Raw genomic sequence first — 57,671 nt, 5'->3', positions numbered from 1 at the left:
CCTTACTTGTTGGCGGCGAGGTGTTTGTCGCCCCTCCACGGGGGGCGTGGATTGAAATTGACTCAGCCCCACGGCCTTGGCCGCGTTTTTAGACGTCGCCCCTCCACGGGGGGCGTGGATTGAAATACCGAACATCGCAGACACGGAGCATAGGCAAACGGTCGCCCCTCCACGGGGGGCGTGGATTGAAATCACGAGCATGCAAAGTATCCAAATACTGCACGAGTCGCCCCTCCACGGGGGCGTGGATTGAAATGCTAAGTCACATAAATACTTCCACCGATTCCAGGTCGCCCCTCCACGGGGGGCGTGGATTGAAATAAGTTTGTGAGCCTCCCTGCCGATATGGTGGACAGTCGCCCCTCCACGGGGGGCGTGGATTGAAATATCACCTCGCTCACAACGATGATAAATCAGGGGGTCGCCCCTCCACGGGGGGCGTGGATTGAAATATCACCTCGCTCACAACGATGATAAATCAGGGGGTCGCCCCTCCACGGGGGGCGTGGATTGAAATATGGATGCGCAGTCGCGCCCGCTCGACCTCAAGAGTCGCCCCTCCACGGGGGGCGTGGATTGAAATTCAAACGCCCATGCTGGACACGGCCCTCAAGGCGCGTCGCCCCTCCACGGGGGGCGTGGATTGAAATACGCATGGCCTCTACGAGTTCGGTTGTGTCCATGTCGCCCCTCCACGGGGGGCGTGGATTGAAATTATCCCGTTCTATCAGTCCGTTTGGCTGATAACGTCGCCCCTCCACGGGGGGCGTGGATTGAAATTTCGCCACCAACACCACTGGGTACTTGCACAAGGTCGCCCCTCCACGGGGGGCGTGGATTGAAATTCAAACGCCCATGCTGGACACGGCCCTCAAGGCGGTCGCCCCTCCACGGGGGGCGTGGATTGAAATATTTAAACAATCCTTCCGGTGGTGTCGGCGGCGGTGTCGCCCCTCCACGGGGGGCGTGGATTGAAATAAGCCATTGCTCGTTGTCGAGCCATGAGGACGGTGGTCGCCCCTCCACGGGGGGCGTGGATTGAAATAACGCTCCGATGACACGTCTTCTTCCGTTGGGCGTCGCCCCTCCACGGGGGGCGTGGATTGAAATCCATTTCTACCTGCTTTCGTCCGTGCCGAGATTGTCGCCCCTCCACGGGGGGGGCGTGGATTGAAATTCGATCAATCCTTGGACATCGCTTGAAGTGACTCGTCGCCCCTCCACGGGGGGCGTGGATTGAAATAAAAGAGCGCTGACCTTTAAAGGAGCGAAACCATGTCGCCCCTCCACGGGGGGCGTGGATTGAAATTTCGGCGCCTATCTCGGCATGTTCTAAGCTATAATGTCGCCCCTCCACGGGGGGGCGTGGATTGAAATCGGAATGGTCATGGTAGGCGAACGTGGGCCGGAGTCGCCCCTCCACGGGGGGCGTGGATTGAAATACTGATGGTCTTGACATACGGATACACGTTATCGTGTCGCCCCTCCACGGGGGGCGTGGATTGAAATATCAGACGACCGATGGTGTGCCGACTGGTAATGGTCGCCCCTCCACGGGGGGCGTGGATTGAAATGAGCTTGCTGATGTTCCAGCGGATGGCGTTCTTGAGTCGCCCCTCCACGGGGGGCGTGGATTGAAATAGGATCGAATTGTCGGACTGCAACAGTTCTGAAGTCGCCCCTCCACGGGGGGCGTGGATTGAAATATCGAACCGTCACGCAGACGAACCATCGCACGGGTCGCCCCTCCACGGGGGGCGTGGATTGAAATGCGTAAGTGTCGTTTACTATCAGATGGAACAGTTGTCGCCCCTCCACGGGGGGCGTGGATTGAAATGTCCAGAAAAGCTCGGTCAAGTAACGTCAGGTAAGGTCGCCCCTCCACGGGGGGCGTGGATTGAAATCCGCGAAATGCCAGCACGTATGATCGCCACCATCGTCGCCCCTCCACGGGGGCGTGGATTGAAATAGGAAGCGGCACAAGGCCGCGACGATGGTCACGAGTCGCCCCTCCACGGGGGGCGTGGATTGAAATAACGTACAGGACACGCCGTTCGGCGAACGCTTCGGTCGCCCCTCCACGGGGGGCGTGGATTGAAATCAATCGTCGCCGGTGTACCCGAAGTCGCCCGCTTGTCGCCCCTCCACGGGGGCGTGGATTGAAATCTTCCTTTGATGCTTACCTGGCTTATTGGGTCGGGTCGCCCCTCCACGGGGGGCGTGGATTGAAATAGCAAGTCGATTACGGTAACGACTACGGTACGAAGTCGCCCCTCCACGGGGGGCGTGGATTGAAATGCGTCGAACGAGAAAGGGTATCCGGTCAGCGTCGTCGCCCCTCCACGGGGGCGTGGATTGAAATGTGTCAGGCTCATGGAAACAGGTCGAAATCCTCCGGTCGCCCCTCCACGGGGGCGTGGATTGAAATACTAAACCCACGCGACCTCAACAAAGGCGTGGCATGTCGCCCCTCCACGGGGGGGGCGTGGATTGAAATCAGCAGATGTGCGCCTACAAGATGGAACGTCAGAACGTCGCCCCTCCACGGGGGCGTGGATTGAAATGCCGTGCTGGTAGCAGAGCTTCGCCTCGTCGAGGTCGCCCCTCCACGGGGGCGTGGATTGAAATTGCACGCTGAACACCGGCGTGGCCAGGTACAGTGTCGCCCCTCCACGGGGGCGTGGATTGAAATATCGTAAATCACGTCAAATCACCCCAAATAATGAGTCGCCCCTCCACGGGGGCGTGGATTGAAATTCCGGCCGGAGGCGCATGGTCGCGGCCTGCAGCCGTCGCCCCTCCACGGGGGCGTGGATTGAAATATGTCGGCCCACGCGGGCGTGGCGGTCAGACCGAGGTCGCCCCTACTGGGGGCGAGGATTGAAATCTCGCCAGTCTCAGGGTCTTTGAGCGGTTCGGGTCGCCCCTCCACGGGGGGCGTGGATTGAAATTTGCGGTAGGTGATGCCGTCGCGGTCCTTTTCCGGGTCGCCCCTTCACGGGGTGTGGATTGAAATTCTACAATCATCAGCTCCAGCTGCTGCTTGCCGTGTTGTTTTTTGCGGGAGTGTGAAGTAAGGGATCTGATAAAACTCGCGTAATAGGAAACACTGAAGCGAAAGAGAAATATAGCGACGACGCATTAAGGTAAAGGTAATCCGTACCTATTGAAAGGAACCAACATGGCAGACGAAAACAAGCCGGAACCGGAGAGCTTTAAGCTCGATCACACCAAGGTGAAGGCGCCGTATGTGCGCTTTATCGACACCGAGACCGGCGAGAAGGGCGACGTCATCTCCAATTACGACCTGCGCCTGGTGCAGCCCAACGAGAACGCCATCCCGACCGGCGGCCTGCACACCATCGAGCACACCATCGCGGTGCTGCTGCGCGAGCGCATCCCGGGCTACATCGACTGCTCACCGTTCGGCTGCCGTACCGGCTTCCATCTGCTGACCTGGGGCGAGCACAGCACCGAGGACGTCGCCAAGGCGCTCAAGGAATCCCTCGAGTTCATTGCCTACAAGGCGACTTGGGACGACGTGCCGGCCACGGACATCAAGAGCTGCGGCAACTACCGCGACCACAGCCTGTTCACCGCCAAGGAATGGTGCAAGAAGATCCTCGACGAGGGCATCAGCTCCGATCCTTACGTGCGCAAGGTGGTCTGATTCCGACATCCGCTGAGCGAAGGCGGATTGAAATCGAAACACAATCGAAAGCGGTATCCGGCGATTGGCGTCGATGCCGCTTTCTTGCATATATCGTCATTCTGTTCTGCCGCTGTTCCATAAATCTGTTGCTCTGGAAACCCGGTATTTGTTGTTCAGGGCAGGCAGGGCGAGAGCATGGGACGGTTCGTACATGTTTCTAGTGGACTTAACGATGTACAACCATATCGTTTGGTTTGTGATGAACAAACCGGATGAAGACTGCGCTTTCCAAGCGTCTCGAAAATTGCGCGATCGGTCTTCTTCGTGCGTATTCCATTCAGCACAAACTGCCAGTTGACGGCCTTCTTGGTTCGTAACAATTTGATGCACGCCACTGTTTGTTGACTGTCAGTATGATAATCAGTTATTGAAAAGGGGTACGGAATGGCTGAAGAACACAAGAGGCATACTGGGAGCGATCTCACGGAAGCAACTGCGGAAACGGCAGGAATTCTGACCGGTTCCATGCGCGTGCGTCGGGCTAGCGAAGCTGATTTCGATGTAATCATGGCTATCTTCGAGCGGGCCCGCGAACTGATGCGACGCACCGGTAACCCCAACCAGTGGGGCAAAAGCTGGCCTCCCGCCGAACTGATCCACGAGGATATTCGCGGCGGCAACGGCATGCTGCTGGTCGATGCCGAAGGTGAGGGCGGCGCCGAACGTATACTCGCCTATTTCGCGATGTTTCTTGGTGTGGAGCCGACCTATGCGCACCTGACCGAAGGCGCTTGGCTGGACGACGACGAATACGCCACCATGCACCGCCTTGCTTCATCTGGGCTGAAAGGTCATAGCGGGGGAGCGTGCATGCAATGGGCGGCGGCGGCATACAAAAACGTACGCTGCGACACCCACCCGGACAACAAGGCGATGCAGCACGTCTTTGAGGAATCGGGATATCGGCGTTGCGGAATCATTACGGTCAGCGACATGGGCGATCGCGGCAACACGCGCATTGTGTACCAGCGTCACGATAGGTGAGGCTGCATTGAAGGCTATAGCCGAACTTTCGGATATGCTTTATATGTTGTGCCAACGCTCATAAAACCGCCTGCGGTTCGGTTTCGTGCCATATTCTCGATGTCGTGTGTCCGATGCGATGTGAATGGGCATGCCAATGGATGGCAGGTATTTGCGGTGTACCGAAACCCCACGGACTTGTTCGGTCATCATCGCCTCCGCGTGTCCATGTGATTGTTCCGTATCGCCTGTTTGCCTTCATCACTTTGGCGCGCGACAATATGAACTATGACTTTGAACGCACTGCCCGAATGGCCTTACTCTTCCGCACTTGGCAAATCGAACTACGCCGCCGCGCTGCGACGTTACCCGGGGCAGGCCATCGTCGACCTCAAGGCGATGCGCGACAACATGCGTCACTTGGTCGAGGTCGTCGGCGGGCCGAAATCCGGCACCGCCGTGATGGGTGTAGTGAAGGCCGACGGATATGGGCACGGGCTTATTCCTTCCGCGCTGGCGGCGCTCGCGGGAGGCGCGACATGGCTCGGCACCGCCCAGCCGCGTGAAGCCCTGTTGCTGCGCATGGCCGGTATCGATTCGAGCCGTTGCCATATTCTCACGTGGATGTACAACGGGCGCAACGCCCCGCTCATCGAGCTCATCGCCAGTGACATCGACATTTCGGTGGGTTCGCTCGACGGCATCGACGCCGTGGCCGCCGCCGCTCGGAAGCTTGGCATGCCGGCACGTGTGCACGTCAAGGTCGACACCGGTTTCGGCCGCAACGGCTTCACGGCAGCCGGTTTTCAGGCCGCGCTCGACAAGCTGGTGCCGCTCGCCCACGAGGGTGTGCTCGACGTTGTGGGGCAGTGGAGTCATTTTTCGGTGGCCGACGCGCCCGATGTCCCCGAATTCGTGGAGGCGACCGACCAGCAGCTCGAAAGCTTCAAGCAGTTCACCGCGCGGATGGAAAAGGCCGGAATCCCGCCGCGCATCCGCCATATCGCGAACACCGCGGCCACGCTTTCCCGACCGGAAACGCGCTTCGAGCTGACCCGTCCGGGCATCGGGCTTTACGGCTATGAAGCCGATCCGGCGATGGGGACGCCCGCAAATTACGATTTGAAACCGGCCATGACCTTGCAAGCGCAGCTCGCTACGGTCAAAGGTGTCGAGGCGGGACATGGAATTTCGTACGGACGCACCTACATCACCGACGAGGCGACCAGCACGGCCATTGTGCCGCTGGGCTATGCCGACGGCATCCACCGTTCCGCCTCCGGATTCGACGAGGCCGGCGCGAAACATACGCTCAAGCCGGGCGGTCCGGTGCGCGTGATGACCGCCGAGGGACCCAAGCTGATGCGCGTCTCCGGGCGTGTATGCATGGACCAGTTCATCCTCGACCTGCACGGCGATGCCAAACGACTCGGCGTGCACGAAGGGGACACCGTCGAACTCTTCGGGCCCGGCCGCGGTGAGGACTACGCCGAGCCGACCGCGGACGATTGGGCGCGTGCCGCCGACACCATCAGCTACGAGATCTTCACCTGCCTGCGCACGCGCATCCCGCGGCTTTATTTGCATGCCTCGGAAGTGCTCGATCCGCAGGATATGAGCAAACTCAACTCCAAGTCGTTGCTGTGAAGTTATAGACAACATCTACGGATTTTCGCACGGTGGTCGCTGGGGTTGCAGTGGCCACCGATTATTCATATCGACCAAGCTGGGCTGAAAGTCAATGAAGACAAGGCATAGGGCTCGTTAGAACACGATGGCTGGCCTAGAACGAGCTTGTGGAAGTCAAAGTCCGTAAACGATGAAATGCCGGGGCTTGATTTGCGATTGCGTTTCTGTATCCTTAGTTATAGTCTTAATGACTATAAGGTGACAATAAACTTTTTTATCATATCCGGATAGCCGATGGGACTATGTAAAAAGAGGAAAGATTGTATGAAACCTGACAGAGATGTGGCCATGTGCCCCGTCTCGCTTCCGCTTCGTAGCGAGGGCTGGTTTCAAAAAGTGCTTGTGTGATTCCACACGGCCTTTGCCTGGCAGATAGCCGGGCGAAGAGAAACAGGAAGGTGAATGATGAGTGATGAAGCGAAGGGTTCATCGCTGAGCGTCGAGGCTCAAGGCATCGACGTCATCGACGAATCGGAACGCAAGGGCAAGCCCTCGAGCCTGTTCTGGCCTTGGTTTGCGGCCAACATCTCGGTGCTGGCCATGTCGTACGGGGCGTGGGCGCTCGGTTTCGGGATTTCGTTCTGGCAGGCGGGGCTGACCACCATCATCGGCGTCGTGGTCTCGTTCCTGCTGGTGGGTATCGTCTCCATCGCGGGCAAGCGCGGCAACGCGCCGACCATGGTGATCACCCGCGCCATCTTCGGCGTCAAAGGCGCGAAGGTCCCTGCGGCCATGTCGTGGATCGCGACATTGGGCTGGGAGATCTCGCTGACGGTGACGGCGGTGCTGGCCATGTCTTCCACGCTGCAGAAGCTTGGCATGGGCAACGCCAGCGCGTCCAAGCTTATCTCGACCATCGTGGTCGTCGGACTGGTGGTCGTCGCCGGCATCTTCGGCTATGACCTCATCATGAAATGCCAGCAGGTCATCACCATCGTCACCGGCATCGTGACCATCGGATTCTTTATTCTGGGATGGGGCAACATTGATTTTTCGCGAGTCGGCTCCGCCCGCGCCGGCGGTCTGCCCGCGATGCTGGGGTGCTGCCTGTTCGTCATGACCGGTTTCGGACTGGGTTGGGTCAACGTCGCCGCCGACTATTCGCGCTATCTGCCGCGCAAGTCATCCAACGCCGGCATCGTGGCATGGACGACATTCGGCGCCTCGATCGCCAACGTACTGCTGATCGTCTACGGTCTGCTGCTCGCGGTCTCCAACTCTAATCTCGACAAGCAGGTCGGCCTTGACCCCGTCGGCGCGATGGCTTCGATCCTGCCGACCTGGTATCTGGTGCCGTTCACGCTGGTGGCGGTACTCGGACTGATGAGCGGCGCGATCATGGACAACTATTCCAACGGTCTCGACCTGCTGTCCTTCGGCATCAAACTGCCGCGCACGCTTGCGGCCGCGCTGACTGCCGTGCTCACGGTCATCGGCGTCATCTACGTCACCTTCTTCTCCGACACGTTCATCGGCCCGTTCCAAGGCTTCCTCATCACGCTGGGTGTGCCCATGGCCGTCTGGACCGGCATGTTCGTGGCGGATGTGCTGATGCGCAAGCGCGATTACGACAGCACCGATCTCTACGACCCCGCAGGCCGTTACGGCGCATGGAACGTCAAGGCGCTGGTGATCCTCGCGGTAGGCACGGTTCTCGGCTGGGGGCTCGTGGTCAATTCGGCGGCGAGCTGGCTGAACTGGCAGGGCTACCTGCTCGGCCTGTTCGGCGGCAAGGACGGGATGTGGGCGCAAGCCAATCTCGGCGTGTTCGTGGCCCTTGTGGTCGGCCTGCTCGGAACCCTGATTTTCCAACGCAGTGACATCAAACGACAGGAAGGAGCCAACTGATGGTTGACAAGGATGAATGGCTGGTGGTCGTGGACCGCCAGAAGGTGTTTGCACAAAGCGATTGGTCGACCTGGGCGTGTGCCGACGGCTCGTATTATGCCACTGACGAGCCTTTCAAGCGTCTTGCGAAGGCCTACGGCGATCGGGTGGCCTACACCCGCTACATCGCGCCGGACAAGCCGAGGGACGCGTGGGTCGACTACTTCAAGGACTGGCCGCAGTTCCTCGTGCCGCCGGACGACCCGATGTACGACTTCACCGATGAGACGGCCGAGCTTGCCAAAGGCCATCCTGTGGTGAGCAGGACGACGTTCGGCAAGTGGGGCGATGAGCTGAAAAAGGCCGTCCAAGGTGCCAAAAAAATCGCGGTGTGCGGGGTGGCCACCGATTGCTGCGTGCTTCAGACTGCATTGGCCGCGGCGGATGACGGCGTCGCCGTCCGGCTGGTCGAAGACGCGTGCGCAGGCAGCACCCCGGAAAACCAGAAGCTGGCCATCGAGACGATGAAGCTGTTCACGCCGTTGATCACCGTGACCGACACCAAGGAATTGCTAGGCTGATTGTCGCCAGCGTATAGCTCCGGTAACGGCGGAATCCGGGTATCTGATGTCTATCGTAAGAGGATAAAAGATATCGCTTCAAACTGCTGTTTCAGGCGTGTTCGGCGATAACACAAGTCGTCTGCCATCCAGACTTGGCAGGCGGCTTGTTTTGTTCCGTCATAAAGCTCGGTCGATTCCGTAATTTTCATTGGTTGGCCGTCTGATGTGGGCTATCATCGGATACATAGCGACGGATTCGATTGGCCATGCTTGCGTAACCGGCTTGGCGGCTTGGATTGATGGCATGGTTTGAGGGAGCGAGGCGTGTGATGGAAACCGCAGATGGCGAACAAGTGCTTCAGGACGAGGGCTATGACGCGTTCGACGAGGAGCGTTGGGCTCCCGAACCGCCGAAATCGCAATCCCGTACCGCCTTCCAGCGCGATCGTGCGCGTCTGATCCATTCCTCGGCTTTGCGCAGGCTTGGCGCGAAAAGCCAGATTCTGGTGGCCGGCACCGATGATTTCGCACGTACCCGGCTGACACATACGCTTGAGGTCGCACAGATCGGCAGGCAGATCGGTTCCATGCTTGGCTGCGACCCGGATGTGGTCGACTGCGCCTGTCTCGCCCACGACTTGGGGCATCCGCCTTTCGGACACAACGGGGAGCGGGTACTGGCCGATATCGCCTCCGGCATCGGTGGTTTCGAAGGCAACGCGCAGACCCTGCGCCTGCTGACGAGGCTCGAGCCGAAGGTCTTTCGCGCCGACGGTCGTTCCGCCGGAGTCAACCTGACGCGCGCCTCGCTGGATGCCGCGGTGAAATACCCGTGGACGCTTGCCGAGGCCTCGAAACACCCGAAAGGGGAGCGCAGCCTGAAATTCTGTGTCTATCCGGATGACGTCGACGTGTTCAACTGGCTCAAGACCGGAGCGCCGAAAGACGCCAAGCCGATGGAATGCCAGGTCATGGACCTTTCCGACGACATCGCCTACAGCGTCCACGACGTCGAGGACGCCATCGCCACCGGCACCTTCAACCCGCTGGCCTTGGCCGACCCACGCGTGCTTGACGGCGTGGTGGAGATGACCCGTGAATGGTACGGGCAGCAATGGGATCCGGACGAACTGCTAGAGGCCTTGCACCGCTTGATGAAACGACATATGTTCCCCTCGCATTTCAACGGTTCGAGGCAAGCACTGGCACAGTTGAAGAACATCACCAGTTCGCTGATCGGCCGGTTCGCCGGTTCCGTCGAACAGGCGACCCGAGAGAAGTACGGGCAGGGCAGGTTGACCCGTTACAGCGCCAACATCGTCATTCCCGACGAGACCAATTACGAGATCGTCGCGCTCAAGGGCATCGCCGTCTACTTCGTCATGGCACCGCGCGAACGCGAGCCCCTGCACGACCAGGAACAGCAGATCGTCGCCGACCTGGTCGACGTGCTGATGGCCGATTCCCCACGACCTTCCGACGCGCTGGAAACCGTGTTTCTCGAGGACTGGAACGAATCCACCAACGACGACGAGCGGCTGCGCGTGGCCATCGACCAGGTGGCCAGTTTGACTGACGGCTCGGCGATGACCCTGCACTCCCTGATCTGCTAAAGCTGCTGGTAGCCTGTTTTGAACCGATAAGGTGAAACAGTTCGGCGTCGAAGCCTCGCGCTTGCCGATATCTGTCTTTTCAGCGTCTTGTTATCAAGAAATCTTGATTTTTGCCTTGGTGCATTCGTTGTGATTGCCCTCATGCACGGCACACGGTAAGGTGGATAGTTATGGCTGGAATGATTCTCAAAGCGGACGTGGAAAAGGTGCGTGCCACGGCGGATCTCTACGATATCGTCTCCTCGACGGTGACGCTCAAGGCCGCGGGCACCGGTACCTTCATGGGTCTGTGCCCCTTCCATGATGAGAAAACGCCCAGTTTCAGCGTCCGGCCCTCGCTGGGTGTCTGGCATTGCTTCGGTTGCGGGCTCGGCGGCGACGTCTTCGCCTACGTCGAACACCGTGAGAACATCGATTTTCGCGAGGCTGTGGAACTTCTGGCCGACAAATACCATATCGAACTGCATTACGAGAAAAGCGACGGCAGCAGGGAAGAACATCGTGGCTCGAAACGCGCCCGTCTGCTTGAGGCCAATGAGGAGGCCCAGCGTTTCTTCGTCTCCCAGATCATGACACCTGAGGCGCTTGCGGCTCGAAAGCTCTTGGGTGGCCGCAATTTCAGCCAGGCGGATTGCCAGCGTTTCGGCTGCGGATACGCTCCCCAAGGTTGGGATAATCTTGTCCGGCACTTGGCGGGCAAAGGGTTCACCCAGCAGGAGATGCTCGACGCCGGTTTGGCTCGCCAGGGTCAGCGCGGCATCTACGACTATTTCCGCGGCCGTGCCACGTGGCCCATCCGTGACTCCACGGGCCGCACGCTCGGTTTCGGCGCCCGCAAGCTCTATGACGACGACAACATCAACGCCAAGTACATCAACACTCCCGATACCCAGCTCTACCGCAAGACCCAGGTGCTCTACGGCATCGACCTCGCCAAATCCAGCATTGTCAAAAAACGCCAGGCGGTCATCGTCGAAGGATACACGGACGTCATGGCGTGCCATCTGGCCGGTATCGACACCGCCGTGGCCACCTGCGGCACCGCGTTCGGCGAGGAGCACGCCAAAATCATCCGTCGTCTCATCTCCGACGATTCTTTGGGAGCCGTCCAGCTCGTCGGGCCGCTGAAGGTCGAAGGCCAATCCCTGAGCTCGCGTATCGTCTTCACGTTCGACGGCGATGCGGCGGGGCAGAAGGCTGCCATCCATGCCTTCGGTTTGGATTCCGCATTCCTTTCGCAGACATTCGTGGCCGTCGCCGACAACAACCTCGACCCCTGCGACCTGCGCATCCAGCAAGGCAACGAGGCGGTTCGCTCGCTGATCGACCATGCCAAACCGCTGTATGATTTCGTCATCGACACCGCCATCAACCGCTTCGACACCTCGTATACCACCGGCCAGATGGGCGCGGTTAAGGCCGCGGCGCCGCTGATCGCCCAGATCCGTGACCGTTCACTGCTTGACATCTACACGCGCAAGGCGACCCGACGCATCGGCGTCGATCTAGACATCGTCAGACATGAGGTCAACAGCGCCAGGCGGCGGCTGCACGTGCGCGACGACGACGCGTATGCGACCAAGCGCCGTGGCGGCAATGGCTTTGATGCGTATAGACGCAACGATGAAAACGGCTATGCGAACCCGGCCGCACGCAAGGCCTTGCAACACAGGGATGCCGCAGACCAGGCATACTTCCGTGTGGACGATGCGGTGTTCATCTGCGAGCAGCAGTTCATGGCCGTGCTCATTCAGGTGCCACGCGCCATCAACGGCAACGCGTTCGCACGTCTCACCCTTGCCGATTTCATGACCCCGGTTTTCCGAACGCTCTTCCAGGCGATCGCCGCAGCCGGCGGTCTGCCCGACAACGCCACGCCGCAGGGGCTTTGGATGCACAACCTCACCAAGGCAGGCGGGCCGATGCTTGAGCAGGTCATCAACGAGCTGGCCGTCATGCCGCTGCCGTTGCCGGGTGGAGACGACCAGAACGGCAATGCCAACGATGCGAATACCGGAGGGGTGGCCGTCAATGGCGCCGATGTGCCCAATCCGGCCGCCGCCCAGCTCCGTGCGCCGACCCCGGAGGAACAGCGCTACGCTGCGGAACTGACCGCCCGGCTGCTCGATGTGGGCTATATGCGCCGAATCGGTGCGGCCAAGCGTAAGATGGCGCAGATGCCTGACGGTGAAGAGAAAATCAGGATTTTGGGGGAGATCACCAATATGGAGACCGCCAGAAAGGATTTGCAGGCCCAGGTCTATGGCAACGCCGTCGCCTGAGTGCGCTGCCGCCCACAATACGACAAGCCGCAATAAATTTCTTCGATTTTTTTAAAAATTTTGGTCGCTTTTGTATCACACAAAAGAGACCAATGAAATCTTGGATTTTGCCCGTGTTTTTGCGTGTCGCAAATTGGAATGGTCGCTAAAAGCCTGTTTTTTCGTACTTTTCCACTCTGAAATACCCATACAATAGGAATTAAGAGAACGAATGCACGCATTGCCGTGAAGGTTAGGTTCTTGCCGGCATGTGTCTTCGTCGGCCGTTGTATCGGCTCTGTGATGGATGGGGAAACTGGATGATGGTGATGGTTGGGTGTGCCATGTGGCAATGGCGTTTTTTGATAGGACTGCATCGATGAGACGCGGTTATGATGTCGGATATTTCCGCCTTCCGGTTCGGCTGGTGTATTGATGCGCAAGTGGATCGTCAAGGAACTGAAAAACGACACCATCTTGGTGGTGGCGACGATACTCGCCATCATTTCCTGTTTTATCGTTCCACCGGACCGTCAGTACCTTGGCTATATCCACATGAACACCATTTCCCAGCTTGTCTGCCTGATGCTCGTGGTCTGCGGCTTCCAGCGCATCGGCGTCTTCCATATCATCGGCACCAAGCTGCTCGAGCATGTGCATACCGAAAGCGCGTTGGTGATCGCGCTGGTTTCCCTGACGTTCTTCTCGGCGATTTTCATCACCAACGACGTCTCTCTGGTCACGTTCATCCCGTTCGCGATTTCGGTGCTGGTAATGGCGAAAATGGAGAACAAGGCCGTTCTCGTCGCCACATTGATGACCATCGGTGCCAATACCGGCAGCATGTTGACCCCTGTCGGCAACGCCCATAACCTGTATCTCAAATCCGTTTCCAAGATGCCGACCTCGGAGTTCCTCAATGTCATGGGGCCGTTCTCGTTGGCTTCCGCGATCATGCTGCTGGCCGTCATCCTCGTCATGTTCCGTTGCCGTAGCAGCCAGGCGGATTTTGCAGGGCTTGGGCACAAGGGCATCGAGCAATCGCTGTTCGCGCCGCAAAGCGACGGGAAGCCGGATGAGATCCGTGTGCTCAACTACGGTGCAGGCTACGGAGGTTGGCGGGCGATAGTTTATGCCATCCTGTTCCTTATCTGCATTTTCACGGTCGGTGGTTCGATTCCGCTGTGGTTGATGTGCGTTTTGGTGTTCGGCGCGTTCCTGGTCTGCGACCGTCATGCGTTCCTCAAGGTCGACTGGAGTCTGCCGCTCACGTTCGTCATGTTCTTCATTTTCATCGGCAACATGCGCCGTGTTCCGGAGTTCTCGAATTTTGTGGCCTCAATAGTCAACCAGCATCCGATGGAAGTCGCCGTCGCCTCGAGCCAGATCATCAGCAACGTGCCTACCTCCATCCTGCTTTCCGGGTTCTGCAGCCAGTGGCGTGAGCTGATTATCGGCACTAACCTCGGCGGGTTGGGCACGCTGATCGCCTCGATGGCCTCGCTCATTTCCTATCAGCAGATCGCACGCAAGTATCCGGACAAGAAAGGCCGCTATCTGCTGGTCTATACCGTCGTCAACGTCCTGTTTTTGGCTGTGCTGCTCGGACTGGCGCTGATCATCAACTGACTGATGGTATGTTGCGGCAATGCTGAATCACGGGTGTCCGGCTTCTTGATTCAATAGGGTTTCATATTTCGTGCCGCCGACTGGTCTGTCTCTATTTTTTCGCTGAATTGCCGTGACAGCCAAGGTAAAACAATACGCGTGAGACTACGAATTCGCCACTAGTAAGGCAACGAGTATCTTGTTGTTCCCGCCGAAGTGATGCTTTGCAGCTTTCCTTGATCGGTGAGGCCTTTGAGCACGTCGGTCATTGCTCCGGAATTGGTGCCCAATTGGCTTTGGATTTCCTTGAGACTCATCGCGCTCTTTCTCTTTGAGATCAGATGCATGGTGATCTCCTCAAGGGTGTTGATTTGCAATTGGTCCGTTTCCGCACCTTTGGCCCATGCGCGCAATTCGTCTTTGACATTGCCGGGCAACGAGTCCGATTTCTGGGAACCATAATCGCCGTTAAGAAGCTTCCATGCTTTCTCACCCGCAAAAACCACGGAGGGGAGAGGCGCCACGTCCAACACGCGGCTTCCGCTGAGCGCTTCGGCCGGATTCGTGGTGAACAGATGCGGGCCGCCCAATGGGAACGTATAGCGTTTGGCTCTGCCTGATTCCTTGCCGGAATCATGATTAGCGCCATTCGAAGTGCCGTTTTCGGCACTTTCGGCATTTTCGTCGTCTGTCTGCTCCGGCCATACGGAGTCGGGCACCGGCTTGGGCAGAATCATCGCCACCGATCCAGGGCCGACACGCAGCTGCGGGCTGGAAAGGCTCTGCGAATAGGCATCAAGGATTCGCTGCACCCCGGTGCCGCAGTTCTCGCTTAAGTGCAGGGCTTCGAATGCGTCTGCAAGCCACGCGTTGCGTGATTCGCTGACCCCGTTCAACAGGTCGTTGACCTCAAAACCGTCCACCAGACCGCCGGGGGAGACGATTTCGATGCTCGAATCGAAGATACTGATGAGAATCGGCCCGTTCTTGTCGTAATTGCGGTGCAAAACGGCGTTGACAAGCGATTCGCGCAGGGCGGTCTGCGGCCACGCGTTTTCAGGGTTGTGCCGGTTGAGGAACATCATTGTGGCGTCGATTTGATTCAGGAGAGAGCCCGAAACGTTCTGCCGTTCCGTGAGCTTCGATTTGGTCTCGCCGTCGAAGACCGCACATTTGACAAGGTAAGGGCATTGCTCGGAAAGCAGGAGAGCGGTGTTGGTGGCTTGCTTTTCGGCATCGAAAAGATGCAGTCGTACCAGGTTTTCGTCGCACCATTCGATGCCGGCCGAAGCGAACGCAGGTTTCGCATATTCGAAGGTCAGGTTTTGATTCACACTCACACGATGGTCGAAGGGAAGCGCCGCAGAAAACGGCTCGGTGGCCTGCCGGGCTTCGTTGTGGTCATCTGTATGGGGCATTCCCTCGTCCGTATGCATGACTCGAGTTTATCGTGGCTTTGCGACACGAATAGCAGGTTTCCATTGCAATTCCGCCATATTCCTGGACTTGCGTAGTCGCTGTGTCGCATTGCTCGGCCATTCTTTGTATCTCCAATTGACGTGCCGGACATCGATCATTTCCAATTTGATATAGCTACGGCCTAGGGGAAAACAATGACTTTCGGCACTGGGCACGGCATCGTGAGATGTGTGAGGATGAAACCATGAATACACAACGTACTACAATATATCAATCTTCCGTTGATACAGGGTCTCAGCGGACGGACGGATCAGCACCCTCGGTGATGGCCAACGGACTGACGATGACGGTCTCGCCGCGCAAGGGCGACTCGGTCACGATTCTCAAGGACATCGATTTTCGCGCCTACCCCGGCCAGATGACGGCCATCGTCGGTCCTTCCGGTTCCGGCAAGTCGACGTTGCTCTACTGTCTGGCAGGTCTGGAGAGGTTTACGCAGGGTTCGGTCTCGCTGCTTGGCACGCAGATCGGCGGTATGAAACCCACGAAGCTGACCAGATTCAGACGCAACCATCTGGGATTCGTCTTCCAGTCCTACAATCTGGTGGCCAGCATGAGCGTGGAGGAGAACCTCGCCCTGCCGTTCACGCTGCGTGCTTCGCGCTTCCCGCGCAAGAAGGCGCAGAGCATACTGGACTATTTCGGCCTGGGCGCTCAGCGCAAGTCTAGCGTGACCGAGCTGTCGGGCGGCGAGCAGCAGCGCGTGGCGCTGGCCCGGGTGCTCTTGACCAGTCCGGACATCATTTTTGCCGACGAACCGACCGGTGCGCTCGACCAAGGCAACGGCCGGAAGGTGATCGAGGTGCTGCGCGACGTGGCGCGCGACCCCAAGAAAACGGTCGTGATGGTCACTCACAGCCCCGAAATCGCGAGACAATGCGATCGGATTGTCGAGGTGCGTGACGGCAGGATCGCGCCGGCTGCACGGCTCGACGATTCCCGTAACGGAGTGAACGCATGAAAGGCATATTGAAGGACTTGAAAGCCGCGCCGCTGGTCTGGGGTGCGGTTGGCTTGGTGCTGATTGTGGGCCAGTACACATTGTCGCTCTTCATGGCGTTGCAGGAATCGCTGAAGCGGGCCTGCGATGCCGGCTGCACCGGCACCCGTCATGCCATCGCCGACATGATCGACTTGCCGATGTTCTTTCTGATTGTGATGTTCGTCTTCGTGGTGCTCTGGGTGGTCTCCTCGGCCTTGAAACAGCGTCGACGTCAACTGGCGCTGTTGGTGCTTCAGGGCGCCACGCCGGTCCAGCTGCTGATACGTACGATCGTGGTAGTCGCGGTCTTGTTCGTGATGGCGAACGTGGTGGCGTTCGTCTTGGTGCCGCCTGTTGCTCGGTGTTTCTATTGGTTCTACCTGCCGATTTTGCAGGACACGGGGAGTTTTCTGCCCTACGACGGTACGGGCGTGTATTCGGCCTTGGTCAAGGGGGCGGAGTTCGGCGGGGTTACGGTGCTGGTCGGTACGGTGTTCACCATGCGTTCCATGGCACGGATCAGCCCGATCGAGGCGTTGCGGCAGTCGCAGAATCCGCCGCGTCACCTTGGTGCCCGCCGTTGGACGTTTGTCGTGCTGCTGCTGGCGGCGGCTGCGATGCTGCTCTCCCTGTCGAGTATGACGCTGAAGCGTGCGAGCCGCGCCGCGATCATGGCGGGCAAGGCCGTTTCCGATTCGACCGGGACCATGCTGCTGCTGACCGTCATTGGCGGCATGTTCCTCATGGTGTTCGCGCTGGCTTTGGCCGCGCCTGCCGTACTGGGACGGTTCACCTCATGGTGGACGTCCATTCCTGTGCCGTCTGCCACCTGGAGGCTGGCCGGGCAGCAGTCGAGCGGCCGTATCGACCGGCAAAGCGGCACGGTGATGCCCTTGGTGATCGGACTGGCCATGACGATGACGGTATCCAGCGCGATATCCACATCCGCCTCGACCATGGACCATGTCGCGCCGGGAGTCAAAGGGTATGAGGCCGCAGGGCTCGACAGGATCCTCGCCATCTTGGCGCCCGCGCTGGTGGTGGCGTTGGCCGGCGTCGTGGCCGGGCTCTGCATTTCGGCCGGCGAACGCAGGATCGACGCCGCGTTGACCTACGTGGCCGGTGCCGAGGTCGGCCAGCTGCGGGTTCTGTCGTTCCTGGACGGCGCGATCATGGCGGCAAGCGCGGTTTTCCTCGCCTTCATCATCACGAATGTGGCGTTGCTTTCCATTGATTCCGGCCTGTTGAAACTGGTGGGTGCTTGCGTGCCGAACCTGCAACTGGCCGGTTGGCTCGGCATCCTCGTCATCGCTGTTGTCGTAGGGGCCGTGGCCACGGGCGTTCAGGGAATGGCCACCCGGTATCAGGACTCCGTGCGCATCATCGCCTCCGCAATCGGGGAATGATGCATGGCTGATGTTCAGGGGATAATCGGAATGTCCCGATTATCCCGTCCGTATCGGGGTACTAGTCCAGCGTTCCGTTGAGTAGTGCGGTCAGTTCGGTGCGGTTGCGGACATTCAGAGCCGAGAAAATGCGGCTGACATGGTTCTTCACGGTTCCGGTCGAGAGGAACAGTTTTGAGGCGATTTCGGAATTGGTCATGCCAAGGGCCACGAACGAGGCGATTTGCTGGTCCCGTGGTGTCAGAGCCGAAGTTCGTGTGTTTTCTCCATTGTTGTTATCGTCGCTGTTGCCATCATTATTGGACTGTGTGATAAGACGCATGACATGTGCCGTGGCGCTGGCGCCGATGACCTTTCCGCCAGCAGCTGCGGTATGGATGGCGGCGTTCAGCTCGGAAGTGGAGACGTCTTTGAGCAGATAACCCACGGCCCCGGCCTTCATTGAGGCGATAAGGTTGTCATCCTCGTCGAAGGCTGTCAAGAGGATGCATTTGATGCCGGGATAATCGGCGTGCAGCCGGGAGATGAGTTCCGTGCCGCTCATCTGCGGCATACGCGCGTCGATGAGCGCGACGTCGATGGAATCGAGCGTGGCTTTGCCCAACGCGAGCACTGCTTTGCCGCTGAGCTCCTGTGCCGCGATTTCGACGTCGGGCATGAAGAAAACGAGTTCGGCAAGGCCGGTCAGAATGAGCTCCTGATCATCCACGATCAGCAGGCGAATGAGCTTGTTCGTTCCGGCCATTGGTGAAGCGTCCGTCATTTGTGTGCCGTCCTTTCCGCTTCCGCATCGCCTGTCAGCGGAACCGTCAGGGTCACGCTGGCACCGCCGAGTTCCTGTGATTCGCCGAGGATGAGCGTTCCTCCGGCTTGTCGGGCGCGCTTTTCAAGTGCCGAGAGACCGAAGCCGTGATCGATGTCGTCGACATCGATGCCTGGTCCGTCATCCTCGACGCTCAGTGTCGTTTCTTCCCCACTGACGATGAGCGTCAGATTGACTTTGGTGGCGTGGGCGTGGCGGACGGCATTGGTCAGCGTCTCCTGCATGGCCCGGAATACCAGGGTTTGTATATCGGCATCCAGTAGGTTTACGCTGCCGATGATGTCGGTGTGCATGTCTAGGCCGGCGTCGGCGAAGGAATGGGCCATCGCCTCGATGGAGTCGTTGGTGAGTGTCTGGCCCAACGCCGAGGGGTCGAGCGCCCGTGCCATTTGCCGGACTTCGGACAAGGCATCCTTGGCGATGGCGTCGGCTCTTGCGATAGGCTTGTTGATTTTTGCTCGTTCTTCGTCGGTGAGGTTTTCAGTGGCGGCCGCGGCGTTGAGCGCGGACTCATGGGCGTAGTGCATGGCGGTCAAGCGTTGGCCGATGGAATCGTGCATTTCGCTGGCCATGCTGGCGCGCTCACGGGAAAGCGTCAGCGACTCGATGGTCTCGACGTCGTGCGCGAGCTGTGCGTTGGCCCGCTGCAGCTTCGTTGATTGGGTGGTATAGACCATGAACAGAATACCGGCGAGCAGTATATAGAGCGCCATAACAAGGAAATACATGCTGTGGTTGCCGGATAGGTCATTCAAAATCGGGGTCAGTGCCCACATCAACGGAGCCGACACCGCAATGGCGACGTAGCCGAAAAGTGGTCCGAAGAGCAATGAGGCTTCCGCCTCGACGACGTAGGTCAGCAATTGCCCGCCGTGACGCATAAACGGCGACGCCCAGATGCACACGGCGATTAAAGCCAAGGCCGCAACGCGTTGCCAGACCAGTCGGGGAGCCTTGAGCATGGCGACATAGAGCAAAAGCGCCAGTGTCGGTTGCACCCACAACAGCAGGCGACGGCCCATATACGCGGAATCGGGGAACTGAAAGACGAATCCCAAAGCGAAAATCAGCATCGAATATCTGGGAAACTCGCGTGCCGGTGCGCTCAACATGGCGCGGAAACGAGATGATGCAGGCTTGACAGGCAACGAATGCTGGCTTTGTGTCGCGGTTGACTTTGCCTTGGTATTGTTGCTCATCCTGGCTCCTGAAGTAATGATTCCAGTCTAACAAAGAGGCTGCCGGTATTCGCGTCTGCTATCCGAACGCAAATCGCAGGGCGAAAACGCTCATTCGGCTGTACTGCTACAATATCTACTTGGTGTTTGGCCCCGTAGCTCAGTTGGATAGAGCAACTGACTTCTAATCTGTAGGTCGCGAGTTCGAATCTCGCCGGGGTCACTTTTGTAAGTGCCGCGGTGTCGTGGGTGGCAAAGCGGGAACAGTGAACTATCGGAATAAAGGATTTGGCAATGGCAACGAAACTCAACAAACGACAGATCAAACAGTTGAAGGCGCTGGCAAGCAAACTCTCGCCGCTGCTGTGGATCGGCAAGAACGGGGTCACTGACGCCGCGGTCAAGCAGGCTTCGGAGACGCTCGAATCGCACGAGTTGCTCAAAGTCGTGGTGCAGGACGGCTGCCCGATCGACGAGAAAGAGGTCGGCGAGACCTTGGCCGGCCAGATCGGCGCCGAGCTGGTGCAGGTCATCGGCCATCGTTTCGTGCTCTACAAGCCTTCGAAGAAGCCGGGAGCCGAGAAGATCGAGCTCGTTCGATAGTCATAAGCCAGCAGACTCATGCCTTGGATGCCATCGGTAGTCGCCGGTGGCATTTTTGATGAAATCGCATGTTTCGTATGCAGTCGGGTCCTCCAGCTTTTTCGTAGCTGTCGCGTAGAGTGGGGACTGGGTTTGTCCCCAAGGATACCGGAGGTATCAATGGCAGCTCATACGCCACAAGTAGCAGTGATAATGGGTTCGGCAAGCGATTGGGAGACGATGCGTCACGCCTGCCTTACCCTCGACCAGTTCAATGTCTCCTATTCCAAACAAGTCATTTCCGCTCATCGCACGCCTGAGTTGATGGCGGATTTTGCGCACAATGCTCGCAGCAACGGCGTCAAGGTCATCATCGCCGGGGCCGGGGGAGCTGCGCATCTTCCGGGTATGGTCGCCGCGCAGACCACGTTGCCGGTCATCGGTGTACCGGTGAAATCGCACGCGCTTTCCGGCGTGGACTCTCTGCTTTCCATCGTCCAGATGCCCGGCGGCGTACCGGTGGCGACCATGGCCATCGGCAATTCCGGGGCCACGAACGCCGGCCTGTTGGCCGTGAGCATCCTAAGCATCAACGACGAAAAATTAGCCAAAGCGCTTGACGATTATCGTGAGGCGTCGAAGGGGAAGGTGGAAGCATCCAATGCCGAGCTTGTCTGAAGAGACCAACGGGAAGATCAAGCAGTTGATGCCGGGCGCGACCATCGGTATCATCGGAGGCGGGCAGCTCGGGCGCATGATGGCGCTTTCCGCGCGCTATCACGGGTTCCGTATCGGCGTGCTCGACCCGACGCCGGATTGCCCGGTCGCCCAGGTCGCCGATTTTCAGGTCACCGCCGATTACGACGACAAGGCCGCCATCCGCGAACTGGCCGAACGCAGCGACGTGCTCACCTACGAGTTCGAGAACGTGGACGCCGACGCGATCGATGAGGTGCGTGGCAGCGTCGCCGTGCCGCAAGGCACCGACCTGCTGCGTGTCACGCAGGACCGTGTCTTCGAGAAGCAGTTCATCAACGATCACGGCACTGCCACCGCACCTTGGCGTCAGGTCGACGACCTTACGGGACTCGACAAGGCCATCGAGGAAATCGGTTATCCCGCAGTGCTCAAGACCCGTCGCGGCGGCTATGACGGCCACGGGCAGGTCGTTCTGCATGGCCCCGAAGATCTGGCGAAGGTCCATGAGCGCGACGAAAAGGAAGGAACGTTCCCGCCATCCGTCTTGGAAGGCTTCGTCGATTTCGCGTTCGAGGCCTCGATTCTAATCTCCGGCAACGGCAAGGATTTCGTCACGTTCCCCATCGTGCGCAACGAGCACCGCCACAACATCCTGCACCTGACCATCGCGCCGGCTAAGGTCAGCGACGAGATTACCAAAGAAGCCAAGGCGCTCGCGCTGCGTCTGGCCAAAGGGTTCGAGCTGGCCGGCACCTTGGCCATCGAACTGTTCATTACCAAGGACGGCCGCGTGGTGGTCAACGAACTTGCCCCGCGTCCGCACAATTCCGGCCATTACACCATCGAGGCCTGCTCCATCGACCAGTTCGACGCCCATATCCGTGGCATCGCAGGCTGGCCGCTGCCGCAGCCGAAGCTCCTGAGCCCAGCCGTGATGGCCAATGTCTTGGGCCAGCACGTCGCTCCGACGCGCGCGCTGATCGGCGAGCACCCCGAGTGGTGCGTCCATGACTACGGCAAGGCCGAGGTGCGCCAGGACCGCAAGATGGGGCACATCACGGTTTTGACCGACGACACGCAGCGCACGGTCGACGAGCTTGAAGCCACCGGCTGCTGGGATGATCTGCGGCAATAGACAACGTGACTTTTCCATATTGACGTTGGATCAAGGAAGAATCATATTATGTATTACGCTACTCGAATCGATTTGAAGCGATCTGAATCGATCTGAATCGATGAGAGTAGCGTAATTTTCCTTTTCAAGTCGGAGAAATGTGAGTAAAATGCAGAGTGCGTTATAAGGCGTTCTTCGGTTTTACGAGGGCGATTACGTCCGGCAAGCAGTGGTGATGAAAGAGGTCTTGAATAGTGACAGCCTACGAGCGGCATGATGGAAAGCCTTCTGCGCGGAGGATGCTTTCCCGCGGTGGCAGACGCGGCAGCCAGCACACCTGGCAGAAGGACGCCGTGTTGAAGGCGCTTCACGCTTGCGATGATTTCGTTTCCGCACAGGACCTTTATCGGATTTTGAGCGAGGACGGTCAGGGGATCGGCCTTTCCACCGTCTATCGGCAGCTCAATGCGCTGGCCGACGACGGCAGGGCCGACACCATCCACTTGAACGATCAGCAGATGTTCCGTATCTGCAAGGACGGCGAGCACCACCATCATCTGGTCTGCGAGAACTGCGGCAAGACGGTGGAGATCGAACCTCCCGAGCAATGGGTCCACAAAGTCGCGGAAGAACACGGTTTCACCGTCAGCTCGCACACCCTCGAAGTCTTCGGGCTGTGCGCGGATTGCCTGCGATTGGAAGGTGCGGAAAACGACTAAAACCGATTCGGCATGTGGCAATGTCGGAGATGTCGTCCCGTTTTCGTCTGCTGGTGTATTGATGGAATGACGATGAGTTTGAACGTTGTCTTGCTCGTCTGTTTGTCACTTTTTACGTGCTTGCTGAATCGGGCTATGTAAAAGATGACAAACAGCAGCAATAAATGTCATCTTTTACATAGGCAGCGAAGCAAGCACGTAAAAAGTGACAAACAGACAGACGCATTGGTAGAAGTTTCTTGTATTCCTCTACGCGGCTGTCTGTCTTTTATCATTTGCACGGCTTCGAATATGAACCTTTGAATGTAAGGGATAGCAGTCAGCCAATAATGACTCGCCGCTATCCCTTTTACGTGCCGTTAGGTTTTGGGAAGCGCCTATTTTTTGTTGCTTTTATCCGGTGAAGTCATGGATTTCACGATTTCAACGACCTGCTTCGGTTTGAGCTCGGGCACGTATGCGTTGACCACGGCGATGCCGATCTGCGCGAGCTTGGCCGAATCCGGATAGCAGATGTAGATCGGGGCCGGGCTGGGCTGGAACTTCTTCTTGAAGAAGAACAGTGACTTGAAAGCGTAGGCAGGCTCAAGCACGTCGGCCGCGATCTGCAACGCGTGTTCGATGATCTCCGTTCCGCTGGGTGATGCCGTCTTCGGTTTGGCTTCGGCGTTGTCATCATTCGTATTCTCGGATTGTCCGGTTTCGGACGGATCCTCTGCTTTCCCGGATTGATCGCCTTCGACCGCCTTGTCTGCGCCAACGGCGGCTTTCTCACCCATGCCAGCCAGAGGAGCGGCCGAAAGGCTCATGAATTCGATGGCGTTGGCCGGGTCCGCCAATCCTTGGTCGCGCAGGCGTTCGGCCATGCGGGCGATCAGGAACTCCATGATGCCGTTGGGACTGTCGGTGCGGTGACGCATGAAATCGAGCGTCCATCCGATGACTCGGCCATCACGGTAGGTGGGCAGCCAGCTGGTGACGCCGAGAACCGTGCCCTGCGTGTCGATGGCATACAGCAGCGCCACGCGGTCGTCTCTCAGTTCTTCGATGCCGCCGAGCGTGAATTTCATTTCCGGCAGCGCCTTCAACTGGGCCCATTGTTCGGAGATATCGACGATCTGCTGGTCGATATTGAAACCGGCCTGGTCGTAGGTGGTCAGCACGTCGGTGATGCCGTCGCGCTTGGCCTTGTTGATGGCGGTGCGGATATCCTGCCATTTCTTGCCGCGCGTCGCCCACTTGTTGGGGTCGATGACCATTTCGGTGCCGACCTGAATGGAGGACCAGCCCATTTTTTCGAGCTGCTCGCGTTGGTCGTCGTGGACGGCATAGAAGGAAGGGGACCAGCCCTTTGTGTCGCAGAACTTGGTGAATTCGCGCAGATCCTGTGTGTATTCGCTCGCGTCTCCGAAGGGACCGGTGACACTCAGGGCGATGCCGTGCAGCACGCGGTAGGCGATGGCGGAACGGCCGGTGGAGGAGAACCAATAGTGGTTGCCTTCCCAAGTGGTCATGAAACTCATGGATTCACCGCCGAGGGCGACCAGCGTTTCGGCCTTCTTGCGGTCTCGTTCGTCGGGGGTGACGTTGTCGCGGAACCAGAGGATGAAGACGATAAGCACCGTCAGCCAAAAGACGACGGTAAGACCTTCGCTTACCAATGCCGCCAACTCGGTTTGCGGCGCGATCAGCGTGGTGCGTTTGCGGCCGCCGAAGCCGGTGGGCAAAAGCCGGCGAAGCATGTCTATCATCAACAGCTTGACGGTCGGGCGTGGCTTGAAGTCCTCGGGAGCCGACACGGCAAAGCCGATATAGACGCAGCTGGTGACCAGCAGCATGCCGACTATGGCGGCAATGCCGGCGCGGACCCTGGACGAACCGGTCGAAACGCTGAAATGCGGCAGCTCACGAATCATCAGGATGATCAGCACCAGCGGCGGCAGGGCAGTGGTGATGAAAGCCGGCATGAAGTTGTAGCGGCTGGCCATGCTCGGGGTCAATGGCGTAAGAGTGAAGGGGAAGATGACATAGTAGACCACGGCAAATACGACGGCGGCGCCATTGAGCACGATGCTCACCCACGCGGCCAGCCTGCGTCCGTGGTAAAGTCCCCATGCCACCAAGGCAAGGGCGGCAATGGGCAGCAACAGGTGCAGCCACAGGCCGGCTATCGCCAAATGCTGTCGGGACGCGACCAGACGCAGGCAGCTCGTCACCGATTGGTTGACGCTGCAGGAGGTGAGCAGCGAGGAATCGCCCCAGATGGAGGAAGTGAAAAGGCCGAATGTGGTCAATGGCCCCAGATGCGAGGTCGAGGTCAGCGCCAGCAGAGGTCCGATAGCCAGCACCAGCTGGGCGAAGGCGAAGAGACGACGGATCTCATAATCGGTGCTGTTGCTCCACGCGATGTGGTCTTTGACCGGGCCGTGCATCAACAGACCGGTGAGCTGGCCGACAATCGCGGCTCCGAGCGTGCAATAGTCGCCGGGATTGCCGCTGAAAAGCAGCAGCGTACCGATGACGGTGTAGCCGAGCAGCAGGATGCGCCGCCTCCACAGTACGGATTCATAGGCGCTTTCCGCCATCAATGCTCCGATGATGATGGTCAACGGGGAAAGCAGGACGGGCAGGCGCTCCATGCTCTGCCAGTCATGCATGGCCATGTCGACAAGAACACAGACCAGAATCCCGAGCGTCGATCCGACGACTGCGCTGAACAGTGCGGCAAACGTCGTCTTCAGGGCTCCGAGCCGAGATTGCGCCACGGAAAGGATGACGACAATCAGCAAGGTATAGATGATGAGCATCAGGGGGCTGCGCACGAACACCGCGGAACGCAGGATCTTCGTCAGCCAGGGAATGATGTCCTGGCTGTGCAGGGGCTGCTGGAAGGGGTCGTGCGGCCTGCCGCCGCCCGGCATGCGTCCGAAGAGGATTTCGGTGAGGCTGAGGCTACGTCCATAGGCCGGAGCGTGCAGGTGCCGTATGGCCGAGGAGACCATGTCGCAGACATTGACGACAAGGAACACTGCGGCGACGATGATGGCGAAAAGATGGCTGCGTGTCCAGCTTAGGAGATCATGACCAAGCACCGTCCAACTTGAGGGTCCGCCCCTTCCGGTCTTTTTGTTTTTCCGATCTTCGTGATTCTGCATGCTTTAATGACTTTCGTTCTTCGTCTCGTTTGATCAGCATAACTGATTTGATAATAACATTATGATGGATTTAATTGTTTTGTAATAACATTTAATCGCCGAATGTATTGGTATTGGCCGCGACCACTTCCAGCATAGGATAGGAATCGATGCTTTTGCCGGTTTTGCCAAGACCGGTTTCGCTGCCGAACAGGTCGATTTGGGCACTCATGCCGGCGTTGACGGTGTGCCAGTCGTGTCCCGTGCCTTTCACGACCACCGTGGTCACCGCCATCCCTGCCTTCATGGCCGCCTTCGAGATGGCCTTCTGGTTCTTTTGCGATTTCGAATCGACCTGGCCCGCTGCGGAGAACCATGTCTGTTTCGAAGGCGAGTGGCGTTCGATGATGTTGATCGGGACATGCTTGTCGAACGCTTTTTCGTTGCCGGCGAAATATTTCTTCACCGTGCTTTTGTGCGATCCGGCGGTCGGCTCGATCTCGCCTCCCGCGGAATAGATATGGCCGTAGAGGTCGGGGTGTGCAGGTCCTAGCTGGGTGGCGCAGGTCCCGCCTTGTGAGAATCCGCCGATCAGCCATTTGCTTGGTGATTGCTCTACGGGAAGGTTGGACTTGATCCAGCGGGTCACGTCGCGGGTCAGATAGGTTTCCGCATTGCCTTTTGGTGTGTCGGCGCACAGGGAATTGTGGGTCAGCGACCCGTTCTGGTCAGGGGAGACGGCGATGGGGGCCAGACCATAGTGCTTGGCCGCGTAGGCATCGAGCTTAGCCCCGAGTACCCCGGCGCTGAAGAAGCGGTCCGGCGTGCCCGGCTGGCCGGCCATGACGATCATGACCGGCAGCTTTGGTGGGTTTTTCGTCAGCGCTGCAGGCGGAAGGTAGACGTTGGCCGTGCGGGCCTTGAAATGCGAAAGGGTGGCGGGGATATCGACCGAATGCACCGCGCCTTTCTTGGGCATCGTCGGAAGTTTGCCTTCCTTGCCGAGCTTTTTCCACTTTTCGACGGTGTTGTCGGCTTTGCCGTCTGTTTTGCCGACCGTGCCTGGATCGAGTTTGGAGAATTGGTTGTGGCCGAAGACCGATCCTATGGTGGTGTATTCGCCGTAGATGCCGTCGACTTTCAACGCGCAGGTGACCACCGCCAGAACGATGGTGATGATGGCGATGACTCTGCGGATCTTCCCTGAATCGATGCACGCGGCGATAAGCGCCGAGACCACGGCAAGCCCGTAGGTGATGCTGGTTTCCACAAGGCTGCCCAGGCTGACGCCGAAAACCATGAAGACGTCGGAAAGCAGCCAGACGACGACACGTCCGACCAGGCCGCCGACGACGCCCCATCCGAGTTGTTTCAAAAGGGGTTCGAGCCAGCCGTCCTTGGATTTGAGAATGACAAGGAGGGCAATACCGACGATGGTAGCTATCAGCATCGAGGTAGGCAGCCAGCCCTTGGTCAGTTGAATGTTGAAAAACCAGTCCATCATTTCCCCTGTTGCGTTAAAATATACCGTCATGATTCTAGACTCATGACTTCGCCAAGAGCAATCAGCCGCAAGAATGATTGCGGATTTGCCGCAGAGCGTTCAAAAGGGGATATAGTATCGTGTCGTTATGATTGTTGAAAACGCTGCAGGAAACACTATGGTTTTTCTTCCGGCGTTTCTTGCGAGAGCCGGAATATGAGGTTTTATGGCTATTGTTCTTGCTTTGAAGGGGACGATGGATACAGGGGTGCGGGATTTGGATGCCGCAATGAAACGTGATCGACTGAAGGAAAACCGATGAATAAGGACGGAAAAACGGAAAACACTGAAGAAAAAAATTCACGTGATATCCACGATGGATTATCGTCTGTGCGCGATGACGTCGTAAGCGCCGACGGGCATTCGTCTGATAGCGCGAAAACGAAATCCAAGAGGTTGCATATTCGTGCCTGGGCCTATGCACTGCTGTTTTTGGTTTTCGACATCGTCATGGCCCTCATTTTGCAGCAGGGTGTTTCCCAAAGCGACACCCGTGTGAAGCTTTCAAGCCCCCTGACCGGCGTGTGGGGCATGGTCTCCAAGATGTGGGAGAAGGGCAATTTCGTCTTCGTTCTGAATCTGCTGTTGCTGGGGTTCATCTATCTTGCCGTGATCATGGTGTTCAACCGTTTCTGGATCGCCACTGCCGTCATGCTCGTCTTGGTGATCCTGATTGCGGTGGTGGAGCATTTCAAGGTCGACGTTCGTTATGAGACGATTCTTCCGTCGGATCTGAGCTTCGTCTCCAACGGGGACGCCGGTTCATTGATGAGCTTCATCCCTTCCGGTTCAGGCGGGCTGATCGCCGCGGTCGTGGTCGCGATGGTTCTGGTTGTCGTCTTGTTTGCGGTGCTGAACCATTTCGATATGCGGCATGGCAAGGTATTCGGTTTCGCACCTCGCTCCGGCGGTGTCGCCGAAAGTCATGGACATGGCCAGAGTGCGGATCGTGCGGATAAGAACGATGCCAAGCTCGACGCCAAAAGCGGCAACGGCAGTATCAAACGCAAAAGCCTTGGCGCCGGCTTGCGTATCGTGCTTATCGTCGTGCCGTTGCTTCTGGTCACCGGTTTCAGCTATCAGGTCGGCCAGATCAATACCTTCACCAATGCCTTCGCCAAGACCATGGGCTATATCCCCTCGATGTGGGATTCCGTTTATGACGCGCAGCGCAACGGCCCCTTGGTCTCCTTCTTGGGGCAGGCCCATCCCAAGGTGATGGACCAGCCGAGCGACTACAGCGAGGCGACGATGAAACAGGTCGCCAAGCGCTATTTCGCCGAAGCCGCCAAGATCAACAAGACGCGTACCGGCAAGATGAGCGACGGCAGCGTCGTCTTCATCCTCTCCGAGTCGTATTCCGACCCGTCGCGCGTGCCGGGCATCAAGCTCAACCATGATCCGATTCCCAATACCCGCGAAATCAAGAAGCACACGACCGGCGGCTACATGCTATCTTCCGGTTACGGCGGCGGCACCGCGAACCTCGAATACATGAGCCTGACGGGGATGTCGATGGCCAATTTCGACGCCTCGCTGACCAGCCCGTACCAGCAGCTCGTCCCCGGTGAGAAGTGGACGCCGACCGTCAACCAGCTGTGGGGGAGCAAGGAGCACTCCGTGGCCTTCCACCCCTACGAGCCGTCGATGTATCTGCGTGCCAACAACTACAAGAAGTTCGGTTTCTCGCACTTCTATTCGCTGGAACCGCCGGAGGTCATCGCCCACCGTGGCAAGATCGACTCCTCGCCTTACGTCTCCGACGCCTCGGCCTACCAGAGCGTCTACGAAGCGATGAAGAAGAACTCTTCGAATGAATTCGTTCAGCTCGCGACGATGCAGAACCATATGCCGTATCACAACTGGTACAAGGGCAATACGTTCAAGGCGAAGTCCACCGATTCCTCGCAGCCGCTCGGAGCCGACGAGAACAAGTCCATCAACACCTACGCCAAGGGCGCGAACATCACCGACAAGGCCACTGCCAAGTTCCTTCGTCAGATGGATTCGCTCAAGAAGCCGGTCACCGTCGTCTTCTACGGCGACCACCTGCCGGGCATCTACAAGACCGCTTCGGCCGATGAGAAGAACTCGCTGGCCCTGCATACCACCGATTACTTCATCTGGTCGAACAAGGCGAGCGGGCGTCAGGGTTATAAGAGCCCGGACGGGAACTATTCCTCTCCGAACTTCTTCATGGCGCAGGCCGCCGAGCAGACCAACGCCAAGGTCACCCCGTTCCTCGCCTTCCTCACCCGTCTGCATGGCAAGGTCTCCGCGATGGAGCCGCCCGTGGTCAACCAGATCCAGGGTTGGTCGCGCATCCCCGAAGGCCAGCCGATCTACCTCGATGCCAAGGGGCACCCGATGGCCGCGAGCGACTTCGACCAAGCGACCAAGCAGCTGATGCACGACTACAAGCTGATTCAATACGACGTCACCGCCGGCAAGGGGTATCTTAAAGACGTCGGGTTTATGGGCTGAGCCGTTAAGCGGATAGTCCTGTGGACTATCCGTAGGCGAAGTGAGCGCGAATTATCCGCGCGAAGGCAAAATCTAGGATTATGCCCGGCCAAGTCTACGCCCGAGAAAGTTTATTCCAACCTCCAACTCATGAAACGTCTTTACAACATGGCATCGGCATATTTTTCATCGATCATTCCTGATTCTTGATGGCGTCGAGGGCGGGGATGCGCACGGCCTTGTTCGCCGGACCGAACCCGAAGATCAGGCCGATGACGGCGCAGAAGACGACGGCCGCCACGTAAAGCCACCAGGGGATGATGGAAAGGTTCGTGGACGCTTCCTGTCCGTCGCCGATCATCATTGGACCGGCGGCGTTTTTGGCGATGACATTGATGCCAAGCGAGGCCAGGCCGCTCAGCACGCAGCCGACCAGCCCGCCGAGTATGCCCAGCGACGCCGCCTCTGCAAGGAACATCAGGCGTATGTCGCGCACGGAGCAGCCCAGCGCCTTCATAATGCCGATTTCTTTCGTGCGTTCGGTCACCGACATGATCATGGTGTTGGCGATGCCGATGGCCGCCACGAGGAACGCCACTGCGCCGATGCTGCCTAGGGCCAGTTGCATCAGATTCGATTCCTTCTGCGCCGCTTTGCGTGAGTCCTCACTGGAGCTGGTGCCGAAGCCCTCGGCGTTCAGCTCATCCTGCACTTGCTTGACGTTTTCGATGCTGTCGACCTTGACCAACGCGCTCGAAGAGGCGGGTATGGCCTCGCCGGTTGCGTCCAGTGTCTTGCGGAGTTTCTCCAGGTCCTGCAGATCCATCAGGAAGCCGATGTCGGTGGAGTTGCCGGCGGCGACGTTGCGTTTCAAAGAGCCTACCGCGTTGAATTTGTAGATGCGGTTTGTCGGTGCGCTGGCGTTGGAGCTCGACGTCGGGGCAGAGTCCATGCCGGTTGTTTTCGCGTCTGCGCCGGAGTCGTCACCCGATGATTTTGATGCCTCATAGCTCATTTTCAGCGGATCGAAGAACGGCTGGTCGTCGGAGGGTTCGCATTTGCCGGTGGCCTCGTTGTATTCGCAGCCCATCTCTGGGGACATGCGCCTTTCCTCGCCCGCAGTGCGGAACTTGTCTTTGAACGCATACGCCGTGTATTTGCCCGCCAGCACCTCGCCGCTTCTCAATGGTTCCCGCCCCGCGGTCAGTTGAAAACCCATGGCCTTGAGCTGCGCCATGTCGATGCCCTCGAAGACGACGTTGCTGTATTCATCGGTGGTGTAGCGGCCCGAGCCAGTAGAGACGTTGACGAGTGGCTCCAGTTGTACTTGTTGGGTCGCCGCCACGACATGGTCGATATCGCGGAAATTACGGACGGTGCTTTTGGTGATTTTCGGCGCACTGCCAGATCCGTTGGGCGACGAAGATCCTTGGCCGGAACTCGAATCGCCTTGGGATTCGCTGGATACCGAGATGAGGGTCATGTCGCCCATGGCTTTGAGCATCTGCTCGCTTTGGGCGCTCATACCCTGCCCCAGCGAAATCATGATGAGGATGGAGCATGACCCTACGATCACACCGAGTACGGTGAGTACGGTTCGTGATTTGCGGCGTTTGAGATTCTGGCCCGCGAGTCGTACGATGTCGCTAGCTTTCATCATTGGTCCTCATCGCGGCTTGAAAGGCTTTGTGCGGATGTTGAAGTCTGTGGCTCCTGCGTATCCGCGGGTTTTAAGATAACGCTATCCGCGTTGGACGATACCGGAGACGTACCGTTCCCGGCGACAGGCTGTATCACCTGTGTCGGTGTGCCGTTGGCTCCTTGCGTATTTGCCGGTGGCAGAGCGGCGAACGTGGTATCGGCGGATTCGCCGTCCCAATCGTCGTCGTCGTCATCGTCATCGGCGAGGGCGGCGAGCCTGGCTTTTTTCTTGTGATGGCGGTGCACCAATATGACGATCAGCGCGATGATGAGCACCAGTACGGCGACGCCGATAATGAGGAAGGGAAGCGGATTGGGTGCATGCGCTTCCTGGGAGGCCATGGCCTCTGGCGGCGGAGCCGGGGCCTCTACCTGCAGGCTGACCGGAAACTCCTTGCTCTGCGGTTTGCCGTTGGAATCCTCGTAGGAGACCTTGAGCTTGGCGTCAAGTTTGCCTATGCGCTCTGGCGTGAAGAGGTAGCCGATGCTGCCGTTGGCTCCGCTGGCCACGTTGCCGAGGTACTGCGTGGGCGTGGCGGCCTTGAACCCTTCGCCCTCCAAGGTGGCTTCGAGGTTCGAGACGTCGCCTTTGCCTTTATTCACATAGGCCAGGGTGATGGTGGTCTCCTCGCCGCGGCGTGTGGTCTCCGGGATGGTCGGGGTATTCAACTGCATGCGGTCGGGCTGGCTGAGCGGTACCGATACTTTGATGTCGGCGGAAGCCGAGGAACGCTGGTTGTTTTCGACATATTCATAGGTGAAGTGGATCGAGACGCCCTGAGCACCGGTCTTGGCGTCGGCCAGCGCCTGCATCGGCACGGTTTCGGTCAGTGAGTATCCCGCTGCGAGGAAGTCGACGTAGAAAGTGTTGGTACCTCCCGCGATGGTCAGCATGTCGCCTCCGTCGACGGTGACGACCATGTTCTGCACGGCCACCTGGCCCTTGTTCTGGAAGGTGAAGCCGAGATTGAAATTGCCGCCGACCGGTATCGATCCGTCGCCATAGGTGAAGTTGGTGATGATGATGTTCGGCACGGGTCCGGCCATCGGCTCGTTGACAGGGCCGCCGCTGTTGTCGCTGCCGGATTTGGTTGCGCTCGCTTCCGTCTCGTCGGCATATGCGTGGTGTTGCGGCATCAGCAGGGCTGGGCCCAAGATCAGGCAGAGCGCGGTGGCGATGGCGAGTAAGGCGGAAACGAGGCGAGTAGGGTGATGCGCCGATAGGGGATGAACGATGGAGTGGATGGCATGGATGGTATTGACGGCGTGGATATTGCGCAGTGATTGATGTGCCGTGGCGTCGGCGGCTATGCCTTGGGCTTCTGCTGCTGTCTGCTCAAACGATGGAATGTTGCGGTTGTTCATGATGACTCCTTTGTCTGGTTGCGTTTTCGTCTGCCCCTATGGTGGTGTGGTTGTCTGCTTCGTTGCGTCTGATGTGTCACTGCTATCGCTACTGCGGATGTCCGGAGTCTGCAGTAGCGAAATCGGAGGAACGGTTGGCGGTGTCACTGACGATATGGCCGTCAAGCAGGGTGACGACACGGTCCGCGTATGCCGCCATATGTTCGTCGTGCGTCACCAGCACCAGCGTCTGGCGGTAATGTCGGGCGAAGGTGCGCATCATGGTCATCACCTCGACCTTGGTTTTGGAATCGAGGTTGCCGGTCGGTTCGTCGGCGAAAACGACCTCGGGATGCGCGATGAAGGCACGGGCGATGCCCACGCGCTGCTGCTGGCCTCCCGACATCTGCGAGGGGAAATGCTTGAGGCGCTTGCCCAGCCCCACGCGTTTGAGCATCTTGCTCGCCTTGGCTTCGCGTTCGGCCTTGCCGACCCCGGAGAACATCAGCGGCATCGCCACGTTCTCCACTGCTGTCAGGTGGGGGAGCAGATTATAGGACTGGAAGACGAAACCGATGTGTCGTTGGCGGAACACGGCCAGTTCGCGTTCGCTCATCGTCGAAATGTTGTCCCTGCCGATACGCACCGACCCTTTCGTCGGTTTCTCCATGCCGGCCATCTGGTTGAGCAACGTCGATTTGCCTGAACCGGATTCCCCGAAGATGCAGCAGATCTGCCCGCGAGGGATTTCCAGATTGATGCGTGCCAAGGCGACCACCTTGTCGTCGTCGACCGCGTAGACCTTGCGCAGGTTATGGATGCTCACAAATTCGCGCGGCCGGTGTGACGACGGCGCATGGTTGGAGACGGCGTGCCCGTCGTCGCTGTCTGAACTCTTGATATTTCTCTGCATTGCCACGCCCATCTTCAATGATTGCCGTTTTCCAACATCGGATATTTCAATAATATATTGGAATTCCACTAATTGTGCAAACATTGCCAAGGATGACTGAGCAGCCTTTCTGTTGTCTCTATGCTTTGGTTTGGCAATGACGGTATTGGGCTCGTGCTTTCGCTTGTCATCGAAATTGCGTGAATGACCCGCTCCTGTGGACAGGATGGCGCTATATGACGTTCGGGCCATCGCTGAACCTCACGGTGTTGTTGCTTGCGGGGAACGGTTCGTATGATGGTGGATTTGATGGTTGCGGCATGGCCAAGCGTTGTAGTCATACCGTATGGTCTCGTATTTATTGTTCTTTGTCATCTTCAACGACGGCCTGCAAAGCCTTGGCGCCGATGTCGTGGCGGTAGAAGAAACCAGTGGTATCCAAGGCGTCCAGGGTGTCGTAGATTTTGGTTTGGGCGGCCTTGAGGGTCGGGGCGAGCGTTTCGTAGACCAGAACACGGCCGGAGGAGGAGACCAAGCTGGTTGTCGGCGAGGCTGAATCGGCGGATTCGACGGTTTCGGGATGCTTGGATGTTTTCACGCCGGCATAATAGATGTGGGATTCCGCATCGGTGTCGATAGCCGGAACCGGGGTGCCTTTCTTGGGATTGCCGGGGTAGCCGTCGGCGGCCAAGACCACGCCAAGCGCCGTGGTGTCCGTGCGCCAGGTGAAGGTGGGCGTCTCGTCGTTCAGAATCGCGTTGATGCCTGCGCCCAGATCGCTGGTCAGGAGCGGTAACACCGCCTCCGTCTCGGGGTCGCCGAAGCGGGCGTTGAACTCGATGACTTTCGGACCGTCGTCGGTGGCGATGAGCCCGGCGTAGAGGATGCCGGTGAACGGCGTGCCCTCTTCAGCCAACGCCTTGACGGTGGGACGCACAATGGTGTCAATGGCGGTTGTGACGGTTTCGTCGCTGATTTGGGGGACGGGGCTATAGGCTCCCATACCACCGGTGTTCGGGCCTTTGTCGCTGTCATAGGCACGCTTGTGGTCCTGCGAAATCGGCATCGGCCAGAACGCGGTGCCGTTGACGAAGCTCATCAGCGAGAACTCCTGGCCCTCGAGGAAGTCTTCGAGCACGACTTTGAGATCGGCGTTGCCGAAACGGTGCTCGACGAAGATGTCTTCGAGGGCGTCAAGCGCCGTCTGGGTGTCGAGCGCCACGGTCACGCCTTTGCCGGCTGCCAGTCCGTCGGCCTTGACGACGATGGGCGCCCCGTGCTCCATAACATACGCGGCCGCGGCTTCGTAGTCGGTGAAAGTGCGGTAGGCTGCGGTCGGAATGGCGTGGCGGGCCATAAGCTGCTTGGCGAAATCTTTGGAGCCTTCGACCTGGGCCGCGGCACGGGTGGGGCCGAATGCTTTGAGACCGACTTCGCGGAAATCGTCAACAATGCCGTGCATCAGCGGGACTTCGGGGCCGACCAGTGCCCAGTCGTAGTTGCTGGAGCGCATGAACTCGATCAGGGCCGCATGGTTGGAAGGGTCGATGCGGGTGGTGCGGATGCCGTCGAGCTCCATGCCGGGATTACCGGGGGCGACGGTGACTTCGTCCACGCTTGCACCTTTGAGCAGCGTGGCCGCGATGGCGTGTTCGCGCGCTCCCGATCCGATGACCAAAACCTTCATACCCATTTCGTCTCCTTTTTAAGATTCCGCCAGTGGAAATTGTATTGCCGATTCGTTATTGATTGGCTCGTGGACGTTTTCATGAATTCACTGTCAAGTATAGACGAACGGAATTCTGCGTAATCGACCGCGTATGCCGAAAAGCGATCATAAATAGATGACAGATGAACGGTTTACGGCATACGCTACTGGAACTGCACCCGTCCATGTCCGTTGCGCGCCTCCGGAACGATCGAGCCGATGATATGACCGGTCTCGTCGACGGTTTCGAGCGTCTCGAGCGTTTTCTGCGCGTTTTGCGAGTCGACGGCCAGGACCATGCCGATGCCCATGTTGAAGACGTTGAACATTTCGGCGTGCTCGATGCCGCCGGCGCGTTCGATGACGTCGAAAATCGGCGGAATATTCCATGTGCCGACCTTGATCGAGGCGGCGAGGCCGTCAGGAATCATACGGGGGATATTTTCGATGAACCCGCCGCCGGTGATGTGCGCGACACCTTTGATCAGCCCTGCGGCGAACAGCGGCTTCAACGCATGGACGTAGATTTTCGTCGGGGTGAGCAGGACGTCGCCAAGCGTTGTCGCATGGTCATCATCGGCGTGTCCGTTCTTAGAGTCCTTGAATTCCGGAAGGGCGGCAAGAGAGGTGTCGACGCTGTAGCCGGCCTCGCCGAACAGGGCCTCGCGTACCAGCGAGAATCCGTTGGAATGGACTCCCGAGGATTCCAGACCGATCAGCGTGTCACCTTCACGGATGCCCGAGCCGTCGACGATAGCGGATTTCTCGGCCACACCGACCGCGAATCCGGCCAGATCGTATTCGTCGGGTGCATACATGCCCGGCATTTCCGCCGTTTCGCCGCCGATCAGCGCCGAATCCGCCTGAACGCAGCCATCGGCCACGCCGGAAACGACCTGCTCCAGAAGTGCGGGATTGTTCTTGCCGCAGGCGATATAGTCGAGGAAGAAGAGCGGTTGCGCGCCCTGGGCGGCGATGTCGTTGACGCACATCGCCACGCAGTCGATGCCGATGGTGTCGTGTTTGCCGGCCATCTTGGCGACCATGAGCTTGGTGCCCACGCCGTCGGTTCCACTGACCAGCATCGGCTCCTTGTAGCCGAGGCTCGCCAAGTCGAAAAGCCCACCGAAACCGCCGATGCCGCCGACCACGCCAGGACGGTTGGTGCGTGCGACGTGCGATTTGATGCGCCGGACGACCTCGTAACCGGCCTCGACGCTGACTCCCGCTTGTTCGTATGCTTTCGGCATGCTATGCCCTCCTTGTGGTGGCTGTGGTGGTGCTGATAATTTGGCCGTTCTGCTTTGACGATTCCGCGTTGCGGTATTCGTTGCCCCGGTATTGGCTTTCGTATTTGGCGAAATGCGGCAGCCGCTCGCGTTCCTCCGGTTTGAGCGAAGCGAGAAATTCGTCTTCGTAATCGTCCAGGGCGGTGGGGTAGTCGCCGTTGAAATAGGCGACACAAAGGCCCCCGTAGGGTGCGTCGGCGTTGAGGCCGATGGATTCGATAAGGCCATCAAGGCTCAGGAATTGCAAGGAATCAGCGCCGATATGCTTGCGAATTTCCTCGACGCTCATCCGTGCGGCGATCAGTTCACGGGTCGTCGAGATGTCGATGCCGTAGAAGCACGGGTATTTCAACGGCGGGGAGCTGATGCGCATGTGCACTTCCGCCGCGCCCGCCTCGCGCAGCAGCTGGACGATGCGCTTGGAGGTGGTGCCGCGCACAATGGAGTCGTCGATGACGATGATCCGCTTGCCTTTGACCACGCCACGAACGGCCGAAAGCTTCATACGCACGCCCTGTTCGCGCAGTTCCTGCGTCGGCTGGATGAAAGTGCGGGCGATGTATTGGTTCTTGATCAGCCCCATCTCGTTGGGCAGTCCGCTGGCTTCGGAATAGCCGGAGGCGGCGGAAAGCGAGGAGTTCGGCACACCGATGACCATATCGGCGTCGACCGGCGCTTCACGGGCGAGGCGTGCACCCATGCGCTTGCGGGCGGAATGCACGTTGACGCCGTAGATGTTGGAATCCGGACGGGCGAAATAGATGAACTCCATCGAGCAGATCGCCAGCTGGGTCTTGTCGGTGTATGACATGATGCGATAACCGTTGTCGTCCACCACAACGATTTCGCCGGGCCTGATGTCGCGGACCAACTCGGCGCCCACAGTGTCCAGTGCGCAGGTCTCGCTGGCCAGCACATAGGCCCCGTTGCTCATCCGTCCCAGCGAAAGCGGGCGGAAGCCGTTCGGGTCGAGCGCCCCGATCATCGCGTTTTTGGTCATCAGCAGATAGGCGAATCCGCCATGGACGATGTTCAGGGCTTCCTTGAGTTTTTCGACGAACGTCGGTTTGCTCGAGCGGCGGATCAGGTGCATCAGCACCTCGGTGTCCGAATTGGAGTGGAAGATGGCGCCTTCGTTTTCAAGCTGGGTGCGCAGTGCGATGCAGTTGGTGAGGTTGCCGTTGTGTGCCAGCGCGATGTCGCCGTCGTGGAAGGAGAAGATGAACGGCTGGATGTTGTCGATGCCGCCTGTGCCGCTGGTCGCGTAGCGCACGTGGCCGATGGCGCGATCGCCGGTGAGCCGTTCGATTTCGTGTTCGTCGTGGAATACTTCGGTCAGCAGCCCGAGCCCGCGATGGCCGATAAGCTTGCCGTGGTCGCAGGATACCATGCCGGCGCCTTCTTGCCCGCGGTGCTGCAGCGCATGAAGTCCGAAATAAGTCAATCGAGCCGCATCGGGGTGGCCCCAGACGCCGAACAGTCCGCATTCCTCGTGAACGTCTTCGAGTTCGAATGACATCTCAGGCCTTCCTTTCGTTCGCTCTGTTGGTATCTTTGCCGGTGAAATAGCGCACGCCGGCTTCGAAAATCGGCTGGAACTCGTGGCCAGGAACGTTGAGGTAAAGCCCGTCGCCGCGACGTTCGGAATGGCCCATTTTGCCGAGCACCCGTCCGTCGGGGCTGGTCAGCGCCTCGAGTGCGGCCATGGAACCGTTGGGGTTGTCGGCCAGATCCATACTGGCATTGCCGTTTTCGCCCACATATTGTGCGGCGATTTGTCCGGCATCGGCAAGCTGTCTGATCTGTTCGGGCGTGGCAACGAACCGTCCTTCGCCGTGTGAAATCGGGATGGTGTAGATATCGCCGACCTTGCTGCCGGACATCCACGGTGACAGATTGCTGGAGACGCGAGTGCGTACCAGGCGGCTTTGATGGCGGCCGATGGTGTTGAAGGTCAGCGTCGGCTGGTTTTCGCTTGGCTCGACGATATCGCCGTAAGGCACGAGACCAAGCTTGATCAGCGCCTGGAACCCGTTGCAGATGCCGAGCATCAGACCGTCGCGGTTGCCCAGCAGGTCACGCACGGCATCGGTCACAGCGGGGGCACGGAAGAACGCGGTGATGAATTTCGCCGATCCGTCCGGTTCGTCGCCGCCGGAGAATCCGCCGGGAATCATGATGATTTGGCTGGCTTTGATTTCGTCGGCCAGCTGACGAGATGAAACGGCGACGGCTTCGGGGGAGAGGTTGTTGACGATCAGCGTATGCGGGTCGGCGCCCGCCGCTGCAAACGCCGCCTCAGCGTCATACTCGCAATTGTTGCCGGGAAATACCGGAATAAGCACGCGAGGCTTGGCCTTCAACGGATTGCCAACATAAAAAGCCTGCCGTCCCTTGCGGTAACTGATGGTTTCCGTTTCGGGCCGTGTTTCGGTTTCGCTTGCATGGCGGCTTGTCTTGCTGCGATAGGGGAAGATTTCCTCCATCGCGGATTCCCAGACGTCCTGCAAATTATCGAGGTCAACGGTTTCGCCGGCGGCTGTGAATTCATAGGCATCCGTCGTTGCTCCGATGGCTGTGACAGCCACTCGGTCGTTGCCTTCCGGCACCTTGGCACCGTCGGCGAGTTCTACGATAAACGAGCCGTATTCAGGCTCGAACAATGCATCCAGACCCACAACATCATCGAGCCTGATACCGACGCGGTTGCCCAACGTCATCTTGAACAATGCTTCGGCGCTCGCACCATAACCGGGCGTCGAAATTGCCAGCGCCTGATTGGTGGCGTTCAGACGCTCGACCAATGCCATCGTCTCGAGCAGATCGCCTGGGTTGGGGATAAGACGGTAAGCGTTTTCGCTTTCGCTCGTGTTCTCGCAAGCCTTGCCATATCCGTACCGTTTCGGCGCGATACGTACGATACGATGCCCAGCACCCTTGAATTCCGGCGAGACGGCACCGTTCATGTTCCCGGTTGACACGGCGAAGGAAATCAAGGTCGGTGGCACGTCCATTTCCTTGCCGTCCTGCTCGAAGCTGCCGCTCATCGAGTCTTTGCCGCCGATGGCCCCGACTTTGAGGTCGAGTTGAGCGCTCAGTGCGCCGAGCAATGCCGCAGCGGGCTTGCCCCAACGATTCGGATCTTCATGGAGCTTGCCGAAATATTCCTGGAAACTCAGATAAGCGTTCTCGCGGGTAAAGCCGGTCGCGACGAGCTTGCAGACCGATTCCACCACGGCCAGATAGGCCCCGGCGAACTGGTTGCGCTCGGTGATATACGGGTTGAAGCCCCAGGCCATCGCGCTGGCGGTGGTGGTTTTGCCGCCCGGCACCGGAAGTTTGGCGACCATGGCAAGGCTGGGCGTCAGCTGCTTGCGACCGCCGAACGGCATGAGCACGGTGCCGGCGCCGATGGTGGAGTCGAAACGTTCGGCAAGGCCCTTGTTGCCGGCGACGTTGATGTCACTGACCAGCGAGGTCAGCCGTTGCCTGAGGTCTCCGGATTTCCAGTCTTCGGGAACCATATAATTCTCAGCCGGCAGCGCATGCACATTCTGATGTTTCGCTGCACCGTTGGAAGCCAGGAATTCGCGCGAAAGATCGACGATGCGCTTGCCGCGCCAATCCATGGTCATCCGTGGTTCGGCCGTGACGGTGGCGATGACCGTGGCCTCGAGGTTCTCCTCACGTGCGTAACCCAGGAATTCGTCCACGTCCTCGGCGGCCACATCGACGGCCATGCGTTCCTGCGACTCGGAAATCGCCAGTTCGGTGCCGTCCAAGCCCTCGTATTTCTTGGGCACCTTGTCAAGGTCGATTTTGAGACCGTCGGCTATTTCGCCGGTTGCCACGGACACGCCGCCCGCGCCGAAATCGTTGCAGCGCTTGATGAGCACGCTGGCATCGTGACGGCGGAAGAGGCGTTGCAGCTTGCGTTCGACGGTCGCGTTGCCCTTCTGCACCTCGGCTCCCGATTCGGTGAGGCTTTCGGTGTCCTGCGCCTTGGAAGCGCCGGTGGCCCCGCCGATGCCGTCGCGTCCGGTGCGTCCGCCCAAAAGGATGATCTTGTCGCCGGGTGTCGGTGTTTCACGTCGCACGTTGGCCGCCGGCGCGGCGCCGACGACGGCCCCGACCTCCATGCGCTTGGCGACATAACCGGGATGGTAGATTTCGTGGACTTCTCCGGTCGCCAGCCCGATCTGGTTGCCATATGAGGAATAGCCCTGCGCTGCGGTGGTGACGAGTTTACGTTGCGGGAGCTTGCCTTCCAATGTTTGTGAAACCGGAACGCGCGGGTCTCCGGCACCGGTGACGCGCATGGCCTGGTAGACGTAGGCACGCCCGCTCAGAGGGTCGCGGATGCAACCGCCGATGCAGGTGGCGGCCCCACCGAACGGCTCGATTTCGGTGGGATGGTTGTGCGTCTCGTTTTTGAAGAGGAAGAGCCAGTCTTCCGGTTCGCCGTCGACGTCGACCTTGATTTTGACGGTGCAGGCATTGATTTCCTCGGACTTGTCGAGCCCGTTGAGCTCGCCTTTGGCCTCGAGTTCCTTCGCACCGATGGTGCCCATATCCATCAAAGTCACAGGCTTATTGGTGCGTCCCAGATCTTCACGTACCTTGAGATAACGCTCGAACGCGGCTTTGACCACGGTGTCGTCGATATCGACTTTCGTCAGCTCGGTGCCGAAAGTGGTGTGGCGGCAATGGTCGGACCAGTAGGTGTCGATCACCTTGATTTCGGTGATGGTCGGCTCGCGGTGTTCGCCGCGGAAGTAGGTCTGGCAGCACTTCGCGTCACCCAGGTCCATCGCCAGCCCGCGTTCGGCGATGAAACGCTGCAATCCGGCGTCGTCAAGCTCGTTGAACCCGTCGATGATTTCGACATCGGCTGGAACCTTGACCGCGGTTTCCAACGTCTCGCGCGTGCCCAGCCCGGTTTCGTGCGCGTCGACCGGATTGATCACGTAGCGTTTGATGGCTTCGACATCGTCGTCGCTAAGCTCGCCATAGAGCGCATAGATTTTCGCCGTCCGTACCTCTGGCCTTGTCCCTTGGCTCAACAGCTGGATGCACTGGCTAGCGGATTCCGCCCGCTGGTCGAACTGACCGGGCAGATACTCCACGGCGAAGACCTGTGCGTCGGCCAACTCCGGCAATTCCCGCGTCGCCGTATCCACTGGAGGTTCGCTGAACACTGTGGGAATGGCTGCTACGAAAAGCTCGGAATCCAAGCCCTGGGCATCGTAGCGGTTGATGATGCGAACGCGCTCGAGCCCGGTGAGCCCCAGAACGTCCCGTAACTCACGGGCGAGGTTGGCTGCTTCGACGTCGAAACCGGATTTCTTTTCTACATATACGCGAAAAACTGTTGAAAGCACTGATGGTCCTTAGCACTGCTGGTAAGAAGGGGAAAGTGAAAAATGGATAAAAAGCAAGGAAATGCGGAACAACCAAAAACGCTCGTACACCAATAATCATAGTGCACGAGCGATAGGTCATTCGACTTTGACTCCACGGCGGTCCGCGAGTTTCATCAAGCGTCCGTATATTTCCTCATAGGCGGGGATGATGTCACCCAGGTCTCTGCGGAAGAGGTCCTTGTCGAGATGCTCGACCTGTCCGGACCCGTCCTTCAAGTCCCAGAGCCTGCAGGTGTCGGGGGTGATCTCGTCGGCCAGCACGATTTCGCCGTCGGGATTGATGCCCTCTTCGATCTTGGAATCGACGAGTTGCACGTCGATGTCGCGGAAGATCTTGGTCAGTTTCTCGTTGATGTCGCGGGCCTGGCGAGATACTTCGGCCATCTGCTCGTCCGTGGCCAGACCCAGCGCCACGATGCCGTCGATGCCGATGAACGGGTCGTGCAGTTCGTCGGACTTATAGCAGAATTCGAGAATCGGGCGCTTGAGCTCGGTGCCTTCCTTGATGCCGTAACGCTTGGAGAACGAACCGGCAGCGGTGTTGCGCATGATGATCTCAAGCGGGAACATCGTGATTTTCTCATTGAGCTGTTCAGTATCGCTCAGACGCTTGATGAAATGCGTCTTGACGCCCTCGGCTTCAAGAAGCCGGAACAGCACCGTAGTGATGCGGTTGTTGAGGCTTCCCTTGCCTTGAATCTGGGCCTTTTTCGCGCCGTCGCCGGCAGTGGCCTGATTCATATATTCGACCCACAGCACATCTGGGTCATTAGTTGAATAGAGTTTTTTGGCTTTGCCCTTGTAGAGCATATCCAGTTTCTCCATTAAATCGACCTTCCCGTAGAGTAACGAGATTGATTGAATGAGGTGAACTTACACATGCAATATAACAAGCGCAGCCAACAAATATGCCGTTTGTCTCATTCGAAAATGCGATGTACGGTGCCTTATTGATACGAACGGATTTCGAAATTCCGGATTTTTGCGGTGAAAAAGTGTTTTGTAAATTTTTTGTTACATCCCGCTTGAATTATTCGAAAGGTGATGGTTGCGACGGACATAGACAGATGATTCTGACGGGTGGAATCGCTCTGTCGATTGTCGGCTTATTGATCGGTTGCCTGCCGGTCGGTTGGACTACCGGCCGATCGTGATGTGCAGGGCTGTTTCGATTTGTGCGGCTTTCTGCCGTGCCTCGGCTTCATTGCATCCGGTGGCGAGGGCGACGGCCATGCGACGGTGACCGTTGACGGTCGGCTTGCCGAAGATGCGCAGGTCGGTATCGGGTTGCGACAGAGCTTGTGGAATATTGGAGAAAGTCACAGATCCGTTTCCGCTGACCACGATGGCATGGCTGGCGGCGACCTCGCCGTCTTTGAAAGCGAGTGCAACGCTGTCCTCGGTGACGGGGATGCCCAGCACAGCGCGGGCGTGCAATGCGAATTCGCTCAAACGCTGGGAGATCATCGTCACCATGCCGGTGTCGTGCGGGCGGGGAGAGACCTCGTTGAACAGGACTTCGCCGTTCTTCAGCACGAATAGTTCCACGCCGAAGACACCCCAGCCATGCTCGTGGTTTTCGTGCGCGATGTCGACCAGTCCGCCCACGGCTTTGCGGGCGATGGCCTGTGCCTTTTCGAGGATTGCCGGATTGACCTGCGCCGGTTGCCACGATTCGCGGTAATCGCCGTCAACCTGACGTTGCCCGATGGGGGAGCAGACCACGATACCGGCGGACGAGGAGACGGTGAGCATCGTCAGTTCGTAATCCAGCGGGGCGAACGCCTCGACGATGACGCGCGAAATACCGCCGTCTTTCGCGTCTCTCCGTTCGCTTTGAGCTTTCTGCCAAGCCGCCTCGATATCCTTGCCGGAACGAATCACGGATTGGCCATGACCAGAAGAACTCATCACCGGTTTGACCACACACGGATAGCCGACGGCCTTGACCCCGGTTTTCAGTTCATTGAACGAGCTCGCGAAACGATACGGAGTGGTCGGCAGACCGAGCGTCTCATGTGCCAGTCTTCGCAAGGCTTCGCGGTCCATGCAGATCGCCGCGATTCGCGAGCTGGGGACGACCTGGATGTTGTCTGTTGCGGCTTTTGCCAATTCCGAGGTTGCAATGGCCTCGATTTCGGGGATGATGATCGAAGGATGGGCGGAAGCGATCAATGCATCCAACGCCGCCGCGTCGGTCATATCCAGGACGTGGGTTTCCTGTGCGATCTGCATGGCCGGCGCGTGCTCGTAACTGTCTGCGGCGATGACAAACGCCCCAAGCCTCGTCAATTCGATGGCGATTTCGCGTCCCAACTCTCCGGAACCAAGCAGCAGCACACGGGTTTGGCTGTTGGTGGTGAGGTTGCCAAGCGGATAATCGACGGATGATGATGCAGTTTCAGTGCTCATGATTTCATTGTCGCACGGGATGGCCCCGAACGAGCTCATTGTCCGCGAACCATCAGTGAATGGATGGAGCTGATATTGGTTGATATTGCGCGTGTCAATGATTCTGAAAGTATGCCGCTTATCTGCCGGTGTTTGGCTGAACTGCCCATAAGTCGAAAACGAAGGATGCGATATATCTTTGACAACGTCCATTTGAGGTGGTTCTAGAGTTGTGAACCACTCAACAGCGTTAGGATTGAACTATGCCCGATTCCCAAAACTCCGCTACCGATGTCGACAAACCACTGACCATCGCATTGGTCGTTGACTCTGTGGGCAACCGCGGCAACGGCACCTCGAATTCGGCGTTGCAGTATGCTCGGGAACTTGAGAATCAAGGTCATCACGTTCGTTTAGTTGGCGTCGGCGCGCCGGATTATCCTGTCGAAGTCCACCACTTGCCGTTCGTCTCGTGGCTTGCGGCCAAACAGCAGATGCAGTTCGCGGAGCCCGATGCTGCGGTTTTTCGAAAGGCTTTCGAAGACGCTGATGTAGTACATATCTATATGCCGTTCAAGTTTGGAAGGCATGCGCTGGCTGTCGCCCAATCCATGGAAATTCCCGTAACCGCCGGCTTTCACTTACAGCCTGAAAACGTCACGTATTCCGCCGGTCCATTGCGCTATATCCCCGGTGTCCCGTCGCTGATTTACTGGTTGTTCGACTTCTGGCTCTACCGTCATATCGGCCATATCCACACGCCCAGCGACATGATCGCCCGGCAGCTGCGGGCCCATGGCTATCGGGCGCGGCTCCATGTCATCTCCAACGGGTATTCAAGCCGTTTCCACTCAGCAGATACCAAGTCCGATAATCAGGGAAAGGGATTAGGGGGTTTCGCTGAACCTTTGAATGATTGCTTGATCAAAGGCGGCGATGGCACGCTAGATGAAACCAACGAACGCGATGGAGTCGGAACATCGGTTCAAAATGCTCGCAGTTTGCAGTGTGCGTTTCGTATTGTCGCTTCCGGCAGACTCACCCACGAAAAAGACCATGAGACGCTGATCCGTGCCGTGGCGTTGAGCCGGCACGCCTCGCAGATCGACCTGACCATCTGTGGCACCGGTCCGTTGCAGCGCCATCTTCGCCGGCTTGCCAAACGTTTGTTGCCGCGAAAAGCGCATATCGGCTTCCATCCTAACGATGATATGCCGAACCTGTTGCGCACAGCCGATCTGCTCGTCCATCCCTCGATCGTCGACATTGAATCGTTGAGTGTGCTCGAGGGCATCGCCTCCGGCCTGGTGCCGGTCATCGCCGATTCGCCGCTTTCTGCGGCCAGCCAGTTCGCGCTGACGGACTCCTCGGTGTTTCCGGCCCGCAACGCCAAGGCGCTCGCCCGCCGCATCGACTGGTGGATCGAACATCCGCAGGAGCTGGCCGAGTGGGGGCCGAAATACGCGCAGGAAGCACGCGAAAAATATGCGTTGCCGCAGAGCGTCCACTGGTTCGTCACCATGGAGCGCGAGGCCATCGCCGATGCGCAGAAGACGCGGCAGCCTGCAGTGCCGGGACGACGGTGATTGTCGTTGCTGCAATCGTGATGCTGCCGCAGAATGTGATTATCTCTGCATTCGTAGCTGGATTACAGAGATAATCACGAAAATGGCCCAGAAAGTGTGATTATCTCTGCACATGAGGTCGGGCTACAGAGATAATCACGAAAGTAGAGGCATAAGTGTGATTATCTCTGCAATCCGGGCAAAGACGCAATGGAAATCACGAGCCATAGGAACGGCGGCGCTACAGCAGTGCGATGAGCTGGTCGGTGTGCTCCTGCGTGGTCGCCCAACTGGTGCAGAAACGCATCACCGAATGCGTGTCGTCATATTTCTCGAGGAAGTCCATATTGACCTCGGCGCCCAGCCGCTCGATCGTCGGCTGGTCCATCACCACGAAGACCTGGTTGGTCGGGTTCTCGTAGGCGAGCTGATAGCCCTTGGCCTTCAGCGCCTCGCGGATCTGGTCGGCCTTCTCGTTGGCGTTGCGAGCGATCTTCGTGTAAAGCCCGTCGGTGAACAGCGTGTCGAACTGCAGGCCGAGCAGCCAGCCCTTGGCCAGCAGCGCCCCGTGCTGTTTGATCAACGTGAGGAAGTGCCTGGGCGTGTTGTGCTTGGTGAAGACGACCGCCTCGCCGAAGAGGGCGCCGACCTTGGTGCCGCCGATGTAGAAGACGTCGGTGATGCGCGCGATGTCCTCGAGCGTCAGGTCGGTGCCTTCCGCCGTCAGCCCGTAGCCCAGGCGCGCGCCGTCGAGAAAGAGCGGCATGTCGTAGCGGTGCGCGACCTCGGCGATGGCTTCAAGCTCGTCCTTGGTGTACATCGTGCCGTACTCGCTGGGGTGCGAGACGTAGACGCAGCCGGGGAAGACCATGTGGGTGTAGTTGCCGTCGGCGTAGAAGTCCTTGCAATACTGCTCGAGGTCCTCCGCGTCGATCTTGCCCTCGTGGCTCGGGAGGGTCAGCACTTTGTGGCCGGTGGACTCGATGGCCCCGGCCTCGTGGACGTTGACGTGTCCGTTGCTTGCGGCGACGACGCCGGCGTATGCGGGGGTGATGGTGTCGATGACGGTCTGGTTGGTCTGCGTGCCGCCGACCAAGAGCCACACGTCGGCGTCCGGGCAGCCACAGGCCTCGCGGATCTTCTGCTTGGCGGAGTCGCAGTACTTGTCCGAGCCGTAGCCGGGCAGCTGCTCCATGTTGGTCTCTTCCATCCGCTTCAAAATCGCGGGATGGGCGCCTTCGCAGTAATCGTTGACAAAATTCAGCATGTCGCTCCAATGTTGCAGTCAGTGAATATGGTTTAACCATAATCCGACCTGTGACTATGCCCTCGTTGTATTGTGGACAGGGCGACGAACAGCGGTTTGTGGCTTACTTGCCGCTTTCGGCGGTGATGCCGCGTTCGTCGTTCATCGTCGCGAAGTTCAGACCGATGAGGATGCCGCCGCCCACGATGTTGCCGAGGATGGCCACGATGATTACCAGAATCGCCTTGCCCGCGTTGATCACGCCGTGCATTCCCAAGATGAGGAACATCGCGGAGTCGGCCACGGAGTGCTCGAAACCGCAGAAGGTGAAGACGAAGACCGCCACCACCATGATGGTGCACTTGGTGAAGTCATTGGTGAGTTTGCCGTTGTAGACCATGAGCATGGCGATGTTGATGCAGAAGTTGCAGAAGATCGCGCGCACGAAGAGGTCGGCCACGCCGAACCCGGAGTTCAGGTAGTTGAGCTTGGTGGTTGCGGCGGCGAGCATCGCGTCGAACGACGAGCCGGAGATGATGGTGGAGAAGCGCAGGATGATGGCCACGATCAGCGCGCCCAGCAGGTTGCCCAGCAGGCACAGGCCCAGCAGCTTCAACGATTCGCCCCAGCCGATGCGCTTGTGGTAGGCGCCGATGCTGACGACCATCATGTTCGAGGTCAGCAGCTCGGAGTTGGTGTAGTAGATGAGCACGAGGGCCCAGCCGAAGGTGATGCCCGCGATCACCTTGCCGGCCACGGCCAGTCCCGGATCGGCTTTGGAGGTCGCGCCCATGATCACCCAGAAGGCCGCGAAGAACACGCCCACGAGGATGCCGGCCATAGCGGCGCGCTGGATGTAGCGGCCGATCATCTTGCCGGTCATCGTCTCCTTGCTGTCGAGCGCGTCGAGCACCGTCGAGATGAACGCGCGGCCGGGGAAGAGCGGCTTGGTCTCGTCGGCGGTCTCTTCGACTTCGGAAATGGTTGTTTTCAGTTCGGATAATTTGCCCATGGTTCCCTCTTGTGTTCTTTGTCTGTCTGTTTGATCCCAGGATGAAAGTTCGTGGTTTCATTATGGCCCGCTCCTGTTTCGCGGTTTACCGGAATTCGGCGTTTTGTAACGAAGAACACAATGTTTTTGTGATGAATCACACAGTCCAGGCAAAAGACTCAAAGCCTCGTATGTCCATATAGTGATAAAAATTCATATAACAGAAAAAACAATAATCCCCAATGAACGCTTTCTTACCTGCGGCCGCGTCGATTGATAAACGACTATCGATTCTGCGTATATCGTTCGGCTTGCGAGCGCTGAACGTAGGTCGTTACACTCGGTTGCTAACGTCGCTGGATTCCATGCATGCGGCGGATTCATGAGGTTGTTCGCCGTGTGTGTTGAGGACACAGGTCTTGAGACCGCGGACGGACGGAAAAGGAAAGAAAGATAGGGCAGGTCATGGTTTTCACCTATTGCACTCCCAATGAGCTCGTGTTCGGTGTGGGGGCCGAGCAGCAGCTCCAACGTCTTTTGGGCCAATACCATGCGACTTCCGTCATGCTGGTTTACAGCGGTGATTACGTCTTCGACCTCGGTATCCGCGACCGAGTTGTCGATGCCGCGCAGGCGATTGGCGCGCGGCTGGTCGAAAACGGGGACGTCGTGCCGAATCCTCGTATCGGACTCGTGCGTGACCTGATCGGCCTGGCCCGCAAGGAGAAGGTCGATTTCGTCCTCGCGGCGGGCGGTGCAAGCTCAATGGACACGGCCAAGGCGGTTGGCGTCGGCGTGCCTTACGGCGGTGATGTATGGGATCTGTTCGATGGAACCGCCGAACCGAAGGAAACGTTGCCGGTTGGCGTGATTTCGACGATTCCCGGCAGTGGTTCGGAAGTCTCCGATTGCGCCGTCCTCCAGCAAGGCGAGGACAAGGAGGCGTTGGAGACCAGACTTATCATTCCGAAGTTCTCCATCGTGAACCCCGAGTATTCGCGTACGGCGCCTTATCGTTATCAAGCGGCGGCCGTGGCCGACCTTGCCGTAGGATTCCTGGAGCCGTATTTCACGCTGCGCGACCATCTCGAATCGGCCGATCGGATTCTGGAAGGCGGGTTCCGTGCCGCTCTGGTGCAGGGCAGGCGTTTTGCTGCCGATCCCGATGACCTCACGACGCGAACCGAGCTGCACTGGCTTTCGACGCTGATGTTCAACCATTGCTACCTGGCCACAGGTTCAGAAAACGATTGGACGACCCACCGCATCGAGCATGAGATCGGCGGAGAATTCGACGTGATACACGGCGAGGGGATCGCCGCGATCCTGCCTTCCATCATCCGTTACGTCGCGCGCCGCAGCCCGCAGCGTTACGCGCAGATGGCGGTTAGGGCACTTGACGCCGACCCTTATGACAACACGGAACAGGAGTGCGCTGGCATTCTGGCAGATACGCTTGAACGCCACTTTAAGATGTTGGGCCTGAAAACCAGCCTGCATGAACTTGGCATACCGAGGGATGCCATCAATACGGTCGCCGAGCGTTTGACAAAGTCCAACACGAAGCCTGTCGGTAATTATGTTCCCTTGAGCGAGGCCGACGTGCGTGCCGTGCTCGAACTGGCTTACTGATCACAACGGTAATGCCTGTTTGGCATATCGCCGAACAACAGAGGGAGGAGGGGCCCAATGTCATCAATCATTACAATACGCAATCTGACAAAGAAATATCCCAGTGACGACGGTGAAAAAATCGCGCTCAGCGATGTCGACCTGGATGTCGGCAAAGGTGATATCTACGGCATTATAGGCTTGTCCGGTGCCGGCAAATCGACACTCGTGCGATGTATCAACGGGCTGGAACACTACGATGGTGGTTCGCTCGCAGTCAACGGCCAGGAAGTCGCCGAGTTGAAACCCAAGGACTTGCGCGCCTTGAGAAGCGACATCGGCATGATCTTTCAATCTTTCAATCTGATGCCGTCGCGCAGCGTTGCCGCCAATGTCGAACTTGCTTTTCGTGGCAAGGTCGACAGGAAAACCCGTCAGGCTCGCGTTTCCGAGCTTTTGGATCTGGTCGGCCTGAGCGAAAAGGCCGATGCCTATCCGAGCGAGCTCTCCGGCGGCCAGCAGCAGCGTGTCGCCATCGCGAGGGCTTTGGTCAATAAGCCCAGAATATTGCTGAGCGACGAGGCGACCAGCGCACTTGATCCGACCACGACCAAATCGATTCTCGCCCTGCTGCTTGCCCTGCACGATACTCTCGGACTGACCGTCGTCGTCATCACCCACCAGATGTCTGTGATCAAGCAGATCTGCAACAAGGTCGCCGTCATCGATCATGGCACCATCGTCGAGAAAGGCGATGTGTTCGACATCTTCGCAGCCCCCAAAGCCGCACTGACCAAAGCGTTCGTCGCCACGACCTCGAACCTGGACAAGGTCCACGAGCTGCTTGACGACCATTCGCCGCTCGTCGAACCGCAGCCCGGTCAGGTGCTCCTGCGCATGAACTACATCGCCAAGGAGGTATCCGAGGCCCTGGTCTCCCATATTTCGCGTGAATTCTCAATCGACGTCAACATCATTTTCGCCGATATCGACATCGTGGAGAACGCCCCGCTCGGCGGGTTGGTGGTCATGCTCAAAGGGGACTCCGACAAGATAACCGCAGCGCTCGCCTATCTCAACGAACGCAATATCGGCATCGAGGTGATCGATCGTGCTTGACATTCTGAATCTTTGGTTTCCGAACGTGATGAGCCGCCTACCCGAATTCTTCGATTCGTTTGTGCAGACGATCATCATGGTAGCAGTGGCGGGCCTGATCTCCTTCGTCCTGGCTATCTTGCTTGGCGTCGTCGTCACCGTGACGAAACCTGGCGGCCTTCATCCCAACCGAGGTGTTTTCAACGTCATCGACAAACTGATCAACCTCTTCCGCTCGATTCCGTTCATCATTCTTGCGGCCTCGCTGGTACCGATCACGCGCTTCATCATGGGCACGGCCATCGGTACGAAAGGAGCACTGTTTCCGCTTGTCATTGGCATCACCCCGTTCTTCGCCCGCCAGATCCAGTCAGCTTTGGCCGGCATCGATTCGGGTCTGATCGAGGCGGCGCAGGCGATGGGCATGGGCCTGCCTGAGATCATCTGGCGTGTTTACCTGCGCGAGGCGATACCTTCGATCATCCGTGTCAGCGTGATCACCTTGGTCAGCCTGATCGATATGACCGCAGTAGTCGGCGTGGTCGGCGGTGGGGGACTTGGCGATTTCGCCATCCGCTACGGCTACCAGCGATACATGATGGATGTCACCATCGCCACCATCATCGTCCTGGTACTTCTGGTGGGCCTGGTCGAGCTCATCGGCCGACTGCTCGTCGAGATCACCGAACATTGACGAACGTTTGAACCTGCTTCCAACGACTATTCCAACTTTTTCCCAACATATCGAATATTTGACGGCGACCTGTCCTGCAAAGCGCGGTCCGTCAGCATGAAAATATTTTGAAAGAGGCTTTTATGGCTACCAAGAAACAAACCAGAGCCAAGCATCAGCTTTTCGCACTACTAGCAGTGATACTTGCGGTGGTGCTGGTCATCGTCGGTATCAACATCTACCGCAACGGCAAGGCCGGCAAGGAGCAGACCGTCACCGTAGGGCTTGTCGGCAATTCCGACGACGCCGAATGGAAGGAGGTACAGGCGCGGCTTGATGAGGAGCACGCCAACATCAAACTCAAATACAAGACCTTCCAGGACGGCATCTACGCCAACCAGGCGCTCGCTAACCACGAACTGGATATCACGGCTTTCCAGCATTATGCGTTCCTGCATCAGGAGGAGAAGGAGAAAGGCTACAAGTTTACCCCGATCGGTGAGACCTACATATCCCCGCTCAACCTCTATTCGCAGAAATACAAAAGCGTCAAGGACTTCAAATCCGGCGACAAAGTGGCCATTCCCAACAACACCACCAATCTTGGCCGCTCGCTCAAAGTCCTCGATTCCGCGGGGCTGATCAAGCTCAAAGACAACACCAAGGCCGATCCGACGACCGACGACATCGCCTCCAATCCCAGCGGCATCGACATCGAGCTGAACGATCCGGCCTCGATCATTAACCTGCTGCCCGATTACGCCGGTGGCATCACCAATACGAACTTCATCGTCGACGCCGGAAAGAAGCCCGAGGATGCCATTTATGCGCCCAAACTCAAGCCCGGCGATGCCAGCTTCAAGCCATACGTCAACATCATCGTGGCCAACACGAGCGACAAGGATAATAAGACATTCCGCAAGATTGTGGAGGCCTACCATACCCAGACCGTCGCCAAGCAGCTTGTCAAGGATCACAATATCCCGATGTTCAGATACTGAGGCTACACGGATTCCCCGGAGGATTCGTCGTCGGCGGCGAAGCTTCTGAGGGCGAGTCGCCTGAACGGTCGATAAACCAACCCAACATAAAATCTGCAATGGAGATAATGAAATGAGTGAATCGAATAAAACCGACACGAATGACCAAGCAACGGGAAAAGCGAGCGTCTCAGGTTCGATAAACCGACTGTTTGCCAACTCGAAACAGGGTTTCGGTCTCTCGTCTGCGCAAGACACGCTTCCCAAGGGCGTTTCCACGCTCCCGGCGCTCGCAGCCGAGCCTTATGTCCAGCAGTGGGAGATGTGGCACGAGCAGCGGCTGGAGGAGCTCAAAGCGCCGCACGGCTATCTTGCGCCTGCATCCATCACATGGGTCGCCAACGGTTCGACGAAGACGATTGACGGCATCCCGGGCGCATGGCGTGCCGAAAATGATGTGCTGACCTATTATCCGCAGTCCAAGGAAGCACGGTCGCAGGCTGTCGATGACAAAGACGAGGGTGGACCTCGTGCGGTAACCAATGGGCGAACGGTGCTCGAAGCCCCGATTTCGTTTGCCCCGAGCGCATTCGGCGAACAGGCGCTCGCGTATCTCAACTACGGCGACAAGCGCATCGAAGTCAATTCCCAGACCGATCTGGTCGACCAATCCACGCACCGTTTCTGGATTCGTGTCAAAGACCCGCATACTTTGGCCCGACAGAATTTCGGTGACATCGACACGTTTCCTCTCGACCTGAAATGGCGAATTCCGGCCGTTTTCCGCCGGGCCGAACCCGACGAGTTCGACATCCACGATTCAGTGGTGAAAACGGTGCTGCAGTCATATCCGCTGCTCGGTTTCGTTGAATTCCAATACGAAAGTGAGGACTACTCGTTGGTCGTCTCGAACGTTTTCGGCCATGCGAGCATCTTCTTCAAAGATTCGACCAACGGCAAAGAAACCTACGGAATCGGCCGTGTGCTGCGGCTTGACGAGCTAAGCCTTGACGAGCTGGACGTGCTCGATTTCAACTATGCCTACAACTATCCCTGCGCGTTCTCCGCCTACTGCACCTGCCCGATCCCCTCGAAGCGCAATACGCTCCCGTTCGCCGTGAGGGCAGGGGAGAAGGCCCCGAATGTGGATATTGGTTGGTGACGAGACCTGCAGAACTGAAGGGTTGACGAGGACTGACGGGATTTCGCGACGCGCCGGTTGCGCAAGGTCTTGAGAATCATGTATAGTTCTTATCTGTTGTGCGGATGTTGATTCGGTTCGTTGAACCGGTCGGCTTCACACTTCGATGGTGGCCATAGCTCAGCAGGTAGAGCATCTGATTGTGGTTCAGAAGGTCGCGCGTTCGAACCGCGTTGGCCACCCCATCAATCCCCGGAATTGCAAGGTTCCGGGGATTTTCAGTTTCGGGGCTTCATCCGTTCCAGCAACGATCAGTAACGATTGCACACGCAACCCGTACTGTGCCGACGACGTGCGGCTTGGGAATTCTGGCTGCAGGTGTAAGAGGTCGGGTCGGTGCGTTTACCCGTTCACAGCCGGGTCAGCCTACGGCTTATGGCTCCATATGGAGGATAGGCGAGACGCAGCGTATCGGGGAACGTGGGTTTGCTGGTCACGGTCCTGACGTGGCTGAATTCCAGGAAGCCGGCTTTGCCGTGGTATGAACCCATACCGGAGGCGCCGACACCGCCGAACGGCAGGCGGCTGGAGAGCAGGTGGCCAAGCGGGAGGTTGAAGCCGAGCGCCCCGGAACTGGTATGGCGTTCGAAGAGCAGACGGGTGGTCTTGGAGCGGGAAAATACATACAAGGCAAGCGGTTTCGGACGCCTGTTGATGAAGGCCACGGCTTCCTGGGTGTCTTGTACAGGAAGAATCGGCAGAATCGGACCGAAGATCTCCTCTTGCATCACCGGGTCGTCCGGCCGAACGTCGGTGAGTACGGTCGGTGCGATGTACAAGTGTTCACGATCGGTCTCGCCGCCGCTGAATGTCTTGCCATCGGCCGGCAGCAGTTTGGCGAGCCTGTCGAATTGTTTGGTATTGACGATACGTCCGAAACATTGGGATTGGGCAGGGTCGTCGCCGAAGAATTTTCTGGTGAACTCCTCGATTTTTCGCGCCAATGGCTCGACAAGTTCCGGCGTGGTCAAAACGTAATCCGGTGCCACGCAGGTCTGCCCGGCGTTGGTGAAACGTCCCCAGGCAATGCGCCCGGCCGCGACGTCAAGATCGGCGTTTGCATCCACGAATACGGGGGATTTTCCGCCCAACTCCAGCGTCACCGGCGTAAGGTGCTTGGCCGCGGCCTCCATGACGATCGAACCGACCCTGCCGCCTCCGGTATAGAAAATATGGTCGAACGATTGCTTGAGCAATTCGGTCGTTTCAGGCACCGCTCCTTGAACGACCGCAAAGGCCCGCGGGTCAAGGTATTCGCCGATCAGCCGCCCAAGCAATGCGCTAGTATTGGGGGACAGTTCGGATGGTTTGAGACATACGCAGTTGCCGGCCGCGATGGCGTCGACCATCGGCTCCAGGCTCAGCATCAGCGGGTAGTTCCATGGCGAAATCACCAGGACCACGCCTTTGGGTTCGGCTATCGTCCAGCTTCTCGCCGGCTGCATGAGCCACGGCATGGCCACGTGGTGACGTCTGCTCCAGCGTTCGATACGAGGCTCGACAAACCTTATTTCGTCAAGCACCAGTTTGATTTCCATCAGTGCGGTCTCGGCTGCGGGCTTGCCCAGATCGAGGTACACCGCCAGTTCGATGTCCTTCCTATGCGCTGTCATCATGCGTTTCATGCGCTCGAGTTGTTCCCGACGCCAAGCGAGGGGACGCGTTATCCCCGCGTCAAACGAGCGGTGCAATCCTATGACGGTCTGCTCGCAAGTGTCTGTCATCCTTTGTCTCCGTTTTCGTCGATATCCTCGTCGTCGGCGGGGTCCTCGTTGTCGATATCGTCGTTGATGTCGGTATACGACTTATCCCAATTGATGGTGTCGACGTAATCGATTTCGAAATTTTCGTCATCGACATCGACGACCTCTCTATTGTCCTGCTCCAACAGGCATTGGCCTTCCTCGCCCTGCTCCTGGGCGATGGCGAGTTGTTCGTCATCGACGTCGACCGACCATGTCTCGCAGGAAGTATGAATGACATGAACCAGCACTGTGGCCATACCTGTTCCTTTCGTAGAAGACGGGGCATCGGGCTTGTCGACCCGGTACTTGGATATTCATGGTATCGCAAGGTCGGCGTTTGGCGAAACTGTTGTCTGCCGCCGGCATCTTGGGAATGCGGCGTGCCCGTTGTCTATGAATGTCGGAAGTAGTGTGTTATAGTTACTCTCTGTGTGTGCCAATGGCATGCCTTATGTAACAGGCGTGGGCATTGGGATATCCCGGAACTTGTTGGAATGCGCGCAGCAATGCGGCGGCAGGAGAGCGAAGGGCCATCGGGCCGGTGGACTGTGGCTGTCTCATTCGATTCGTCGGTTGGGGCTGCAGCGAGGCGGCTCCGCAAGAAACAATGATTAACGAATCGGAGAACTGAAGTTGCCTACTATAGAACAACTTGTCCGTAAAGGACGTAAGGCAAAGTCAAAGAAATCCAAGACTTTGGCCTTGAAGGGCAGCCCGCTGCGTCGCGGCGTGTGCACCCGTGTGTATACCACTACACCGAAGAAGCCGAATTCCGCGTTGCGTAAGGTCGCCCGTGTGCGCCTGAGCTCCGGCATCGAAGTTACCGCCTACATTCCGGGCGAGGGCCACAATCTGCAGGAGCACTCCATCGTGCTCGTCCGCGGTGGCCGTGTGAAGGATCTTCCTGGTGTGCGTTACCACATCGTGCGCGGCGCGCTCGATACCCAGGGTGTCAAGGACCGCAAGCAGGGACGTTCCCTGTACGGCGCAAAGAAGGCGAAGTAAGAGATATGTCACGTAAAGGACCATCCAAGAAGCATCAGCTGCTCCCTGATCCGATCTACGGCTCCACCGTGGTCGCTCAGCTCATCAACAAGATCCTGCTCGACGGCAAGAAGTCGATCGCCGAAGACATCGTCTACTCCGCACTTGACATGGTCAAGGAGAAGACCGAACAGGAACCCGTCGCCGTGCTGAAGCGCGCGCTCGACAACATCCGTCCGTCCCTCGAGGTTCGTTCCCGCCGTGTCGGCGGCGCGACCTATCAGGTCCCGGTCGAGGTCAAGCCCAACCGCGCGAACGCCCTTTCGCTTCGCTGGCTGACCGATTTCTCCCGCAAGCGCCGCGAGAAGACCATGGCCGAGCGCCTCGCCAACGAGATTCTCGACGCCTCCAACGGTCTCGGTGCTTCCGTGAAGCGCCGCGAGGATACGCACAAGATGGCCGAGGCCAACA

At 58.3% G+C, this 57,671-nt stretch carries 41 protein-coding genes, 2 tRNA genes and 3 CRISPR repeat arrays (2 of these 46 only partly in view); of the genes, 25 read left to right on the top strand and 18 right to left on the bottom strand.

What is annotated here, in order from left to right; genetic code table 11:
- Positions 1 to 192: direct repeats of the CRISPR family, unit length 32 nt; unit sequence GTCGCCCCTCCACGGGGGGCGTGGATTGAAAT (it extends 769 nt beyond the left edge of the window).
- A gap of 96 nt (positions 193 to 288) precedes the next feature.
- Positions 289 to 1,110: a CRISPR direct-repeat array (repeat unit 32 nt; unit sequence GTCGCCCCTCCACGGGGGGCGTGGATTGAAAT).
- Positions 1,111 to 1,409: 299 nt separating this feature from the next.
- A CRISPR array of direct repeats spans positions 1,410 to 1,904; the repeat unit is 32 nt; unit sequence GTCGCCCCTCCACGGGGGGCGTGGATTGAAAT.
- 1,277 nt (positions 1,905 to 3,181) lie between these two features.
- From OZX75_RS04030 to OZX75_RS03995, 8 genes are all read left to right on the top strand, one after another.
- Complete coding sequence (locus tag OZX75_RS04030; RefSeq protein WP_277147133.1) at positions 3,182 to 3,670, top strand: S-ribosylhomocysteine lyase; 489 nt, start codon at positions 3,182 to 3,184, stop codon at positions 3,668 to 3,670.
- A gap of 507 nt (positions 3,671 to 4,177) precedes the next feature.
- The gene (locus tag OZX75_RS04025; protein ID WP_525930273.1) at positions 4,178 to 4,696 is read left to right on the top strand and encodes an N-acetyltransferase; all 519 of its coding nucleotides are present in this window, start codon (positions 4,178 to 4,180) and stop codon (positions 4,694 to 4,696) included.
- Between the two features lie 267 nt (positions 4,697 to 4,963).
- On the top strand, positions 4,964 to 6,322 hold the full coding sequence (gene alr / locus OZX75_RS04020) for an alanine racemase (protein ID WP_277147129.1): 1,359 nt from the start codon (positions 4,964 to 4,966) through the stop codon (positions 6,320 to 6,322).
- Positions 6,323 to 6,766: 444 nt separating this feature from the next.
- On the top strand, positions 6,767 to 8,212 hold the full coding sequence (locus tag OZX75_RS04015) for a purine-cytosine permease family protein (protein WP_277147127.1): 1,446 nt from the start codon (positions 6,767 to 6,769) through the stop codon (positions 8,210 to 8,212).
- Positions 8,212 to 8,772 carry a cysteine hydrolase family protein gene (locus tag OZX75_RS04010; RefSeq protein ID WP_277147126.1) on the top strand — a complete coding sequence of 187 codons (561 nt, stop codon included), beginning with the start codon at positions 8,212 to 8,214 and terminating at the stop codon, positions 8,770 to 8,772. The genes OZX75_RS04015 and OZX75_RS04010 overlap by 1 nt, the downstream gene beginning before the upstream one ends.
- A gap of 311 nt (positions 8,773 to 9,083) precedes the next feature.
- Entirely contained in the window at positions 9,084 to 10,367 is a 1,284-nt protein-coding gene (locus tag OZX75_RS04005; RefSeq protein ID WP_277147389.1) for a deoxyguanosinetriphosphate triphosphohydrolase, read from the top strand.
- Positions 10,368 to 10,537: 170 nt separating this feature from the next.
- The gene (gene dnaG, locus OZX75_RS04000) at positions 10,538 to 12,649 is read left to right on the top strand and encodes a DNA primase (RefSeq protein ID WP_277147124.1); all 2,112 of its coding nucleotides are present in this window, start codon (positions 10,538 to 10,540) and stop codon (positions 12,647 to 12,649) included.
- 414 nt (positions 12,650 to 13,063) lie between these two features.
- Positions 13,064 to 14,257: an SLC13 family permease gene (locus OZX75_RS03995; RefSeq protein WP_277147122.1), complete on the top strand. Its 1,194-nt coding sequence runs from the start codon at positions 13,064 to 13,066 to the stop codon at positions 14,255 to 14,257.
- A gap of 158 nt (positions 14,258 to 14,415) precedes the next feature.
- Here OZX75_RS03995 and OZX75_RS03990 read toward each other — a convergent pair whose 3' ends face one another.
- Complete coding sequence (locus OZX75_RS03990) at positions 14,416 to 15,672, bottom strand: ATP-binding protein (RefSeq protein ID WP_277147119.1); 1,257 nt, start codon at positions 15,670 to 15,672, stop codon at positions 14,416 to 14,418.
- Positions 15,673 to 15,980: 308 nt separating this feature from the next.
- Here OZX75_RS03990 and OZX75_RS03985 point away from each other — a divergent pair, with 308 nt between their 5' ends.
- Complete coding sequence (locus OZX75_RS03985; RefSeq protein WP_277147117.1) at positions 15,981 to 16,676, top strand: ABC transporter ATP-binding protein; 696 nt, start codon at positions 15,981 to 15,983, stop codon at positions 16,674 to 16,676.
- Positions 16,673 to 18,103: an ABC transporter permease family protein gene (locus OZX75_RS03980; protein WP_277147115.1), complete on the top strand. Its 1,431-nt coding sequence runs from the start codon at positions 16,673 to 16,675 to the stop codon at positions 18,101 to 18,103. Before OZX75_RS03985 ends, OZX75_RS03980 begins: the two co-directional genes overlap by 4 nt.
- Before the next feature lie 61 nt (positions 18,104 to 18,164).
- On the opposite strand, the gene OZX75_RS03975 is transcribed toward OZX75_RS03980, so the two are convergent.
- Together OZX75_RS03975 and OZX75_RS03970 are read right to left on the bottom strand one after the other, a co-directional pair.
- Positions 18,165 to 18,866, bottom strand: coding sequence for a response regulator (locus OZX75_RS03975; RefSeq protein WP_277147113.1), 702 nt, complete (start codon positions 18,864 to 18,866; stop codon positions 18,165 to 18,167).
- A complete protein-coding gene (locus OZX75_RS03970; protein WP_277147111.1) occupies positions 18,863 to 20,125 on the bottom strand; it encodes a sensor histidine kinase in 1,263 nt (420 codons plus the stop codon). Before OZX75_RS03970 ends, OZX75_RS03975 begins: the two co-directional genes overlap by 4 nt.
- 128 nt (positions 20,126 to 20,253) lie before the next feature.
- On the opposite strand from OZX75_RS03970, the gene OZX75_RS03965 reads away from it, so the two are divergent.
- From OZX75_RS03965 to OZX75_RS03945, 5 genes are all read left to right on the top strand, one after another.
- Positions 20,254 to 20,327 (top strand) — tRNA-Arg (locus OZX75_RS03965).
- A gap of 71 nt (positions 20,328 to 20,398) precedes the next feature.
- Positions 20,399 to 20,707 (top strand): ribosome assembly RNA-binding protein YhbY, encoded by a 309-nt coding sequence (yhbY, locus tag OZX75_RS03960; protein ID WP_277147109.1) that lies wholly within the window; start codon positions 20,399 to 20,401, stop codon positions 20,705 to 20,707.
- A gap of 159 nt (positions 20,708 to 20,866) precedes the next feature.
- Positions 20,867 to 21,364: a 5-(carboxyamino)imidazole ribonucleotide mutase gene (gene purE / locus OZX75_RS03955; RefSeq protein ID WP_277147107.1), complete on the top strand. Its 498-nt coding sequence runs from the start codon at positions 20,867 to 20,869 to the stop codon at positions 21,362 to 21,364.
- Positions 21,348 to 22,520 carry a 5-(carboxyamino)imidazole ribonucleotide synthase gene (gene purK / locus OZX75_RS03950; protein WP_277147104.1) on the top strand — a complete coding sequence of 391 codons (1,173 nt, stop codon included), beginning with the start codon at positions 21,348 to 21,350 and terminating at the stop codon, positions 22,518 to 22,520. Before purE ends, purK begins: the two co-directional genes overlap by 17 nt.
- Positions 22,521 to 22,798: 278 nt before the next feature.
- Positions 22,799 to 23,218: a Fur family transcriptional regulator gene (locus tag OZX75_RS03945; RefSeq protein ID WP_277147102.1), complete on the top strand. Its 420-nt coding sequence runs from the start codon at positions 22,799 to 22,801 to the stop codon at positions 23,216 to 23,218.
- 377 nt (positions 23,219 to 23,595) lie between these two features.
- On the opposite strand, the gene OZX75_RS03940 is transcribed toward OZX75_RS03945, so the two are convergent.
- The gene (locus tag OZX75_RS03940) at positions 23,596 to 26,373 is read right to left on the bottom strand and encodes an MprF family protein (protein ID WP_277147100.1); all 2,778 of its coding nucleotides are present in this window, start codon (positions 26,371 to 26,373) and stop codon (positions 23,596 to 23,598) included.
- Positions 26,374 to 26,464: 91 nt separating this feature from the next.
- The gene (locus OZX75_RS03935; RefSeq protein ID WP_277147098.1) at positions 26,465 to 27,856 is read right to left on the bottom strand and encodes an alpha/beta hydrolase; all 1,392 of its coding nucleotides are present in this window, start codon (positions 27,854 to 27,856) and stop codon (positions 26,465 to 26,467) included.
- Positions 27,857 to 28,345: 489 nt separating this feature from the next.
- Here OZX75_RS03935 and OZX75_RS03930 point away from each other — a divergent pair, with 489 nt between their 5' ends.
- Positions 28,346 to 30,379 (top strand): LTA synthase family protein, encoded by a 2,034-nt coding sequence (locus OZX75_RS03930; protein ID WP_277147387.1) that lies wholly within the window; start codon positions 28,346 to 28,348, stop codon positions 30,377 to 30,379.
- A gap of 172 nt (positions 30,380 to 30,551) precedes the next feature.
- Here OZX75_RS03930 and OZX75_RS03925 read toward each other — a convergent pair whose 3' ends face one another.
- The 9 genes from OZX75_RS03925 to purT all read right to left on the bottom strand — a co-directional run bounded on the left by OZX75_RS03925 (position 30,552) and on the right by purT (position 45,127).
- A complete protein-coding gene (locus OZX75_RS03925) occupies positions 30,552 to 32,018 on the bottom strand; it encodes an ABC transporter permease (protein WP_277147096.1) in 1,467 nt (488 codons plus the stop codon).
- Positions 32,015 to 33,424: a COG1361 S-layer family protein gene (locus OZX75_RS03920; RefSeq protein ID WP_277147094.1), complete on the bottom strand. Its 1,410-nt coding sequence runs from the start codon at positions 33,422 to 33,424 to the stop codon at positions 32,015 to 32,017. The genes OZX75_RS03925 and OZX75_RS03920 overlap by 4 nt, the downstream gene beginning before the upstream one ends.
- 88 nt (positions 33,425 to 33,512) lie before the next feature.
- A complete protein-coding gene (locus OZX75_RS03915) occupies positions 33,513 to 34,223 on the bottom strand; it encodes an ABC transporter ATP-binding protein (protein ID WP_348519494.1) in 711 nt (236 codons plus the stop codon).
- 430 nt (positions 34,224 to 34,653) lie between these two features.
- Positions 34,654 to 35,988 carry a phosphoribosylamine--glycine ligase gene (gene purD / locus OZX75_RS03910; protein WP_277147089.1) on the bottom strand — a complete coding sequence of 445 codons (1,335 nt, stop codon included), beginning with the start codon at positions 35,986 to 35,988 and terminating at the stop codon, positions 34,654 to 34,656.
- A 179-nt stretch (positions 35,989 to 36,167) separates the two neighbouring features.
- Positions 36,168 to 37,253 carry a phosphoribosylformylglycinamidine cyclo-ligase gene (gene purM, locus OZX75_RS03905; protein WP_277147087.1) on the bottom strand — a complete coding sequence of 362 codons (1,086 nt, stop codon included), beginning with the start codon at positions 37,251 to 37,253 and terminating at the stop codon, positions 36,168 to 36,170.
- Between the two features lies 1 nt (position 37,254).
- A complete protein-coding gene (purF, locus tag OZX75_RS03900) occupies positions 37,255 to 38,811 on the bottom strand; it encodes an amidophosphoribosyltransferase (protein ID WP_277147085.1) in 1,557 nt (518 codons plus the stop codon).
- Position 38,812: 1 nt separating this feature from the next.
- Positions 38,813 to 42,673 carry a phosphoribosylformylglycinamidine synthase gene (locus tag OZX75_RS03895; protein WP_277147083.1) on the bottom strand — a complete coding sequence of 1,287 codons (3,861 nt, stop codon included), beginning with the start codon at positions 42,671 to 42,673 and terminating at the stop codon, positions 38,813 to 38,815.
- A 117-nt stretch (positions 42,674 to 42,790) separates the two neighbouring features.
- Positions 42,791 to 43,540 (bottom strand): phosphoribosylaminoimidazolesuccinocarboxamide synthase, encoded by a 750-nt coding sequence (purC, locus tag OZX75_RS03890; RefSeq protein ID WP_277147081.1) that lies wholly within the window; start codon positions 43,538 to 43,540, stop codon positions 42,791 to 42,793.
- A gap of 312 nt (positions 43,541 to 43,852) precedes the next feature.
- Positions 43,853 to 45,127, bottom strand: a complete 1,275-nt coding sequence (gene purT / locus OZX75_RS03885) for a formate-dependent phosphoribosylglycinamide formyltransferase (RefSeq protein WP_277147079.1) — start codon at positions 45,125 to 45,127, stop codon at positions 43,853 to 43,855.
- A 242-nt stretch (positions 45,128 to 45,369) separates the two neighbouring features.
- Here purT and OZX75_RS03880 point away from each other — a divergent pair, with 242 nt between their 5' ends.
- A complete protein-coding gene (locus OZX75_RS03880) occupies positions 45,370 to 46,692 on the top strand; it encodes a glycosyltransferase (RefSeq protein ID WP_277147077.1) in 1,323 nt (440 codons plus the stop codon).
- A gap of 220 nt (positions 46,693 to 46,912) precedes the next feature.
- On the opposite strand, the gene OZX75_RS03875 is transcribed toward OZX75_RS03880, so the two are convergent.
- Both OZX75_RS03875 and OZX75_RS03870 read right to left on the bottom strand, forming a co-directional pair.
- Positions 46,913 to 47,938 carry a threonine aldolase family protein gene (locus tag OZX75_RS03875; RefSeq protein WP_277147075.1) on the bottom strand — a complete coding sequence of 342 codons (1,026 nt, stop codon included), beginning with the start codon at positions 47,936 to 47,938 and terminating at the stop codon, positions 46,913 to 46,915.
- Positions 47,939 to 48,041: 103 nt separating this feature from the next.
- Entirely contained in the window at positions 48,042 to 48,929 is an 888-nt protein-coding gene (locus tag OZX75_RS03870) for a formate/nitrite transporter family protein (RefSeq protein WP_277147073.1), read from the bottom strand.
- Between the two features lie 444 nt (positions 48,930 to 49,373).
- On the opposite strand from OZX75_RS03870, the gene OZX75_RS03865 reads away from it, so the two are divergent.
- From OZX75_RS03865 to OZX75_RS03840, 6 genes are all read left to right on the top strand, one after another.
- The gene (locus OZX75_RS03865; protein ID WP_277147071.1) at positions 49,374 to 50,540 is read left to right on the top strand and encodes an iron-containing alcohol dehydrogenase; all 1,167 of its coding nucleotides are present in this window, start codon (positions 49,374 to 49,376) and stop codon (positions 50,538 to 50,540) included.
- A gap of 57 nt (positions 50,541 to 50,597) precedes the next feature.
- Positions 50,598 to 51,638, top strand: a complete 1,041-nt coding sequence (locus OZX75_RS03860) for a methionine ABC transporter ATP-binding protein (RefSeq protein WP_277147069.1) — start codon at positions 50,598 to 50,600, stop codon at positions 51,636 to 51,638.
- A gap of 76 nt (positions 51,639 to 51,714) precedes the next feature.
- Entirely contained in the window at positions 51,715 to 52,311 is a 597-nt protein-coding gene (locus OZX75_RS03855; RefSeq protein ID WP_277147067.1) for a methionine ABC transporter permease, read from the top strand.
- 122 nt (positions 52,312 to 52,433) lie between these two features.
- Positions 52,434 to 53,291 carry a MetQ/NlpA family ABC transporter substrate-binding protein gene (locus OZX75_RS03850; RefSeq protein ID WP_277147065.1) on the top strand — a complete coding sequence of 286 codons (858 nt, stop codon included), beginning with the start codon at positions 52,434 to 52,436 and terminating at the stop codon, positions 53,289 to 53,291.
- 112 nt (positions 53,292 to 53,403) lie between these two features.
- Positions 53,404 to 54,432 (top strand): DUF1684 domain-containing protein, encoded by a 1,029-nt coding sequence (locus OZX75_RS03845; protein WP_277147063.1) that lies wholly within the window; start codon positions 53,404 to 53,406, stop codon positions 54,430 to 54,432.
- Positions 54,433 to 54,580: 148 nt separating this feature from the next.
- A tRNA-His gene (locus OZX75_RS03840) sits at positions 54,581 to 54,656 on the top strand.
- 165 nt (positions 54,657 to 54,821) lie between these two features.
- Here OZX75_RS03840 and OZX75_RS03835 read toward each other — a convergent pair.
- Positions 54,822 to 56,195, bottom strand: a complete 1,374-nt coding sequence (locus tag OZX75_RS03835) for an aldehyde dehydrogenase family protein (RefSeq protein ID WP_277147061.1) — start codon at positions 56,193 to 56,195, stop codon at positions 54,822 to 54,824.
- Positions 56,192 to 56,473, bottom strand: a complete 282-nt coding sequence (locus tag OZX75_RS03830) for a hypothetical protein (protein ID WP_277147059.1) — start codon at positions 56,471 to 56,473, stop codon at positions 56,192 to 56,194. Before OZX75_RS03830 ends, OZX75_RS03835 begins: the two co-directional genes overlap by 4 nt.
- A gap of 376 nt (positions 56,474 to 56,849) precedes the next feature.
- On the opposite strand from OZX75_RS03830, the gene rpsL reads away from it, so the two are divergent.
- Both rpsL and rpsG read left to right on the top strand, forming a co-directional pair.
- Positions 56,850 to 57,221, top strand: coding sequence for a 30S ribosomal protein S12 (rpsL, locus tag OZX75_RS03825; RefSeq protein WP_277141808.1), 372 nt, complete (start codon positions 56,850 to 56,852; stop codon positions 57,219 to 57,221).
- Between the two features lie 5 nt (positions 57,222 to 57,226).
- On the top strand, positions 57,227 to 57,671 hold the 5' portion of the coding sequence (gene rpsG / locus OZX75_RS03820; RefSeq protein ID WP_277147056.1) for a 30S ribosomal protein S7. The gene runs 26 nt beyond the window's last position; 445 of the gene's 471 nt are visible here — the first part of the coding sequence; its start codon is at positions 57,227 to 57,229; its stop codon lies off the right edge, out of view.

It is taken from the genome of Bifidobacterium sp. ESL0800 (assembly GCF_029395355.1).
Lineage (GTDB): Bacteria > Actinomycetota > Actinomycetes > Actinomycetales > Bifidobacteriaceae > Bifidobacterium.
The sequence above is the reverse complement of the archived record's forward strand: the minus strand, read 5'-3'. Positions and strand labels throughout refer to the sequence as shown.

Coding starts and splice junctions, on each gene's coding strand:
- OZX75_RS04005 (WP_277147389.1), top strand. CDS start 9,084: ATGGAAACCGCAGATGGCGAACAAGTGCTTCAGGACGAGGGCTATGAC.
- OZX75_RS03830 (WP_277147059.1), bottom strand. CDS start 56,473: ATGGCCACAGTGCTGGTTCATGTCATTCATACTTCCTGCGAGACATGG.
- OZX75_RS03850 (WP_277147065.1), top strand. CDS start 52,434: ATGGCTACCAAGAAACAAACCAGAGCCAAGCATCAGCTTTTCGCACTA.
- OZX75_RS03980 (WP_277147115.1), top strand. CDS start 16,673: ATGAAAGGCATATTGAAGGACTTGAAAGCCGCGCCGCTGGTCTGGGGT.
- purK (WP_277147104.1), top strand. CDS start 21,348: ATGCCGAGCTTGTCTGAAGAGACCAACGGGAAGATCAAGCAGTTGATG.
- OZX75_RS03865 (WP_277147071.1), top strand. CDS start 49,374: ATGGTTTTCACCTATTGCACTCCCAATGAGCTCGTGTTCGGTGTGGGG.
- OZX75_RS03935 (WP_277147098.1), bottom strand. CDS start 27,856: ATGATGGACTGGTTTTTCAACATTCAACTGACCAAGGGCTGGCTGCCT.
- OZX75_RS03945 (WP_277147102.1), top strand. CDS start 22,799: ATGCTTTCCCGCGGTGGCAGACGCGGCAGCCAGCACACCTGGCAGAAG.
- purM (WP_277147087.1), bottom strand. CDS start 37,253: ATGCCGAAAGCATACGAACAAGCGGGAGTCAGCGTCGAGGCCGGTTAC.
- OZX75_RS03940 (WP_277147100.1), bottom strand. CDS start 26,373: ATGCAGAATCACGAAGATCGGAAAAACAAAAAGACCGGAAGGGGCGGA.
- OZX75_RS03835 (WP_277147061.1), bottom strand. CDS start 56,195: ATGACAGACACTTGCGAGCAGACCGTCATAGGATTGCACCGCTCGTTT.
- purC (WP_277147081.1), bottom strand. CDS start 43,540: ATGGAGAAACTGGATATGCTCTACAAGGGCAAAGCCAAAAAACTCTAT.
- OZX75_RS03855 (WP_277147067.1), top strand. CDS start 51,715: ATGGTAGCAGTGGCGGGCCTGATCTCCTTCGTCCTGGCTATCTTGCTT.
- purD (WP_277147089.1), bottom strand. CDS start 35,988: ATGGGTATGAAGGTTTTGGTCATCGGATCGGGAGCGCGCGAACACGCC.
- OZX75_RS03920 (WP_277147094.1), bottom strand. CDS start 33,424: ATGAACAACCGCAACATTCCATCGTTTGAGCAGACAGCAGCAGAAGCC.
- OZX75_RS03860 (WP_277147069.1), top strand. CDS start 50,598: ATGTCATCAATCATTACAATACGCAATCTGACAAAGAAATATCCCAGT.
- alr (WP_277147129.1), top strand. CDS start 4,964: ATGACTTTGAACGCACTGCCCGAATGGCCTTACTCTTCCGCACTTGGC.
- OZX75_RS03925 (WP_277147096.1), bottom strand. CDS start 32,018: ATGATGAAAGCTAGCGACATCGTACGACTCGCGGGCCAGAATCTCAAA.
- purE (WP_277147107.1), top strand. CDS start 20,867: ATGGCAGCTCATACGCCACAAGTAGCAGTGATAATGGGTTCGGCAAGC.
- OZX75_RS03990 (WP_277147119.1), bottom strand. CDS start 15,672: ATGCATACGGACGAGGGAATGCCCCATACAGATGACCACAACGAAGCC.
- purF (WP_277147085.1), bottom strand. CDS start 38,811: ATGTCATTCGAACTCGAAGACGTTCACGAGGAATGCGGACTGTTCGGC.
- dnaG (WP_277147124.1), top strand. CDS start 10,538: ATGGCTGGAATGATTCTCAAAGCGGACGTGGAAAAGGTGCGTGCCACG.
- yhbY (WP_277147109.1), top strand. CDS start 20,399: ATGGCAACGAAACTCAACAAACGACAGATCAAACAGTTGAAGGCGCTG.
- OZX75_RS04030 (WP_277147133.1), top strand. CDS start 3,182: ATGGCAGACGAAAACAAGCCGGAACCGGAGAGCTTTAAGCTCGATCAC.
- OZX75_RS03930 (WP_277147387.1), top strand. CDS start 28,346: ATGGCCCTCATTTTGCAGCAGGGTGTTTCCCAAAGCGACACCCGTGTG.
- OZX75_RS03845 (WP_277147063.1), top strand. CDS start 53,404: ATGAGTGAATCGAATAAAACCGACACGAATGACCAAGCAACGGGAAAA.
- OZX75_RS03970 (WP_277147111.1), bottom strand. CDS start 20,125: ATGAGCAACAATACCAAGGCAAAGTCAACCGCGACACAAAGCCAGCAT.
- OZX75_RS03985 (WP_277147117.1), top strand. CDS start 15,981: ATGGCCAACGGACTGACGATGACGGTCTCGCCGCGCAAGGGCGACTCG.
- OZX75_RS03995 (WP_277147122.1), top strand. CDS start 13,064: ATGCGCAAGTGGATCGTCAAGGAACTGAAAAACGACACCATCTTGGTG.
- OZX75_RS04010 (WP_277147126.1), top strand. CDS start 8,212: ATGGTTGACAAGGATGAATGGCTGGTGGTCGTGGACCGCCAGAAGGTG.
- purT (WP_277147079.1), bottom strand. CDS start 45,127: ATGAGCACTGAAACTGCATCATCATCCGTCGATTATCCGCTTGGCAAC.
- OZX75_RS03870 (WP_277147073.1), bottom strand. CDS start 48,929: ATGGGCAAATTATCCGAACTGAAAACAACCATTTCCGAAGTCGAAGAG.
- OZX75_RS04015 (WP_277147127.1), top strand. CDS start 6,767: ATGATGAGTGATGAAGCGAAGGGTTCATCGCTGAGCGTCGAGGCTCAA.
- OZX75_RS03880 (WP_277147077.1), top strand. CDS start 45,370: ATGCCCGATTCCCAAAACTCCGCTACCGATGTCGACAAACCACTGACC.
- OZX75_RS03975 (WP_277147113.1), bottom strand. CDS start 18,866: ATGACGGACGCTTCACCAATGGCCGGAACGAACAAGCTCATTCGCCTG.
- OZX75_RS03875 (WP_277147075.1), bottom strand. CDS start 47,938: ATGCTGAATTTTGTCAACGATTACTGCGAAGGCGCCCATCCCGCGATT.
- OZX75_RS04025 (WP_525930273.1), top strand. CDS start 4,178: ATGCGCGTGCGTCGGGCTAGCGAAGCTGATTTCGATGTAATCATGGCT.